The 44,169-nt window shown below is 55.3% G+C and carries 43 protein-coding genes (1 of these 43 only partly in view); 23 read left to right on the top strand and 20 right to left on the bottom strand.

The annotated features are described in order from the left end of the window. The 5 genes from INF86_RS12145 to INF86_RS22455 form a co-directional block, all read left to right on the top strand. Window positions 1-516, top strand: the 3' portion of a protein-coding gene (locus INF86_RS12145) for a MerR family transcriptional regulator (protein WP_022646597.1). The gene continues 210 nt to the left of window position 1, outside the view; the window shows 516 of its 726 coding nt (coding positions 211-726); its start codon lies beyond the left edge, outside the window; the stop codon is at window positions 514-516. Window positions 517-615: 99 nt separating this feature from the next. Further along, window positions 616-1,026 (top strand): hydroxyisourate hydrolase, encoded by a 411-nt coding sequence (gene uraH / locus INF86_RS12150; protein WP_017383647.1) that lies wholly within the window; start codon window positions 616-618, stop codon window positions 1,024-1,026. Between the two features lie 102 nt (window positions 1,027-1,128). Next, on the top strand, window positions 1,129-2,088 hold the full coding sequence (locus tag INF86_RS12155) for a DUF523 and DUF1722 domain-containing protein (protein WP_022646596.1): 960 nt from the start codon (window positions 1,129-1,131) through the stop codon (window positions 2,086-2,088). A gap of 145 nt (window positions 2,089-2,233) precedes the next feature. After that, the gene (locus tag INF86_RS12160) at window positions 2,234-3,322 is read left to right on the top strand and encodes an AAA family ATPase (RefSeq protein ID WP_023305168.1); all 1,089 of its coding nucleotides are present in this window, start codon (window positions 2,234-2,236) and stop codon (window positions 3,320-3,322) included. Window positions 3,323-3,487: 165 nt separating this feature from the next. Next, a complete protein-coding gene (locus INF86_RS22455; protein ID WP_159425306.1) occupies window positions 3,488-3,661 on the top strand; it encodes a hypothetical protein in 174 nt (57 codons plus the stop codon). A gap of 86 nt (window positions 3,662-3,747) precedes the next feature. Here the strand turns inward: INF86_RS22455 and INF86_RS12170 are convergent, their stop codons facing one another. The 15 genes from INF86_RS12170 to INF86_RS12240 form a co-directional block, all read right to left on the bottom strand. After that, the gene (locus INF86_RS12170) at window positions 3,748-4,131 is read right to left on the bottom strand and encodes a hypothetical protein (protein ID WP_193543584.1); all 384 of its coding nucleotides are present in this window, start codon (window positions 4,129-4,131) and stop codon (window positions 3,748-3,750) included. Window positions 4,132-4,254: 123 nt separating this feature from the next. After that, window positions 4,255-5,241, bottom strand: a complete 987-nt coding sequence (locus INF86_RS12175) for a GlxA family transcriptional regulator (RefSeq protein WP_045621011.1) — start codon at window positions 5,239-5,241, stop codon at window positions 4,255-4,257. A 25-nt stretch (window positions 5,242-5,266) separates the two neighbouring features. Beyond that, window positions 5,267-6,046 (bottom strand): MBL fold metallo-hydrolase, encoded by a 780-nt coding sequence (locus INF86_RS12180; RefSeq protein WP_193543565.1) that lies wholly within the window; start codon window positions 6,044-6,046, stop codon window positions 5,267-5,269. Window positions 6,047-6,135: 89 nt separating this feature from the next. Continuing rightward, window positions 6,136-7,386 (bottom strand): HlyD family secretion protein, encoded by a 1,251-nt coding sequence (locus INF86_RS22640; protein WP_023298992.1) that lies wholly within the window; start codon window positions 7,384-7,386, stop codon window positions 6,136-6,138. A gap of 6 nt (window positions 7,387-7,392) precedes the next feature. Next, window positions 7,393-8,142: a hypothetical protein gene (locus INF86_RS12190; RefSeq protein ID WP_193543566.1), complete on the bottom strand. Its 750-nt coding sequence runs from the start codon at window positions 8,140-8,142 to the stop codon at window positions 7,393-7,395. Continuing rightward, window positions 8,139-10,235 carry a peptidase domain-containing ABC transporter gene (locus INF86_RS12195; protein ID WP_023305164.1) on the bottom strand — a complete coding sequence of 699 codons (2,097 nt, stop codon included), beginning with the start codon at window positions 10,233-10,235 and terminating at the stop codon, window positions 8,139-8,141. Before INF86_RS12195 ends, INF86_RS12190 begins: the two co-directional genes overlap by 4 nt. A 67-nt stretch (window positions 10,236-10,302) precedes the next feature. Next, window positions 10,303-10,488 carry a hypothetical protein gene (locus INF86_RS12200; protein ID WP_001196016.1) on the bottom strand — a complete coding sequence of 62 codons (186 nt, stop codon included), beginning with the start codon at window positions 10,486-10,488 and terminating at the stop codon, window positions 10,303-10,305. 23 nt (window positions 10,489-10,511) lie between these two features. Next, complete coding sequence (locus tag INF86_RS12205) at window positions 10,512-10,706, bottom strand: hypothetical protein (RefSeq protein WP_022646586.1); 195 nt, start codon at window positions 10,704-10,706, stop codon at window positions 10,512-10,514. Between the two features lie 73 nt (window positions 10,707-10,779). After that, a complete protein-coding gene (locus tag INF86_RS12210; RefSeq protein WP_193543567.1) occupies window positions 10,780-11,433 on the bottom strand; it encodes a hypothetical protein in 654 nt (217 codons plus the stop codon). Between the two features lie 6 nt (window positions 11,434-11,439). Further along, window positions 11,440-13,038: a hypothetical protein gene (locus INF86_RS12215; RefSeq protein WP_022646584.1), complete on the bottom strand. Its 1,599-nt coding sequence runs from the start codon at window positions 13,036-13,038 to the stop codon at window positions 11,440-11,442. Next, the gene (locus INF86_RS12220) at window positions 13,016-15,610 is read right to left on the bottom strand and encodes a CS1-pili formation C-terminal domain-containing protein (protein WP_048966526.1); all 2,595 of its coding nucleotides are present in this window, start codon (window positions 15,608-15,610) and stop codon (window positions 13,016-13,018) included. The genes INF86_RS12215 and INF86_RS12220 overlap by 23 nt, the downstream gene beginning before the upstream one ends. Before the next feature lie 6 nt (window positions 15,611-15,616). Next, window positions 15,617-16,294, bottom strand: a complete 678-nt coding sequence (locus tag INF86_RS12225; protein ID WP_022646582.1) for a fimbria/pilus periplasmic chaperone — start codon at window positions 16,292-16,294, stop codon at window positions 15,617-15,619. Window positions 16,295-16,339: 45 nt separating this feature from the next. Then, entirely contained in the window at window positions 16,340-16,963 is a 624-nt protein-coding gene (locus INF86_RS12230) for a common pilus major fimbrillin subunit EcpA (RefSeq protein WP_003860995.1), read from the bottom strand. 227 nt (window positions 16,964-17,190) lie between these two features. After that, window positions 17,191-17,661, bottom strand: coding sequence for a hypothetical protein (locus INF86_RS12235; protein ID WP_022646581.1), 471 nt, complete (start codon window positions 17,659-17,661; stop codon window positions 17,191-17,193). 18 nt (window positions 17,662-17,679) lie between these two features. Beyond that, entirely contained in the window at window positions 17,680-18,492 is an 813-nt protein-coding gene (locus INF86_RS12240) for a winged helix-turn-helix domain-containing protein (RefSeq protein ID WP_193543568.1), read from the bottom strand. A 374-nt stretch (window positions 18,493-18,866) separates the two neighbouring features. On the opposite strand from INF86_RS12240, the gene INF86_RS12245 reads away from it, so the two are divergent. Genes INF86_RS12245 through INF86_RS12260 form a run of 4 tightly spaced genes read left to right on the top strand, consistent with a single transcriptional unit; the run spans window position 18,867 to window position 23,784 of the window. Continuing rightward, window positions 18,867-19,451 carry a fimbrial protein gene (locus INF86_RS12245; protein WP_022646579.1) on the top strand — a complete coding sequence of 195 codons (585 nt, stop codon included), beginning with the start codon at window positions 18,867-18,869 and terminating at the stop codon, window positions 19,449-19,451. A gap of 52 nt (window positions 19,452-19,503) precedes the next feature. Beyond that, window positions 19,504-20,196, top strand: a complete 693-nt coding sequence (locus INF86_RS12250) for a molecular chaperone (protein WP_063147050.1) — start codon at window positions 19,504-19,506, stop codon at window positions 20,194-20,196. 15 nt (window positions 20,197-20,211) lie between these two features. Next, window positions 20,212-22,704: a fimbria/pilus outer membrane usher protein gene (locus INF86_RS12255; RefSeq protein ID WP_032626649.1), complete on the top strand. Its 2,493-nt coding sequence runs from the start codon at window positions 20,212-20,214 to the stop codon at window positions 22,702-22,704. 15 nt (window positions 22,705-22,719) lie between these two features. Continuing rightward, complete coding sequence (locus tag INF86_RS12260; RefSeq protein WP_022646577.1) at window positions 22,720-23,784, top strand: fimbrial protein; 1,065 nt, start codon at window positions 22,720-22,722, stop codon at window positions 23,782-23,784. Window positions 23,785-23,790: 6 nt separating this feature from the next. Here INF86_RS12260 and INF86_RS12265 read toward each other — a convergent pair whose 3' ends face one another. Then, a complete protein-coding gene (locus INF86_RS12265; RefSeq protein ID WP_032622107.1) occupies window positions 23,791-24,426 on the bottom strand; it encodes a LuxR C-terminal-related transcriptional regulator in 636 nt (211 codons plus the stop codon). 569 nt (window positions 24,427-24,995) lie between these two features. On the opposite strand from INF86_RS12265, the gene INF86_RS12270 reads away from it, so the two are divergent. Continuing rightward, window positions 24,996-25,616: a LuxR C-terminal-related transcriptional regulator gene (locus INF86_RS12270; protein ID WP_015570093.1), complete on the top strand. Its 621-nt coding sequence runs from the start codon at window positions 24,996-24,998 to the stop codon at window positions 25,614-25,616. A gap of 76 nt (window positions 25,617-25,692) precedes the next feature. After that, entirely contained in the window at window positions 25,693-26,274 is a 582-nt protein-coding gene (locus INF86_RS12275; RefSeq protein ID WP_227414784.1) for an EAL domain-containing protein, read from the top strand. A 26-nt stretch (window positions 26,275-26,300) separates the two neighbouring features. Here INF86_RS12275 and nlpA read toward each other — a convergent pair whose 3' ends face one another. Then, window positions 26,301-27,101 carry a lipoprotein NlpA gene (gene nlpA / locus INF86_RS12280; RefSeq protein ID WP_063147048.1) on the bottom strand — a complete coding sequence of 267 codons (801 nt, stop codon included), beginning with the start codon at window positions 27,099-27,101 and terminating at the stop codon, window positions 26,301-26,303. Between the two features lie 229 nt (window positions 27,102-27,330). After that, window positions 27,331-28,830, bottom strand: a complete 1,500-nt coding sequence (locus tag INF86_RS12285) for an MDR family MFS transporter (protein WP_032626657.1) — start codon at window positions 28,828-28,830, stop codon at window positions 27,331-27,333. Between the two features lie 78 nt (window positions 28,831-28,908). On the opposite strand from INF86_RS12285, the gene INF86_RS12290 reads away from it, so the two are divergent. After that, entirely contained in the window at window positions 28,909-29,556 is a 648-nt protein-coding gene (locus tag INF86_RS12290) for a TetR/AcrR family transcriptional regulator (protein WP_032622106.1), read from the top strand. Here INF86_RS12290 and INF86_RS12295 read toward each other — a convergent pair. Further along, entirely contained in the window at window positions 29,553-29,972 is a 420-nt protein-coding gene (locus INF86_RS12295; RefSeq protein ID WP_058677106.1) for a GNAT family N-acetyltransferase, read from the bottom strand. The genes INF86_RS12290 and INF86_RS12295 overlap by 4 nt on opposite strands. 185 nt (window positions 29,973-30,157) lie before the next feature. On the opposite strand from INF86_RS12295, the gene INF86_RS12300 reads away from it, so the two are divergent. From INF86_RS12300 to INF86_RS12320, 5 genes are all read left to right on the top strand, one after another. Beyond that, window positions 30,158-30,727 carry a TetR/AcrR family transcriptional regulator gene (locus INF86_RS12300; protein WP_193543569.1) on the top strand — a complete coding sequence of 190 codons (570 nt, stop codon included), beginning with the start codon at window positions 30,158-30,160 and terminating at the stop codon, window positions 30,725-30,727. 147 nt (window positions 30,728-30,874) lie between these two features. Then, entirely contained in the window at window positions 30,875-31,996 is a 1,122-nt protein-coding gene (locus INF86_RS12305; protein ID WP_193543570.1) for an efflux RND transporter periplasmic adaptor subunit, read from the top strand. Then, window positions 31,996-35,106, top strand: coding sequence for an efflux RND transporter permease subunit (locus INF86_RS12310; protein ID WP_193543571.1), 3,111 nt, complete (start codon window positions 31,996-31,998; stop codon window positions 35,104-35,106). The genes INF86_RS12305 and INF86_RS12310 overlap by 1 nt, the downstream gene beginning before the upstream one ends. Continuing rightward, a complete protein-coding gene (locus INF86_RS12315) occupies window positions 35,106-36,470 on the top strand; it encodes an efflux transporter outer membrane subunit (protein WP_022646568.1) in 1,365 nt (454 codons plus the stop codon). The genes INF86_RS12310 and INF86_RS12315 overlap by 1 nt, the downstream gene beginning before the upstream one ends. Before the next feature lie 120 nt (window positions 36,471-36,590). Beyond that, window positions 36,591-36,887 carry a YicS family protein gene (locus INF86_RS12320; protein ID WP_022646567.1) on the top strand — a complete coding sequence of 99 codons (297 nt, stop codon included), beginning with the start codon at window positions 36,591-36,593 and terminating at the stop codon, window positions 36,885-36,887. A gap of 50 nt (window positions 36,888-36,937) precedes the next feature. Here INF86_RS12320 and INF86_RS12325 read toward each other — a convergent pair whose 3' ends face one another. After that, entirely contained in the window at window positions 36,938-37,888 is a 951-nt protein-coding gene (locus INF86_RS12325) for a LacI family DNA-binding transcriptional regulator (RefSeq protein ID WP_022646566.1), read from the bottom strand. A 293-nt stretch (window positions 37,889-38,181) separates the two neighbouring features. Between INF86_RS12325 and INF86_RS12330 the strand changes: the two genes are divergently transcribed. The 6 genes from INF86_RS12330 (at window position 38,182) to INF86_RS12355 (ending at window position 44,106) form a co-directional block, all read left to right on the top strand. Further along, window positions 38,182-38,496 (top strand): PTS sugar transporter subunit IIB, encoded by a 315-nt coding sequence (locus INF86_RS12330; protein WP_003861034.1) that lies wholly within the window; start codon window positions 38,182-38,184, stop codon window positions 38,494-38,496. 11 nt (window positions 38,497-38,507) lie between these two features. Then, on the top strand, window positions 38,508-39,833 hold the full coding sequence (locus INF86_RS12335; RefSeq protein WP_058646771.1) for a PTS sugar transporter subunit IIC: 1,326 nt from the start codon (window positions 38,508-38,510) through the stop codon (window positions 39,831-39,833). Window positions 39,834-39,850: 17 nt separating this feature from the next. Then, window positions 39,851-41,227 (top strand): glycoside hydrolase family 1 protein, encoded by a 1,377-nt coding sequence (locus tag INF86_RS12340; protein WP_022646564.1) that lies wholly within the window; start codon window positions 39,851-39,853, stop codon window positions 41,225-41,227. Window positions 41,228-41,232: 5 nt separating this feature from the next. Then, the gene (locus INF86_RS12345; RefSeq protein ID WP_193543583.1) at window positions 41,233-41,535 is read left to right on the top strand and encodes a PTS lactose/cellobiose transporter subunit IIA; all 303 of its coding nucleotides are present in this window, start codon (window positions 41,233-41,235) and stop codon (window positions 41,533-41,535) included. Between the two features lie 138 nt (window positions 41,536-41,673). Beyond that, entirely contained in the window at window positions 41,674-43,053 is a 1,380-nt protein-coding gene (locus INF86_RS12350; RefSeq protein WP_022646562.1) for a carbohydrate porin, read from the top strand. Window positions 43,054-43,200: 147 nt separating this feature from the next. Beyond that, window positions 43,201-44,106, top strand: a complete 906-nt coding sequence (locus INF86_RS12355; protein ID WP_193543572.1) for an EamA family transporter — start codon at window positions 43,201-43,203, stop codon at window positions 44,104-44,106. Window positions 44,107-44,169 lie beyond the last annotated feature (63 nt).

Here is a 44,169-nt window from a genome sequence, read left to right on the forward strand (position 1 = left end):
CGTCCTGTGCCGCGCCGCGCCAATAACTGGCAAACCCTGCAACAGGCCATGCTGCAAAAGTTGCAGGAAGGGAAAATTGAATCCCTGCGTCAGATGATTTACGACGCCGGACGCGAATACCCAAGGCCAGAGCTGGTCACTAACGTGCTGCGTCCGTTGCGCAGCCAGATATCGGCCAACGTCGCCGCCGCCATGACGCTGCGTGAGATCCTCGACGGCATCCTCATCGCCTATACCTCGTTTTGCCTTGAGGGCGATAAAAAAGCGCCGGGCGATAACATCCTCATCAGCGGCTGGCATCTGAACGACCCGTGTGAGATCTGGCTTGAAGCCCTGACGCGCACCGGCCAGGGCCACCGCATCGACATTCTGCCGGTTCCCCCTGCCGCGCTGGCCCCGGAAATTTTCCCGGATCGCAAATGGCTGCTGGTTACCAGCGGTAAACTTACCGCCGCGCGGAAAAAGCAGGTTGCGCAGTGGCAGCAGCAGGTTTCCCTTGAGGTAATTATCCTCTGATTATTTTCTGCTGTGGCAAACTTCACGAAAAGTTGAATATTTTTTCGCGCAGCGAGTGCTAACGTTTTCCTGTCACCGACAACTCAACAGGAAAACACGATGAAAAAGACACTCCCTCTGATGATGCTGGCTACAATGGCTTTCGCCCCTGCCGCATTCAGCGCCCCGGCAGGCACCCTGAGCGTCCACGTTCTGGACCAGCAAACCGGTATGCCGCCAGCGGATGTGGCCGTCACGCTGGAAAAGCAGGAGCAGGACAAGTGGACCCCGATTGCCAGCGGTAAAACCGACCACGACGGGCGTATTAAATCGCTCTATCCGCAGGATCAGGATATGGCGCCAGGCGTCTATAAAGTGACCTTCAAAACCGCAGATTACTTCCACGGCAAAAAGCTGGACTCCTTCTTCCCGGAAGTGCCGGTGCTGTTCACCGTCACCCGCACCAATGAAAAACTGCACATCCCGCTTCTGCTCAGCCAGTACGGTTACTCAACCTACAAGGGCAGCTGATTGCTCTTGATTTTAAAGACGATTAAAAAATAATCCCGTCAATACTTGGACAAATACGCATTGTTGTGTAACTTTTAGATATGAGATCGGGAGGTGCACATCATGACAACAAAACCTGTGCTGGGTATTAGCGGATGTTTGACCGGTTCCGCCGTTCGCTTTGACGGCGGGCATAAGCGTATGGGCTTTGTGATGGATGAGCTGGCGCAGTGGGTCGCTTTCCGCCCGGTATGCCCTGAAATGGCTATCGGCCTGCCCACGCCTCGTCCGGCGCTGCGCCTGGTGATGACCACTGGCGGCGAGACAGAAATGCGATTCAGCAAAGCGCCGCACGATGACGTCACGCAGAAGATGGCCGCATTTACGGCAGATTATCTGCCGAAAATCGGCGATCTGTCAGGGTTTATCGTCTGTGCAAAATCCCCTAGCTGCGGCATGGAGCGCGTGCGGCTGTACGACGAAAACGGCAACCGGGGCCGCAAGGAGGGTGTCGGGCTGTTCACCGCCGCCCTCCTTGAAACTTTCCCCTGGCTGCCCGTCGAAGAAGACGGTCGCCTGCACGATCCGGTACTGCGGGAAAACTTTGTTGAGCGCGTTTTTGCTCTCCACGAACTGAACGTAATGCGTAAAAATGGCCTGACGCGCCGTGCCCTGCTGGACTTTCACAGCCGCTATAAGCTTCAGCTTCTGGCGCACCATCAGGCAGGCTACCGTGAAATTGGTCCGTTTGTGGCATCACTGCACGAGTGGGACGATCTGGACGCGTTTTTCGTGGCCTATCGCGACAAACTGATGAATATCCTGAAAAAACCCGCTTCGCGGAAGAATCATACTAACGTGCTGATGCACATTCAGGGCTATTTCCGTAACCAGCTGAACAGCCGCCAGCGCGGAGAACTGCGTGATGTGATCCTGCATTACCGGGACGGACTGCTGCCGATCCTCGCGCCGCTGACGCTGCTTAAGCATTATCTGGCTGAATACCCTGACCGGTATCTGATGACGCAAAACTACTTTGATCCCTATCCTGATGATTTGGGTCTGCGTCTGGCCGTTACCTGATAAGAAAGAAGCGAAGGCCCATTGACCCACAGAGGCCCAAAGCGGTACCCCGTTTAGACGACACCCTCACTGTCGTCTTTTTTTTGCGCTCAGCGTAAAATACTGTAATTCTGTACAGGTTAAGCATGCACAGCGGAGTACCCCGATGATCAAAAATCTGCATATTCAGAACTACCGCTCAATTCGCGATATGTCGCTTGAGCTGGAACAGCTCAACATCGTGTTCGGCCCCAACGGCACCGGAAAATCCAATATTTATAAAGCGATTTACCTGATGCACAGCGCGGCGCAGGGGCAATTCTCCCAGGCGCTGGCAAACGAGGGGGGAATTTTGAAAGTGTTCTGGGCGGGCAAAACCCGCAGCGACCAGCTGCGGCGCATGAACCTGGCGGTGGAAACGGAAACCTATGAATATGAGCTTCAGGTCGGGTTCGTGGAAAAGCTGCCCTATCCCTCACAGTTTCAGCTCGATCCGGTGATCAAAGAGGAAGCTATCTGGCTGAGCGGCCAGCACCGTCGTCCGTCGTCACAGCTGATGAAGCGTAAGAATCAGGCGGTTTTCCTGAACAACGTGCATCACGAAAAAGTGACCCACAGCGGTACGCTGTATGAGAACGAGTCGGTGTTCGGGCAGCTCGGCGAACCGCACCTCTATCCCGAAGTGTCGCAGATGCGCGAGTCCCTGCGTAACTGGCGCTTTTATCATGAGTTTTCCGTCTCATCCGGCTCGGCGATCCGTGCGCCGCAGGTGGGTTTTCGTTCCCCGGTGCTGGCCAGCGACGGCGCGAACCTGGCCGCCGCGTTTCAGACCATTGTCGAAATTGGCGACGAGCTGCTGCTGATGCGCATTCTCGACCAGGCCTTCCCCGGCTGCGTGTTTTACAGCGACAACACCGGCGGGCGCTTCCGCATGATGATGCAGCGCGAGGGGCTAAGCAGACCGCTGGAACCGGCAGAGTTCTCCGACGGCACGCTGCGTTTTTTGTGCCTGGCGGTGGCGCTGTTAAGCCCGCGCCCTCCCGCATTCATCGCCCTCAACGAACCGGAAAACAGCCTGCATCCGCAGATGCTGCCCGCTCTGGCAAGCCTCATTGCCGAGGCCAGCCGCTACTCGCAGATCTGGCTCACCAGCCACTCGCCGGAGCTGGCGCAGTTGATTGAGAAGCACCGATCGTTTTCGCTGTATCAGCTGTCGATGATGGAGGGGGAGACGCGGATGGAGCGGCTGGGGTAATGCATTTCTTTTATGCAGTCACCACTTTCAAGGTCGCCATCAACGACGAAGATGATTTCCGTCGGTATATACCTTCGGCGAATTCTGCGCTCGCGACAGATTATCAATACTGCGAATATTGTCGGAGGGCAACATCTCAGCGACGGACTCGCACGGATTAAATTTATGGATGATATTCGGCAGTTTGTGATGCAACAATTTAGCGCTACCCGGGCGGCCAGAAGTGATGAGGAGTGCATGGAGTGCCTGAAAAACATCCGGGCTGAGAACGAAAGTCTTCTTGAGCAAAGCAGAATGCTTCGCTCCCGTACTGCTCAGCTTTTTGCTCAGATTAACTAGTTAAAGAAAATAACAAAGTCGTCGGTCACGTTATCTCCCGCTGGATTTCTACCGCAAAGTCGACGGAATGAATCGCGCAGCGCTCACTATGAAAATTGTCGGCTGGGGTGTCTCTGCAAAAGTCTCGTTTGATTTAATTTCTTATGCGTCTGGCCAGAACGAATGTATTTCTTTCTGAAGCGCCAGGCTTTGTAAGCAATGATTGGGGGTTGAAAAAACCAGGCAATAATCAATACGATGAAAAGAGAAATACCGCCGGAAACAATATTGTAATGTTCAGCGAAAAAAAGAAGCGCCAGGAAAATCAGAGCCACAGCCGCAGTAATACACAGTACCATGATGAAACGCTTGCCCAACTCAAGCACCACCTCGAGCAGGGATGAACCATAACGGCTAACGTTTCGGTTCAGATACGCTAATTCTTTTACGGTGAAACCTGATTCAAGTAACTGCGTTTCAATATTGTTCATGCCACTACCTTTTCTTCTGGAAAGTAACGTGGATTATCTTAACCGGAAGAGAAGTGCTAGTAACCCGTCTGATGCATATCCATTACCGCCCGCTTTAAAGGCAAAGAAGTCGCCCACGTCTTTTTATTCCATCTCGCCAGCATTATTTTTCGCTGCAAACGGCTTAACGCGAAACGTCTTACGCCACTCCGCCGGACTGACGCCAAAGCGCGCCTTAAACTGCTGCCGATACGTCACCGCTGATAAAAACCCCACCTGCTCAGCGACGCTTTCGATTGGCAGACTGCCGGACTCCAGCAGGATCTGGCTGCGCCGCAGTCGCTCGGCGGTAAGCCAGTCGGCAACGCTCATGCCCGTCGCCTTGATAAAATGGCGGGTCAGCGTGCGTCGGCTCATCGACACCACGTCCGCCAGCGAATCCAGGTTATGCGGCTCGGAAATGTGCTGCTGAAGGTAGTCTATGAGACAGTTAATCCGCCCGTCGCGGGTATCTTTCGGCACAGGCTGCGCAATAAACTGCGCCTGCCCGCCCTCGCGGTGCGGCGGGACGATCATCCGGCGGGCAATCTGATTGGCGACGACGCTGCCAAAGCGCTGGCGGATGATATACAAACAGCAGTCGAGCGCGGCGGCGGTACCTGCCGAGGTGATCACATTGCCGTCGTCCACGTAGAGCGCGTTGATGTCCAGTCGAACGTCCGGAAACAGCGTCTGAAACTGGTGTTCAAACTCCCAGTGGGTGGCGGCCCGTTTGCCGCTGAGTATGCCGGCATAGCCCAGCACAAACGATCCCAGACACAGCCCAACAATTTCCGCCCCGTTGTCTCTGGCCTTAACCAGGCTGTCGAGCAGCGTCTGAGGCGGGCGCTCCAGTACGTGCTGCCAGTAGGGTACAACCACAATTTCAGCCGATGCGATCGCGGAAAAATCCTGCGTCGCATGCAGGGCAAAACCGTCTTTCGAGGTCAGGAATCCCGGTTTTTCAGCGCAGATCGTGACGTTAAAGCGCTTTTCCCCGGATACCGTATCGCCAAACAGAATGCAGGGGACGGAGTAGTGGAACGGGCTAAACCCGTCCACCGCGACAATAGCAACGTTAACAAGCGGCATCTGTCTCTCCTTTCCCCTTTAACACTCAGAATATAACGGTTTCGCCGTCCTGAGGAATGCTCACCGCGTCACTTATCTCGTTGGCGTCAACATACTCGCGCAGCGCGCGGCGGGTCAGCAGGCAGTGGTTGATAGCTTCCATATGGGTCGCCACGATTTTGGCCTGCGGCAACAGGAAATGCACGTTAAGCAGATCTTCTTCCCCCATGATAATTGGCCCAAACCCGTTGACGTGGGCGTAACCAGCGTTGAGCACGACAACGTCCGGCTGATGCTTTTGTAGATCGGCCGCAACCGCGTCGCGCCAGATGGTATCCCCTGCGATATAAAGCGTCTTCTCATCGGGATGACGGAAGACCACGCCGCAGGCTTCACCCAGACGCTCTGCCAGCTCCGGCACGGCGTAAGCGCGGTCAGTGCCGTGCTGGCCGCCATAAGTTTTCACAATCCGGATATCGCCGAACGTCGTTTCGTCGGTCATGACCGTCAGGTTGTGAAAGCCCTGTCCGCGCAGCAGCGCGGCATCGCTATCATTTTGCACGTAGATCGGCTTGTGTTTGGCGATCAGCTCAACGGCATACTGATCCCAGTGATCGTCATGGGTATGGGTGACGATCACCGCATCGGTGTCCAGCAGCGTTTGAACGTCAACGGGAAGCTCGACCATCGGGTTGCGAATATCGGCCCGCGCGGTGCCGGGAAAACCCGGATAAGCACCTTTTGGCGCCAGCATTGGGTCGATTAAAAAGCGTTTTCCCGCGTAAGTGATCAGCTGGGTGGTATTGCGAATTTGCGTAATGTTCATGGGCTATCCTCCGGTTGGTATGAGAAGGAGAATAGCCCCAGGGTGCCGTTAAGAATGTGGGCTAAAGGGCGATGATCGATGAAATCGGGTCAATCGATAAACCGCTTGCGCACCCTTTCCAGCGGCGCAATCAGCAGATTGATAAGCGGTTTACGATCGATAACGATATCGGCGTTCACCGTCATCCCGCCCATCAGCATGCGCTTTTTCTTGTCCGGGTCGGTAAACCAGGAGGGGACGCGCACTTTAGCCAGGTAGTAGTTCTGCCCTTCCTGGAGCGGGATCAGCGCCGAATGGGCATCAATGTTTACCTCATAGAAATCGGACAGCGTCGCCTCCACGGAACCGTATTTGTCCACGGGCCAGGAGTCGAAGCGCAGCTTAACCTTATCGCCTTTCGCCACGCGCCCCACCCCCGTTGCCGGAACATACAGGTACCCCTCCATCGTCGCCGCGGTATTTTTACGGATCACCACCACCACCTCGCTGTTTTGCGTAATGGCCCGGCCTGGCGGGAAGTTAATCGCCACCACGTAGCCATCTGAAGGGGCCAGCATCGCCATGGTGGAACTCCCCCGGCTGGACAGGTTGCGATCGATTTCGCTGATGCGGTTTTTCACGTACAGCTGCTCTTCGCTCAGCGAGTCAATTTGCGACTGGGTGCTGTCGGTCAGGCTGGTTTTGCGCGCCTCAAGCTCAAGAATAGTGCTCTCCTCCAGCGTCAGGTTGAGCTGGGCGTTGAGCACATCGTTATGGCTTTTATCGAGATCCACTTTGGAGACATAGCCCTTCCCGGAGACGGATTTCCACGCCTCGTAGGTGTCGGTGCTGTTTTTTAACAGCGCGCGCAGCTTCTTCACCTTATCGCGGGAAACGGCGATCTGCTTGTCAGTGAGAGCCAGCTGCTGCGCCAGATTTTTGCGATACGACGCAATCGAGTCCTCAATGGCCTGGATGCGCTGCTCGCTGCGCTTTTTCTCCGCTTCCATCTGCTGGCGGTCAAACTGCACCACCGAGCCCTGCTTGCCGCCATAGTCCTGCGACACGGTGAACAGCGGATCGTTTTCCTTCACGTACTGGCCGGGCCGGACGGCAAAATCAACAAGGGTTCCGGACTCTCTGGCGCGCACCTCCACATCGCCCTGCGCCGGGATCAGCACCCCGCGTGCCAGCGTGGTTTCCGAAAAGTTGAAAGCAATCGCAAAGACCAGCAGGCAGAGAAAAAAGGCGATGAACAGCGTCAGCACGGTTTTCAGCCGCGGCGCGTTGATTTGATAGCTTTTTGAGAAGTGGTGCGGGATTAGCGCCCGACGCTGTCGGCTTCGGTTTTTTAATTTCACGATATGTCATCCATGATAAATCACTGAAAGATCGTCCCATCCACTCCAGAGCGTGGGGGTTTTGCGCAGCGCGTTCAGCGTGTCGGCGGCGGCCAGACGGTAATCCTCTGGCGCATACGCCTGGCTCTCCAGCCCAAACTCTACCGCGCGCAGCGAACAGACCGGCAGCAGCGTTCGGACGCTGTAGCCATAACGCGATAAAAACCGCGTGGAGACGTCCGTTAACCACGCCTTGCGATCGCCTGCCTGAATTGGGAACAGTGGCGCATCCGGCAGGCGTTCATCCATCAGCAGCACCGTCACCAGGCGCTGAGGGGCGAAAAACGAGCCGGCGCGCCGTCCATCGTGTGCGGCCATCAGCTTGTGCAGCGCAGGGTGACGGGTAATAAACTGAAAGCGCACATCATCTGGCGCGGTGGCGAGCAACGCATCCATAATCAGGCCAAAGCCCGCCCAGCGCATGCCCATTAGCAGGGTGCGAGATGAACTGTAAAACCCCTGATCCTGCGTCCACTGCGCCACGTACGCATGCAGATCGAAGCGAACGTTGCGCGCCCACAGCGCGGGCGGGAAAATCTGTTCCACGAAGTTAAACCCGCTAAGCTCATGGGCATTCTGATGCAGAAAATCAGCCGGCACATCGGCCTCCGGGCAGGGCATAAACTGGCTGTAGTTTTGCGCAATCCGGTTTGCCATTAAGGTGCGTCCGGCCTGGCGCGCGCAGAGTCGGGCATAGAGACGCGGCAGAAACATCATGGCGCACTCTCCCGCAGGCTTCCGTTTTCCATGGTATAGAGACGCCCCTGACAGCCCACCACGTCCGGCGAGTGGGTAACAAATACCAGGCCAATCCCCAGGCTACGCAGGTTCGCCAGCACCTTTTGCGCGGTGGTCTTATCCAGGTTCGCCGTCACTTCGTCGCAGAGCAGTAGCTTAGGCTGGCTGTACAGGGCGCGCGCCAGGACCAGACGCTGCATCTCCCCGGCCGAGAAAAAGGTGTTCCCCGGCAGCATCTCCGTTTCGTAACCGTGCGGCAGACGGGCGACGACGTGGTCCACTTCCGCCAGCCGACACGCGGCGATGACCTGCTCTTTATCCGGTGCGCTGTCAAAGCAGGCGATGTTGTCCAGAATCGAGCCGGTGAAGAGAATATCGTCTGCATGGACAATGCGGATGTGCTGGCGCAGCGAGGAAAGATCGCACTCTTCAATGGGGATCTTATTGATCCGCAGCGTGCCAGACGATGACAGCAACATGCCGGAGATCAGACGCAGCAGCGTGGTTTTTCCCGACCCGCTCTGGCCCACAATCACCGCCTCTTCGCCCTGCTTCAGGGTCATGTTGATATGCTGTAGCGTGGCCTCCCGGCCTGGATAAGCAAATGAGACATCCTCAAATTGCAGACAGACCGGCGAGGTGACAATCCGCTTCCCAAACTGGCTGGTTTCAGAGGGGGCAAACAGCAGATCGCCCACGCGATCCAGCGGCCCCTTGAGGGCATTTTTGTCCAGCAGCTTCTGCGCCACCTGCACCATGGCATCGGAAAAATAGCGCTTATAGCTGATATAGGCGTAGAGCATCCCGATGCTCATCTGCCCTTCCAGGATCAGCCATGCGCCAAAGCAGACCACCAGCAGCTGCTCGGCATTGATCACCAGCAGCGAAGCCACGTCAAAGCGGGCCAGCAGCCGCTCTTTACGCATCAGCCCGGCGATGTGTTCGCGCTGGGATTTGTCCATCACCGCATCCCGGGCCTGCTCCATATTGTTCGCCTTGAGCGTAATGATCCCTTTCTGTGTCTCTACCAGCAGAGATTCATACTGGGCGGTACGCTCGATGGAGTCATCCACCGCGCGTTGATAGGGGCCGATCAGCGAAAAGCGGATCAGGAAAAACACGCCCATCAGCAGCATCGTCAGCAGCGCAATTTTGACGTTATACAGCAGCATAAACAGCAGGCTGGTGACGGCGATCAGGCTGGAAAAGAGAATTTGCACGTAACCATTGCTGATGAACTCCGCGCAGGCGTGGAGCGATTTTTCAATAGCCAGCACGATGCCCGGCGGGCGCGAGCGGAACCAGCTGGTCTGGGTGCGCAGCATGTAGTGGCGCACGGACTGGCTTAAATCGTCATAGGCAATATTACGCATCAGGATCTCAAGCAGCTGCTTGAGGAATTTACCGATGACTTCAAAGATAAAGACGATAGCGAAGATCGCGGTGAGCAGGATCACCAGATCGCTGTCGCTGCGGGAAATGGCCTCATCCATAATCAGCTGCACGTAGGTGGGGCTCGCCAGCATGGTGATGAGAGTAAAAATACAGAGCACAAACAGCAGCAGCTGGCGCTGGAACAGGCTCGGAGATTTATTGGCTAACCGGCCAAGCGTGAGCTTTTCATCCGGGGATTTCTTTTCGAAACACGGCGTGGGCTTAAGCTCAAGCACATAGCCGGAAAACAGTTTTTCCGCCTCTTTCAGGCGGTAACGACGCACGCCGCTGGCCGGGTCGTGAACGGTCACGCTGCGGCTGTCGATCTTCACGATGACCACGAAATGGTTGCCGCGCCAGAAGGCGATGAGCGGCAGCTCAGACGTTTCTATTTCAGTGATTTCGCCTTTAAGCACCCGGCCAGACATATTTTTATCGCTGGCAAGGGTCAACAATTCCGCCATTGAGGTTCCCGCATCGGCGGAAACGGAAATCTCCCGGCGCAGCTGGCTGACGGAGACATGGTGGTCATAGTGCCCCAACACCATCGCCAGGCAGGCCAGTCCACATTCGGTAAATTCATGCTGGCGAATAACAGGGGTCTTACCCTGTTTTTTATACTGAAAGAGCGAAAACATAATGATCCGTGGCTGAAATAAAAAAATGGCCCGGCAATGCGGGCCATGCGTACAACGTGCTTCTCGCTTAGGCGCTGAAGAAACCGCCGATGAAGCCGCCCACCAGGCCGAATACGCCACCGATGGTGCCGCCCAGCGCGCCTAACATCTGGCTGCCCGCGTTATAGCCCGCGCTTGCGCCCTGAATAGCGGCAGCAAACGGATCCCAACCACCGATGATGGCCTGTGCTTTTTTGAAATCGATAACTTGCATGATACTTTTCCTGTAAACGTGAATTAGTTGTAGCTACCAACCAGCGCGCCCAGGAAGCCCATTGCGCCACCCAGAACTCCGCCAACCACACCGCCAACCATGCCCATGATGCTGGCGCCAGTGTCGTAACCCAGCTGTGCACCTTTAACCAGACCAGCGAACGGGTTTAACGCGCCGCCAATAATGTCTTTCGCTTCTACGAATGAAATCGCTTTCATTTTTATCTCCTGTAGTGATGGATCTTTAGCATGATGCTAAAGGCTAATTTCCTTTTATGAAGGAAAGCGGTTGCTACGGGCAGGTGGTCAGCGGAATGATTTTATTGCCATAAATAATCATTCGCCTTGCAGCCTGCCCGGCATTATCTATTTCCAGCCGTTGCCCCGGAGGAATATATTTTGAATTATTGTATTGCGTACTGCACCCGACCGAGGAAACATATTTAAAATAGGTATTCCCGGTATTACTCACCACCCCGTTGCTAAACGCATAATCAAAATGTCGTGTCCATGGACGGACAATCAAAATAGCCTCAAGCGAGACCACCACATCCGACTGGATGCGCTGGCCTTTGCGCGTGATGACCTTTGCCTGGAGCGGCGTCTCGGTGAATTTTACGCGATAGTATCGCTCTTTGTTGTCATGCGGGCCGGTATAGTAAAATTTAAAACCCGCGCGCTCACCGCTCCCCAGCGTTAATTGCTTAGGCGAATACATGACTTCGCCGTCTTTTATTTCGGTTTCTTTTCCCTTCTCTATAGGAACGTCTACCTGAATAAGCGAAACGGTATAATTCTGACGTTCGCTGGTATCGTTTTTTATCGGCTGAAAAACAACTTCTCTTTCGGGAAGAAAATCAATATTCAGACTTTCGATAATTAAAGCATTTGCCCCTGTGGAAATGAAGCAATTTATTGCAAAAATAGCCAGGAATTTTCCAGTCATGGTTGATTAATTCCAGGATGCGCTAACATCTATTCTTCCCTGCGCGGTCACTTCGCCAAACCAGCTATTTCCGTCATAGGTGGTCTTCGATACCGGATTATCCATAACGAACTGGAGGATCAGCGGTGTTTTCCAGAGCCACATATCGGTCACGCCGGAACTCATTTTGTCCCACTCTTCCGCATGGGTGGCTGGCGCCGGGATCGACAGTACCTCGCCTTTACAGTTATGCGCCATGCGCGTCTGGCTTTTCCCCACCAGCACGTTGCCCGGAATGGGAACCGTAAAGCCGTTGCCGCTGAAGGCGCAGTAGTCCACCCCATTCAGGCTTTGAGTAGGCCCGGTGACTTTTACCGTGACCGCAATCGCCGCATCTTTTTGCGCCCCGCTGTAGGTGATGGTGTAGGGGATCTCAATGGGCGTTTCGCCGATGGCGCCTTTCCCTGAGCCGCCCAGACCGTCAGGATCGAGGGCGTAATCCGGGTTGTCGGGCGTAATCTCCAGCCCCGGCTGAATAGGGTTAATCACCAGGCCGCCCCCCGGCTGGAAGCAGAAATCCGCCGCCAGCGAGCTGTTGCCGGGCGTCAGGCACAGGCTGACGATATTGCCAATGCTGCTGCCGTCCCCCGCCTGCGCCACGCTCAGAATTAACGCCTTCGGCAAAAATATTTTAAGGTACGCTTTGCCGCCGTTTTTCTGCGGCGCCGCGAGGAAGGTGTTCGCCAGGACACGCGTATCACTCAGGATACCGCCGGAGATGCTGTACCAGGTGTTTTCATCGAAGGTCAGCTCGGCGGCAAGCCCGGTGCCGCCGTTCATGTGCGATTGCAGCACGCTGTTGACGCGGGAAGAGGTGAGCGCCAGCCCCCCGTTGTAACCGGAGATATCTTCCCCAACAAACGTGTATTCAAGCAGGTCGCACAGCACGCCAGAGATCGTGTTGCGGGTGTATTTGGTGCAGGTTGCCCCCGTTGATCCATCGACAATCGTCACCTCGCCGCTGATCGGGTCAATCCCCAGGTTGAGCGCCCTGGAGTTGGTCATGGTCAGCGTGCCCACCTTGTGAAGCGTATTGGTGGTGGTCACTTTGTTGATGGAGCTGATTTGCGGCGTGGAGGTGATGGTCACTTCATCCCCTGGCGCGGCGTTGAGCAGATAGTTAAAGAACGGATCGCCCAGGACCCAGCGCCCGTATGACGTGCCGGGCTCCATCACCGGCGGCTTGACCACCATCGACGTATCGGTATAGCGGGTCGTCGGGGTGTACCCCGTGTTGCCGCAGGACGAGGAACACGCCGTCCCTTTAAAGAACGGAGAGGCGCTGGAACCGGTCACCGAAAAGTCGATGGTCAGCGCGCTGCCTGCCGGACCGCTGTAGCTGTTGTCCGGGATGTAAGTGGCGATACCGTTATTCGTTTTCGCGCTCAGCGTCGGCCACTCACGCGAACCGTGTAAAAACGCGGTCGAGGTGCTGTTCAGACTAAACAGCCCCGCGCTGTTTCCCGTACCGTTATTGTCCGGATTATTAATGGCGAAATAGGGCAGCTCCTGCGCATGGGCCACCGCGCTCATCAGCAGCAAATTAAGAGCGAATATCTTTTTCATCGTCACGTTCCTGCGTTCCTTTTGCTTCCTGCCAGACGAAATCGCCTTTGTCGCAGGAGATGTCCCCGAGCCACAGCGCACCGCGGTTAGACTCAATGTCCAGGCGCACTTCGCAGACGCTGTCGTCCGGCGTGGCGATACTCAGGACAGGGTTGTTCTTATCAACGTCGATCACGAAGCGTCCGTCGTTCTCCGTCCGGGTCAGCCCAACGTGGTTTTTGATCTGCGTGGCGCCAATCGGATTGCCGTTTGCATCCACAAGGCGGCCAAACAGGGTGACGATTTTCTTCACCTGCGGCTTCATCACCACGGTATTGCCCGGATAAACCGTGATATGGCGACGCGCATTCGCGCCAATCTCATAGCTTTCCGTACCGGTTTCACTGTTCATCACTTCCAGGTCATAAGCCTGGTATGCCGGCAGCGACAGCCAGGTTTTATCCCCTTTGATGCGTTCTGCCCGGCCGTTAAGCTTCAGGGTCAGCGCTTCATCAGATTTGAGACCGGTACTGACAATCACCCCTGCGCTTTCGGTGCCTTTCCCGGCGGCGATGGCCTCTTTGGACCAGCCCACGCTGCCGTCACTGGTCAGCGTGGAGTTCCAGCCTTTACTCATGCCGCTCTGGACGCTGAGGATGTTGCTGTTCCACGGCGTGTCGAAGTTCACGCTGCCGCCGCCGCTTACGCTGCGATCCTGGCGGCTGTTAAAGGCTTTCGAGACGTTGGCGGTGGCCGATTTCAGGTAATCGCCTTCAAACTGGCGGCTGGCGCTGACGTTCAGCGCCGTGCCGGTATCGCGATTGTGGGAAACGCCAACCGACACGGTATTGCCGAGCGGTATGGCGAAATCGAGCATCACGTAGCGATCTTTCTCTTCGTAATACCCGTCGTATTTGTTGCGCGACATCCCCACCCGCAGGCGCGCTGTACCGTAGCGACCGGCGTATAACCCCTGGGAGTAGTCCAGCTGATAGCGTTTATAGCGATAGAGGTCGTCCTCCTGACGCATCAGACTCAGGTTGCCCGCTGAGGGCAGGCCGAACGACGGCAGGCTAAAGGAGGCGCCCCAGGTGTTGCCCTTGCTCTCATAGATATCGAGGAACTTGCCGCTGGAGAGCTGTTCATGGGAGTACCAGACCGAACCGATCTGCCACGGCAGGCTGAGATTCGCGCCGTAGTTGGCGCGGTACGTTCCGTCGGAGGCGGCCATGGTCTGGGTATTCACCGAGAAATAGCCCGTCAGGTTCAGGGAGGCCCACAGCTCGCTGACGATGTGTTCCCGCATCATGTAGGTGGAGGCGTTCCAGTCGACCATCCCGCTGCGCTTGCTGAACGAGGCCCCCACCAGCGACATGGTGTCTTTATGTTTGGTGTCGTAATCGTAGTAGTAGGTGTTGTCCTGCTCGTTTTTGTGTTTCGCGTATTTTTTATAATTGACGACGGATTTATCGCGGCTATACATCCCGCCCCACATCTGCCAGCGCAGCGTTTCCGACACGTTGCTGGAGAACGGCTTATTCACGGTGTACATGCTACGCGACACGGTGCGGCTTCCGCTCACCACCTCAACTTCGATGCTGTAGATCCCGTAGGGCAGGCTGCTGGTGTCAATTTCATGGTTGCCGACGTCAAAGCGCTGAATCCCGATAAGCTGCCCGTCACGACGAATACGGGCCTCGCCCGCCGTGGGGAAATAGACCACCACAGGCGTCAGAGAGAGCGTGTTATCGCGCTTACGGGAGTTGGCCTGGTTGCCCATGGAAACGCCGTAGACTTCACCGCCGGAAATCCCGCTGACGCTCGCCAGAGACTGCATCGCCCAGCCGTTCAGCATGCCCGCGGCGTAGCGCATCCCCTGATAGTCGCGCTCCCACATAACCGCGTTCATCTGGGTATCGCTGCTGCTCTCGTTGACGTAGCCAGAGCCGTCGATCAGCACATGATCAACGCCCATTGAGATCCAGTTTCTTGCGTTCAGATACCCCGACGACCAGCTGTCACCGTAGCCGCTCTCGGTGTGATACGCCCCGAGGTTGTAGGAGAACGTGCCGCTCAGGTCGTCAGACTCCGGCGCATCAATGTCCACCTCACGCGGGCGAATATTCACCCCGTAGTCGCTCTGCGACAGATTCAGCAACAGGCGCATTTTTTTCTGATCCAGCTCGAACGCCGAACCCGTACTTACCGGAATGCGCATCTGGTCATCAAACTGCTTGTCGTTAATGCTTTGCAATAACGTTCTCATCTCTTTTGACAGACGAATGCCGTTATCAGACTCCTGGACCTGAACGTCCCTCAGCCCCAGCTTCAGATCTTTTGCAAAGAGCGTCACGTCACCGATACGAACATATTCGCTCGCCGTGCCTTCGTGGTTCCCTTGTTGTGCTGAGTGTGAACGCGTATTCACCAGATAGACGGGAATTTTGATCCCCTGCTCCAGCAGTGCATAAAGCGAGTCGGGAAAACGGTAATTAGCGATAACCACGGAGCTTGAGGCTGCATGCGCAAGCGCGGGCAGCGTGCCGGATGCGCAAGCCATCATCACCGGCAACACTAATTTATTTTTCACCATGCATCCTTACTTAACAGGTATGAACTGTTTCAGGTCCCATATTCCGAGATGAAAATGGTTATCCGTAACGTTGATATCCTCGATAGCGCGCGAGGTATCCGGCATCAGGTAGAAGTTTTTGGTACACGGCGTAGTCGGTGATTCCGGATTCGGCTTCAGGCAGGTTCCGGTCGCATTGACGCGAAAAGCGGTGTTGCCCTTATTCGTTATTTTCCCCGCCACATAGACGAAGTCGATCTTCTTATCACGGGGCTGAACCACCAGAATGGTGCTCACCACCGCGCGCGTCATCCCGGTACCGTTTTTTGGTGAACCGCTGTCCACCTCTTCGCTCACCCCTTCATCCGTGAAGGTAATGCGGTAGTAACGCTCTTTGTTATCGGCGTTCCCGTGATAGTAAAATTTGACAATATTGCTGGTACCGGCGGGCATTACCATGCGCGTGGGCGTCAGCAACAGCTCGTCCACTTTCTCCGGATTAATGACGATCCCTTCATCCATTGGGCTACTGATCCGCTGTGCGCGAACAGAAACAATACGCACGCTGTCTGCTTCGTTTTTTATTTCCTTGGCGGTGGAGTCAGCATCCGCAGGAATAATGGTGGTGACTTTTCCCACATTAATGGCCAGCGCGGAGGAAGAGATAAATAATAAAAATAAGAAGGCGGATTTGAGGTTAAACATGCTATTTCCCTAAACAGGGGCTTGCGCCCCTGGATCGATCAGGCCTTAGCCCCAGGTTGCGCGGAACGCAACAGATACGGTCCCTTCCCACAGGCTGTTGGTCAGGTCTTTGAACTCTTTCGCAGTACCCGCGTTGTCCTGAGCGGAGTCAACGTAGAAGACGAATTTGTCCTGGCCGGTAATTTCGGTATCTGCCGCCGCGCCTGCGCTGGTGGTCAGGTTCCACAGGCCAGAAGAGACGCCGGTGTTAGAAGAAGAATCAACCAGCGTGGTCCATGCGGTTGATTTCGCCCCCACGGTGCCACCGATAGAGCCCAGGTCGTTACCGCCCCAACGCGCACCCACTTTCAGCTTGGTCGCTTCACCGCCCACGCTGAACAGCGTGTTATTTGAATCGTCGAGGATAGCTTCGAGTTTGAAGCTGGTCGCCGTAGAGTGATCGCCACGGATAGCCACATCAAACAGACCGGTATCGGTGTTGAAAGATTTGGTATTGGCGCTGTAAACGAAGTTCAAAGCACGCGTTGGCGTAACAACCAGGTCGGATTCGCTGTCTTTGGTCGCGGTTGCCTGCCAGGTGGCAGAAGCCGTCGTTTCTGCTGCATTAACTGCGCTCAGGGCAGAAACAGACAGCAGGGAGCCCAGAACGATAGCGTTCAGTTTGTTCATTTATTTAGTCCTTCAAAAAAGAATCCACGTGTATAAAAAGGGGAGCCCCTTTTTCGAGGCGGAGTATAGACAGCCGCAAAATAACGAGGCAATACAGAAAAATTCACTCGCCGGAGAATAACAATAAAAATATAAATAAATTTCTCGTATCTTATTGTTACGTATTGAGTAAATCACTCAATTTCCCGAGCAATAGATAAATATCGATTTTTCAATAAAGAGAAATATCAGGACGTCGGAACAGCCACACACATCATTACAGGCAAAACCAGCCCCTTAATTAACCAGGCGTGCGGTTTAACGCGGGTAATATAGAAGAAGTTGATATTATCAAGTAACATTTCGTTTACAACGCCATCCGGCGCCGCATCATCTTCAGATTTATTCAGCTTTTTATCCTTAATATAAAAGATATTGCTTCCATCGACTTTTTCCACGCTGAGCGTGTAATTTCTGTCAATCAGGTAGCTTTTGCCCTCTTTCTTGAGTACGCCTTTATGAATAACCGTCACAACATCTTTGTTGTTAAACAGGAAAAGCGTGGTTAGCGACATATCGGTTAACTCACCCGTGGAATAGGTTTTCCAGGAAATGGTATCTGACTGGCAGCCAAACCCCTCATCCTGCGTTCTGGTAAAATAGATCCACAACAACGCGATGGCAGACAGCGCCAGTACGATACTGAACAGTACACTCATTTTAGTCCTTGACATATTTTAACTCCCGGTCAGGCTTCTGTAAGAAATGCAGTTCTTATAATCGTCGATACTGTCCTGCTGATAACAGATGGCCAGGAAATAATTTTCTATCTGCGACTTTTTAAACCTGGAATAGTAAGCATCTGCAACCTGGTGTTGACAGTCGATATGTTGACTGGCAATGACCTCTTTTACGTGATTAAAGTAGTGCTGTCGCGGCTGATACATATTCTTATCGATCAGGTATACCGTACACCGGTCTACTTTACCGAGCAGATGCATATCAGAATCTTTCAGGCTCTCGGCATAGGAATCCCTTTGGTGCAACAGTAAAACAGCGGTGCCGATAACGGTAATCAGTAATAACGTGCAAAGAGAAATAAAGAGTCTGTGCAGCGATATTAATTGTTTAGGCGGATCGGCATCTTTCTTATGCGCTAGCGTATCGAATGCTTCAGAGGCAGATTGCTCACTAAGCGTTGAAACGACCGGCGGCCTGACCGTGTGATGTTCAATATGCGCGGCAAGGCTAAATCCCTTGCCACGTATCGTTTTTATCAGTAAAGGATCGCCTCCTAAAGTACGAAATGCTTTTCTGATTTCACTTATGGCAACATTCAGACTTACCGAAGAACCAGAGAAACCATGATCCTCCCAGACCTTCTTTATCAGGTCGTCTCTGTCGAGAGTTTTACCATTATTGATGATAAGTTCATAAAGCAGACGACCCGCCTGGTTAGATAACTTAATGGATGACTCTTCCTCTCCATTAATCATGATCATACCGGTGTCGACTTCATAAAGCATTGTAAGATCAATGAGATACTTCATATTATTATTACGCCATTGTTAAAATTATGTGCATTTGCCAGGCAATAATAAGTCTAAAGTTTGTGTGGTCAAGTCGCGTGATATTAATTGAGAGATGAATTCATAAAGCTTCATTAATTAACAATTATTAAATCATTAATAAAAATATTCGAACTAACGCATTTAGGTTAAAACATTAAAAAAAACTAACTCGCAAGATTATAATCTTAAACTTTAGAAGTTGTTGGAATAATGTTTTGTTATGTACTTTTTTAGTGCAACATAATATCGTCAAAGCATTCTCCCGAGTCGCCATGCGTCTAGCCGGTACATCAGGGACATGTGTAGCCGATTAACATTCATTTTAAATAACACAAATCTTCATGGAGTTTATCATGTTCAAATCGATCATGACCGTATCACTGCTGGCCGCCGCTATTGCTTCTACCAGCGCAGTTGCCGCAGACAATTCAGCGGGTGGTATCATTAACTTTACCGGCGCTATTACCGATACAACCTGTACCATTAACGGCGGTAAAAGCGCGGACTTTACCGTTGCGCTTTCCCCTATTTCGGTAAAAGATGCAGGCACCACGGTTGGCCTGATCACTAAGAATAAAAAATCTATTGCGCTGACGTTCTCAGGTTGTTCACCAGCAGCCGGAACAACCGGTACCCCGCTGAAAGTGTATTTCTCCAGCGCGGATAATATTTCCACTGACGGTAAATACCTGCTGAATAACAGCGTGAACGAAAGCGATGCCAGTGTGGCACGTAATGTCGGTTTTGCGTTAGTGGAGCCAGGTTCGTCTACGCCAATTACCCTGAACCAGCCTTACACTACGGATATTATGGGTACAGCGACCGCGCCAGATTCCGAGACGCTGACGCTGGATGTTTATTACTATAAAACGAACGCCGCTGCCGCCACCGTGGGCGAGTTAAGCTCCAACGTAACGTATACCATTTCCTACCTGTAATAATGATTATTCAGGCTCTGTTTTCGCAGAGCCTGTATTTAAGGTTGCAATCATGCGCAAGGCAATTTTGCTGGCAGGCTTACTGCTAAGCACCGGTCACTCATGGGCCAATATTGTCATTAATGGCACCCGTGTCCTTTATCCTGAAAATAACAAAGAGGTGATCGTCCAGTTAATGAATACGGGCGATGCGCCCGCTCTGGTGCAATCCTGGATAGATGACGGTGATATTAATTCCACGCCGGAAACAGCCAATGTGCCGTTTCTGCTGTCGCCGCCGGTGATAAAAGTTAACGAACATAATGGCCAACAGCTTCGTATTAAAAAGCTGCCGTCCAGCTTGCCTGCGGATCGCGAATCCGTCTTTTTCCTGAATGTCCTCGACATTCCGCCCAGACCTGAAAATCTGCAAAATCAGAATACCGTTCAGCTGGCGATTAAATCCCGTATCAAACTTTTTTACCGGCCCGCTGCGCTGAAAGGCACGCTGGATGACGCGGTGGCGAAACTGACGCTCGCCGCCGAAGGCGATCGCTTTCGCATTACAAATAACAGTCCGTTCCATATTACGGTCGCCAATATTTCGCTGGGTAAAACGAAATTGCTCCAGGAGTCCCCGATGGTTTCCCCGTTTGGGCAGCTGACGGTCGCCGCAAAAAATACGGTTAATCGCGGACAGACCTTCCAGCTGATGTATGTGGACGATCTTGGCGCGTATAAAACCCGGACTTTCACCAGTCAGTGATCGGAAAGACTCACCATGAAAATGAAACAAAACAGACTCTGTCTGCTGGCAGTCTGCACGCTTCTGCTTTCGCATAAATCAGGGGCCGTCTCGTTTGATCCCTCCCTGCTTGCTGGCGCATCCGGTGAGTCCGATCTGTCTCGCTTTTCCGAAAACAACGCCATGCCTGCCGGCAATCAGGAGATGGATATCTACGTAAACGGCAGCTGGAAGGGACGTTATACCGTCATCTACGGCGAGCAGCGTGACGACATCCGCCTTGCCTGGAAAGATGCCCGGTCGCTTGGCATCAACACCACGTCCGTACCTGCGCCCGCCATTGCGCACGGGCAGGTGCAGCTGCGCGATCTGGTTCAGGGCGGTGAAGTCAAAACCGATACCAGCACCCTGAGTCTGGCGCTTACCGTTCCGCAGGCGGCTGTGCTGCGTACTGAAGAAGGTTACATTGCCCCCCAGTTTTGGGATGAGGGGATCCCGGCGCTGATGCTCTCGTGGAACACGACCTGGTATAACACCCGCGCAAAAGGCGCTGCGAAAGACACAAATGATGATTTTTATGCCGGGCTGGATTCCGGCGCCAACCTGTTCGGCTGGCAGTTTCGCGACAGCAGCGCCTGGCGGAAAACGGCCAGCGGAGAGAGTAGCTGGCAGAATAATACCCGCTACCTGCGCCGTCCCCTGGCCTCGCTGAAATCCAACCTGACGCTGGGTGACTTTTATATTCCTGGCGATCTGTTTGATTCCCTGCGCGTGCGCGGCGTGTCGCTGGCGTCGGACATGAAGATGCGCCCAAATTCACAGCAGGGTTTTTCACCGGTGGTTCACGGCGTGGCACGGACGAACGCCCTGGTGAAAGTTATCCAGAATGGCAACGTGATCTATCAGGAGAACGTACCGCCGGGCCAGTTTACCCTCGACAGCATTCAGCCTACCGGCTCTGCGGGCGATTTGCTGGTGGTGGTGCGTGAAGCGGACGGTTCACAGCAGTCCTTCACGGTGCCGTTTTCCGCCGTGCCCGGGATGCTAAAAGAAGGGGTGAGTCAGTACAGCGTGGTGGCGGGTAAAGTGCACCAGAACACGCTCGATGCCGAACCCGCATTCATGCAGGCCACGCTGCGCTACGGGTTTAATAACCTCATCACCGGGTATACCGGGACGATTATTAGCGATAACTACCAGGCCGGGCTTGTCGGTACCGGGTGGAACCTTCCGTTTGGCGCGGTCTCGTTTGATGTCACCCACGCCAAAACCACCCTACAGGATCGCACCAGCAGCGGTCAGAGTTATCGCGTGTCGTACAGCAAATTTATCGATACCACCGCCACCAACTTCACCCTGGCGGCCTATCGCTATTCCACTAAAGGCTATTACAGCTTCAGCGACGCGCTCTATTCGCGCGAAGGGTATCAGCGCCTGAGAGCGCAGTACGACGACTATGAAGATCGGTTTGGCGTTGCGCCCGACATGTCGCTAAGCACCTGGGATGCCCTGCGCGCGGCGCAGCCCAAGAATACCTTTACGCTTAACCTTAATCAGCGCCTGCTCAATAACTGGGGCACGGTATTTGTCTCCGGCACACAGCGCGATTACTGGAACTCACAGCAAACCACGCGCGAATACCAGATGGGCTATTCCAACGCCATCGGCCGCGCCAGCTATACCCTGTCGGCCAGCCGGGTACGGAACAGGGACAGTGAAGAAGAGACGCGCCTTTACCTCTCCCTCAGCCTGCCGTTCTCGCTGTTTGATAATAATGCCTGGATCACCTCCAGCCTGACGGCCAGCGATTCGCATTACGAGCAGAGCAATATCAGCATGAGCGGGAACGCGCTGGCGTCGAACCGCCTGAGCTACACCCTCTCCGGCAGTAATGCGCGGGGGGGTAAAAATGCGGCAAGCGTTAACGCCGCGTACCGTTCGAACTTCGCGACACTCGGTGGCTCTTACAGCGAATCCTCCGACTACCGCCAGACCGGGCTCAGCGGACGGGGAAGCCTGGTGGCCTACCCGTGGCACGTTCTCGCCTCAAACGAAACCGGCACAACCATGACTATCGTCGATGCGCCAAAAGCGGAGGGACTGATGGTGAACGGCGATGAAAGCATTATGACGAACCGCGATGGCGTGGCGCTGGTGCCTTACGCCACCCCGTATCGCAAAAACGCCATTACGTTATCGCAAACGGAAAACAGCGCTGGCGCGGAGGTGATCGGCAACATGGCTAACGTGGCCCCTTACGACGGGGCGGTGAGCTATATCCGCTTCGAAACCGACAAACGCCAGTCATGGGTACTTCATGCGACGCGTGCCGACGGCAAACCGCTGCCCTTTGGTACCGAAGTGCTTGATGAACACGGTGAATCTGTCGGGTATGTCGGCCAGGCCAGCGTACTGTATATCCGCGCTGAACAGCCGCCACGCGCGCTCAACGTGCATCTCCGGGGCGGGAAGTGCGAAATCTCCGCCCCAGCCTGGGGGTTGAACAGCCCCTCATCGGTTTGCCATTAATTACGGATTATCAAAATGTTACGATCATTCATATTCCTGCTCCTCTCCAGCATTAGTGGGATGAGCTATGCCACCTGCTCCGGCAGCAGCATCGTTTATGGCACACCGATTACCATTGATTTATCGGATAAGCTGAGCCCGGCCACGCCCACATGGACCGGCAGCTTCAGCACCCAGTACAGCGGCTCATTCAACTGTACGACGGGTAACAGTGAATTTTCTTACACGCCGATCCTCTCGACCGACAGCAAATACGCGACCATCCTCGGATTCAGCAATAACAAGTATATGGTGCGGGCGGAGATCACCAATCCCCCGGCCAATAAAACCCTGACTGCCAGCGGTAGCCATACGGCGTCTGAGCTGAACACACCGTTTACGGTTCGCTTCACCCTCGTTAACCAGAGCGGCACCACCCTGACGGGGGATACAGCGAACATGAGCGACGTTCTGTTCGTCAGCGACATGAGTGGGCTATCCTTCTGGGAAATCATCACCTGGCCAATCAATCAGGTCATCAAGATAGCGCAGTGGTTATTCAGCGGGTTCAAGTGGCCTTACGACAACCGCGATATGTTTGGTCAGCCGATGATCATCAAATACGCGCCAAAACTGACTACCTGTTCCTTTGATAATGCGGGGCTGACCGTAGCGCTGCCGACGCTCGGCATTCCCCAGCTCAGTGCATCCTCACAGCCGGGGCTGACGCCTTTTTCACTGAACATGAGCTGTCAGAACGTCGGGGTTAACGGCAATTCCGATCGGGCAATTGAGATGTTTCTGTCCAGCACGCAGCTGCTCTCAACCGACAGCTCGGTGCTGATCGACAGCAGCAGTAGCGCGGCGCAGGGCGTGGGGCTACGCCTGATAAAACGTGACGCCCCGCAAACGCCGGTGACCTTCTCTACCTCAACCACCAGCCGTGGCAACGCCACGATGATTTTCAGCGTGGCGGCTGGCGCGGCGCTGGACGAACATTTCACCCTTCCGATGGCGGCGTACTATTACGTGTGGGCGCCCGCCCAGGTGAGCCAGGGTAAGATCAATACATCGGCTACGCTGAATATTATCTATCCCTGATGTGAGCTATTTCTCCATCTTTCCAACCGCTTGCACATACTTAATCAGTTCGCTGTGGTTGGAAAGATTCAGCTTTTTCATCGCATTGTGCTTCTGCGTCGCAATGGTACTGACCGAACGGTTTCGATGACGGGCAATCTCCGTCGTTGAAAATCCTTCCACGATAAGATGGAGCACCTCCCACTCTCTGGCCGAGAGGATGGAGCGCGCCCGGGAACCGGACCGCATTACCCGCCTGAGCCACGAAGAGATCGACGGTGTTTGCCCGTCCGCCATGAGCAACGCGGGTAATTCCTTTTTCAGTTCAGTCAATTCATCCTGCTGACTGATGGTTAATTCAAATTTCATCTCCAGAACTTTTTTTAACAGCCCGTAAGGCAGCTCGGGCACCAACAGAACACGCCTGACGTGATGGGTTTTACATAAAGATGTAAAACGGCTGCTGACCTCCGCACTCCACTCTTTATGATTAAGCAGATAATTAAATTCAGTGAAGAAAACATCCACGTTATTATCCGCGACCGCCGCCAGCGCCTGTTCAGTGGAATCGACCTGAGTAATGTTCAGTACGTAATCGGGTAAAAGATCATGGAGCGCCCGGAATATTATCTCTTTAAATATATTTATTTTGTAAAACACCATTACCCTTACGATACGTTCAGTATTATTCATGTCTTTTCTAAATTCTCGTGACCGGAGGGAAATGATAATAGTTTATGTACTCACCACTCACAACCTCTTCGCGCCAGGATTTTATCCTTCTCAGACTTAAAAATCTGAACAAGGGCATTAAATTTATAGAAAAAATTCTATTTTATTCTGCACGCCGTTTCCTCTTGCAGATAAAGCTTTGTCGATAACCCTACCGCGATCACAATTTTTCTTTCAGGAATAGCAGTAAGCCACTGAAAAAACGGTGGATAAACCCCATCAATCAACCTTCTGATGCTTATTAACCGCCCATTCACAGAATAAAAATCTGGCATGAATATTATTAGAAGATTAAAACAATTGCATATACCATTAAAACCATTTTTCAATTTTATCTTCCTCTAATAATTGGCATCAGCTTTACTCGACGGTTTGTATTGGCTTACATTGATGCCATCGCATCGCGTTATTTAAAAAGTGCTCGCCATTCTTTTAATAAGAGAGTGCGAACCGCCATTTTCTCTTATATGGACTGTTTACTCAGCGAAAGGAGAATGCCAATGCAAAATAAAAAAACAATTCACGTTGCCGTTGTTGACAGCTGCGAATTCACGATGATTGGCCTGCAATCGCTCGGAAAGCGTGAGCCTGATGAAAAACACGACGTTATTTTCCATGGGTTTACCCATATCGAAGAACTTGCTATGAGTGAACAACTCTTTGATATCATCATTTATGATCCGTTGAATACGCGTCATTTCCGGGTGACGACGAATGACGACATTCTCTGTATTAAACAGAAACAAGTGACGGCGAAGATCTATATCTATTCGTTATCCGCTGGCTATTTGAAATTCAAACATGTTGATGGGGTAATCAGCAAAAGAGTCTCCCTGGGGGATATCAAAGCGCTGTGGCAAATACTGATGAGCCAGACGCCGCAAGAGTCTGGTCGTTACAACGTAGGCATGACTACCCGCTTACGCACCCCGGCGAGGCTGTCCAGCGAGGAGGCCAGCGTATTGCGCGGCTATTCCTGTAATCTCAAAACCAAGCAAATCGCCCGTCAGCTGGGGTGTAACGTCAGGCTGGTTTACTTTTATAAAAACAACGCCATGAACAAGCTTAAGGCCGTGCGTGGCCCCTCGTTTTACCAGAGCATTCGCTGGATCCTGAATTAAGAATTTGACCGTGTGTCGTTTGCCTTTTGTTCCCGTGTCCGCGGGAACCTTTTTTTCATTTCCTGAAGGCTGTTCCATGTATACCGTTCTTCCCTCTCCCCTGTTGCAACGTATCTCAGGGCTGCGATTCCAGCCGCTTGTCGATCTTCATTCGGGCCAGATGTTCGCGCATGAAGTTCTCGTGGAGATCCATAACGTCAATCTGGAGATATTGTTTGCTTCTCTGCCTTCGCGCAGCGCGCTGCAAATCTTCTTCTGGCAGGCCAACACCCTGTTACAGATACCCGCCCGGGACGCTTACTGGCTAAACCTTCCGGCAGAGCACCTTCTCGACGAACGCGCTATCCGGTTGTTGCTGGCGTTACGCCATCAGCAGCGGTTAACGATTGAAATTCAGGATCCTCTCACCATCACACGGCTGAGTAAGGCTGAGCAACATCGTCTTCATGCCACGCTTGTTCGGTTAAAAGAGGCGGGATGGCAAATCTGGCTGGACGATTTAACCCGGGAGTTGGCTGAGGCGTTCGCGCGGCTTGCGCTGCCGCTGGATGGGGTAAAAATTGACCGTTCAGCGCTGCGCGAGCGCGCGCCCGCACGTCTGGCGCACAGTCTGGCCAGGGTTTTCTGTGGCCCGAAAGCCGCACCGATGCCCGCGTAACGCTGTGAGGGCCAGCTTACCGTGGCCTACCAGCCCGGCACCGCACCGCCGTTAAAAAGGGTCTCTGCCGCTTTCGCCACTTCCGGCGACTGATAGGACTGGATAAATTCCTTCACGTTTTCGGCGTCTTTGTTGTCTTCACGCGTGACCACTATATTCACGTAAGGCGAGTTTTTGTCCTCAATAAAGACGCTGTCATGTACCGGAGACAGCCCCGTTTGCTGAAGATAGGTGGTACTGATGATGGCCACATCCACTTTCGGATCGTCCAGCACGCGCGGCAGCTGCGCCCCTTCCAGCTCCATAATCTGTACGTTTTTGGGATTCGCGGTAATATCCAGCGCCGTCGGCAGCAGGCCCACATCTGGTTTAAGGGTAATCAGCTTCTCTTTTTGCAGCAGCAACAGCGCGCGGCCGAGGTTGGTGGGATCGTTTGGAATCGCAATGGTTGCGCCATCCTTCAGTTCAGACACCGATTTAATCTTTCGGGAGTAACCCGCCATCGGGAAGACGAAGGTATTGGCCACGGCGACCAGCGTGTAGTTGTGCGCCTTGTTATCTTGTGCAAGGAACGGGCGATGCTGGAAGACGTTGGCGTCCAGTTCGCCCTGGTTGGTGGCATCGTTGGGTAGCAGCGAGCCGCTAAAGCCCACCAGCTCAACATCCAGACCGTATTTCTCTTTTGCCACCTTTTTGGCGACTTCCGCCACGTCCTGCTCAGCGCCATTAATCACGCCGACTTTAATGTGTTTGGCATCATTGCCGCCCTGATCACAGCCCGCGAGCAGCAGGCCAGTCAGGAGAAGCGCACCCAATCGAAGTTTCACGAGACAGTTCCTTTTGATAGACGTTTTGAAGACTATATCGACAACGAGACGGCAGGCTAAAAAACGAAAAGGAATCAGTAATACGGATAGGTTATATGCGGCCTGGTGCCGGGTGGCGCTGCGCTTACCCGGCCTACGTGACGGTAGACGTGTAGGCCCGGTAAGCGTAGCGCCACCGGGCGATGGGCATCAGGCTACGGTAGTCCAAGCGCAAGCAGAACCGCTAACCTCACGCCTGCCGACGCAGCGGCGCTTCGCGCAAAAACCACGACAGCACAAACGCCAGCACCATAATCCCCGCCGCCAGCATAAACACCGCATGGATAGCCGAGCCGAACGCATCCAGATAGTCCAGACGCAGGGCATCAGGCAGATGGTGAATGGCAACGGGATTTAGTTCGCGCGGCAGTTCCGCCCCTTCCGGCAGCCTGTCGATCAGCCCTGATTGCAGAATATGGGTGAACACCGCGCCAAACAGCGCAACGCCAATCGCCCCGCCAATGGAACGGAACAGAGTCACCCCAGAGGTCGCTACGCCGTATTGATCGGCTGACACGCTGTTCTGCACCGCCAGCACCAGCACCTGCATCACCAGTCCCAGCCCCATGCCCAGCACGCCGGTAAACAGGTACAGCTGCCAGGTTGGGGAGGTGATTGAAATGCGCGTCAGTAACGCCATCCCCACCACGCCGAGCAGCGTGCCGAGGATCGGGAACAGACGGTATTTCCCGGTGCGGCTGATGATGCGCCCGCTGATGATGGAGGTGAGCAACAGCCCGCCCATCAGGGGGATCAGCTGCAAGCCGGCCTGCGTTGGCGTGGCGTCTTTCACCACCTGTAAATAGAGCGGCAGGAACGTTACCGAGCCAAACAGGGACATGCCGATGATAAAGCCAATCAGGCTACAGAGCAGGAAGCTGCGGTCGCGGAAGAGCGACAGCGGGATAATCGGCTCCCACGCCAGCCGCTCTTCGTAAATAAACCCGGCGATCCCCGTCAGGCCGAAGGCCAGAATGCACCACAGCTGCGGGTCGTTCCATTGGCGGATCGTACCGCCCTCGGTGGTAAACAGAATGATGCACAGCAGCGCCATGCTGAGGTAAATCGCCCCCAGGTAATCAATCTCATGCTTGCTGCGCCGCGCGCTGCCGTGGAATACCGCGCCGATCACCAGCAGCGCAAACAGCCCCAGCGGCAGGTTGATGTAGAAAATCCAGCGCCAGGATGCATGCTGAACGATAAACCCGCCGATCAGCGGGCCTATCACCGTCGCCAGGCCAAACACGCCGCCAAACAGCCCCTGATAGCGACCCCGATCGGCAGGCGGGATCACGTCCGCCACGGCGGCCATGCTGATCACCATCAGGCCGCCGCCCCCCAGCCCTTGCAGGGCGCGCATCAGCACCAGCTGGGTCATGTTCTGCGCCAGGCCACACAGCGCAGAGCCCACCAGGAAAAGCACTATTGCGATTTGCAGGACGATTTTACGGCCAAACAGATCGCCGAATTTGCCATACAGCGGCACCACGATGGTCGAACTGAGGATATAGGCTGTCACCACCCAGGAGAGCTTATCCAGCCCGCCCAGCTCGCCGACGATGGTCGGCAGCGCGGTGGAGACAATGGTCTGATCCAGCGCCGAGAGCAGCATCACCAGCAGGAGTGCGCTGAACAGCAGCTTAATCGACGGCGCCTTTTTCGCAGGTTGAGTCATTACGTCAGACTCCATAAGAGATCGCTTGAAATTAATTAATCGAATAATTAATATTCAGGTAAGTTATGGATAAGATCAAGAGACAGCGTGACCGTGCCAGCACTAAAAGACAATTCTGAACCCCGCCGTCCCGGACGTCCGCGCGGCGGCAAGCGCGTTACCGCCAGCCGCGAACAGCTGCTGGACATCGCCCTGAACCTCTTCTCCCGCCAGGGGATCGCCAATACGTCGTTGAACGCTATTGCCCGCGAAGCCGGCGTGACGCCCGCCATGCTGCACTACTACTTCAACTCCAGAGAACAGTTGCTGGATGCGATGATTGAGGAGCGCTTCCTGCCGTTACGTGAGCGGATCGGGGCAATTTTCGCCGACAACCGGGATTCGCCGGTGGATGCCCTGACGGAAATGGTCAGGGTGCTGGCCGAACTGGCGGAAAAGTATCGCTGGTTTGCCCCGCTGTGGATGCAGGAGGTGATCGGCGAGATGCCGGTACTGCGTACGCATTTGCAGGAGCGCTTTGGCGATGAGAAATATCACACCACGCTGGCAACCATCAAAGGCTGGCAGCAGGAAGGAAAGCTGAATCCGGCGCTGGCCCCCGAACTGCTGTTCACGACGCTGCTGAGCCTGGTGCTGGTGCCGTTCTCTCGCATGCGCAATGACGAGAGGCTTAATGCCCTCTCGCCGGAGATCGTTGTGCGCCACGTGTTAGCCGTGATCGGCAACGGGATCGGCGGTTAAAGATCCCTGGTCAGATAGTGTCTCTGCATTCCCTGATAAGGGTAATCCTGTAAGGACATCTGCACCTGATAACCCTGTTTTTCATAGAACGGACGCGCCTGGAAGCTGACCGTATCCACCAGCGCGTGACGGCACCCTTTGCGACGGGCCTCCTCTTCAGCCGTTTTGATCAGCTGGCTGCCGACGCCCGTTCCCCGCACCCTGTCGCTGACCCACAGAAAGTCGATATTCAGCCAGTCGCCTTTACGTACGCCGATTAACCCGCCCAGCATGACGCCGCTGTCGTCCCGCACATATACGCCAATATCGCCACTAAACGTCGCCAGATCTAAATACTGCGCGTTATAGGCTCTTAGCCCCGTTAATAATTCTTCTTTTTCTTCAGCCGTGACTTTATCTGTAATGCTCAGGTGCATAAATCTCTCCTTATTTTCAGCGCAATCTGAATATCTCACAGCTTAACCTTCATAAAAACTCCTTATTTCCTCCATTGTTTAAACAAGGAAATATTCATTCAATATGTAAATAAAAAAAACCTTTCCAATAGGCTCCGAAAACGTATAATGAGAACGATCATTCTCACTTTTTACGGTAGCCGACGATGAGCACAAAGCTGGAAGAACGACAAAAACTACGGCAGGACGAAATCATCACCGCCGCGCGCCGCTGCTTTCGCGCCAGTGGATTTCACGCTGCCAGCATGTCGCAGATCGCCAGCGAAGCCAGGCTCAGCGTCGGACAAATCTATCGCTATTTCAGTAACAAAGACGCGATCATTGAAGAGATGATCCGGCGCATTATCGACTCACGTATTGAGGAGATGCAGGGCAAAACCCTGGTTGAAGGGATGCCGCAGGCGCTTGCCTGGCGCCAGACGCTTAACGAAGATGATGACGCGCTAATGCTCGAAATGTCCGCAGAGGCCACACGTAATCCGCTGGTGGCAAACATGCTGATCGAAGCCGAAGCCCGCATGTTCGCCAACGCCTGTGAGCACCTGAAAAAGCAGTTCCCCCACCTGAGCGATGAGCATATTCGCTGCTGCGTGGAGATTACCGCCGTGATGATCGAAGGCACGATTTACCGTCGACTCACGCCTTTAAAAGTACCGTCAGAACAATTAGAGCCCATATACCAGAATATTTTAAAAATGCTTTTCTCTGCGAAGTAATCGCATGTGAATAATTAGCGGAAATAAGTAATTTCCCTTTTTTCATTTCTGGCTCTGCCAGAGATGCGGGATCGCTGTGCTTTTAATTAGCCCTCCTCCCTGTTAAGCGATTAACAGGGCAGGCTTCGTTCACCCTGGAAAAAGATTATGAAAACCATAACAACCTCCATCGCAGCATTACTCCTCCTGACAGGGTGCGATAATGCGCAAACATCTGCTCCCCAGCGTCCTCTTCCGGAAGTGGGGATTGTCACACTCATGAGCCAGCCGGTGTCCGTGGTCAGCGAGCTGACCGGCCGCACCGCCGCCGCGATGAGCGCCGAAGTGCGCCCTCAGGTGGGCGGCATTATTCAGAAACGGCTCTTCACCGAAGGCGATACGGTCAAGGCCGGGCAGGCGCTGTATCAGATCGATCCTTCCAGCTACCGCGCCGCTTATGATGAAGCTGCCGCCGCACTAAAACAGGCGCAGGCGCTGGTGCAGGCCGACTGCCAGAAAGCCCGACGCTATGCGCAGCTGGTGAAGGACGACGGCGTATCACGTCAGGATGCGGAAGACGCGAAGTCCACCTGCGCGCAGGACAAGGCCAGCGTCGAGTCAAAGAAAGCCGCGCTGGAAAGTGCCCGCATTAACCTCAACTGGACCACCGTCACCGCGCCGATTGACGGACGTATCGGCATCTCCTCTGTGACCCCCGGCGCGCTGGTGACCGCCCAGCAGGATACCGCGCTGGCCACTATTCGCGGGCTGGACAGTATGTACGTCGATTTAACCCGTTCCAGCGCCGATCTGCTGCGATTACGCAAGCAAACCCTCGCCAGCAACAGCGATACGCTGAACGTGTCGTTGATCCTCGAAGACGGCAGCAGCTACAGCGAAAAAGGCCATCTGGCGTTAACCGAAGTGGCGGTGGATGAGTCTACCGGCTCAGTCACCCTGCGCGCTGTCTTCCCGAACCCGCAGCATCAGCTTCTGCCGGGCATGTTCGTCCGCGCCCGAGTGGATGAAGGCATCATGAATGACGCGATCCTCGCGCCGCAGCAGGGCATCACCCGCGACGCCAAAGGTACCGCCACCGCGCTGGTGGTGAACGCCAGCAACAAGGTCGAGCAGCGTCAGCTGGAAACGGGCGACACCTACGGCGATAAATGGCTGGTGCTGAATGGCCTGAAGGCGGGCGATAAGCTGATTGTGGAAGGCACCGACAAAGTTACCGCCGGGCAGGAAGTGAAAGCTGAAGAGATGAAAACCAACGGAGGAAACGCCTGATGTTTTCCCGTTTCTTCGTGCGTCGCCCGGTCTTTGCCTGGGTTATCGCCATTCTCATCATGCTCGCCGGGATACTGGCGATCCGCACGCTGCCCGTTGCGCAGTACCCGGACGTAGCCCCGCCGTCGATCAAAATCTCCGCCACCTACACCGGCGCCTCCGCACAAACGCTGGAGAACAGCGTGACGCAGGTGATCGAGCAGCAGCTCACCGGGCTGGATAACCTGCTCTACTTCACCTCCACCAGCAGCTCGGACGGGTCGGTGAGCATCAACGTCACGTTTGAACAGGGAACCGATCCGGACACCGCTCAGGTACAGGTGCAGAACAAAGTCCAGCAGGCGGAATCACGCCTGCCGACCGAGGTGCAGCAGTCCGGGATCACCGTCGAAAAATCCCAGAGCAACTTCCTGCTGATCATGGGCGTATATGATAAAACCGACACCGCCAGCAGCTCGGATATCGCCGACTGGCTGGTGAGTAATATGCAGGATCCGCTGGCGCGCGTGGATGGCGTCGGCAGCCTGCAGGTGTTCGGTGCAGAATACGCGATGCGCATCTGGCTCGACCCGGCTAAGCTGGCGTCGTACTCGCTGATGCCCTCCGACGTGCAGAGCGCGATTGAAGCGCAGAACGTGCAGGTCTCCGCCGGTAAAATCGGCGCGCTGCCCTCGTCGAACGCCCAACAGCTGACCGCCACCGTTCGCGCTCAGTCGCGTCTGCAAACGGTCGATGAGTTCAAAAAAATCATCGTCAAGAGCCAGTCCAACGGTGCGGTGGTGCGCATCAGCGACGTCGCGCGCGTGGAGATGGGCAGCGAAGACTACACCGCCACCGCGAAGCTGAACGGCCACCCGGCGGCGGGTATGGCGGTGATGCTCTCGCCGGGCGCCAACGCGCTTAACACCGCCACGGCGGTAAAAGACAAGATCGCCGAGTTCAAAAAGTCGATGCCGGAAGGCTACGACGTGGCCTACCCGAAAGACAGCACCGAGTTCATCAAGATCTCCGTTGAGGACGTGATTCAGACCCTGTTCGAAGCCATTATCCTCGTGGTGGTGGTGATGTACCTGTTTCTGCAAAACATCCGCGCAACGCTGATCCCGGCGCTGGCGGTGCCGGTGGTGCTGCTGGGCACCTTCGGCGTGCTGGCGCTGTTCGGTTACTCCATCAACACCCTGACGCTGTTTGCCATGGTGCTGGCGATAGGACTGTTGGTGGATGACGCCATCGTGGTGGTGGAAAACGTCGAGCGTATTATGCGAGACGAAGGGCTGCCCGCCCGGGAAGCGACCGAAAAATCGATGGGCGAAATTTCCGGCGCGCTGATCGCCATTGCGCTGGTGCTCTCTGCGGTATTCCTGCCGATGGCCTTCTTCGGCGGCTCTACCGGGGTCATTTACCGTCAGTTCTCGGTCACCATTATTTCAGCGATGTTCCTCTCCGTGGTGGTGGCGCTGACCCTGACGCCCGCGCTGTGCGGCTCGATCCTGAATCACACCGCTCCGCACAAAAAGGGCTTCTTCGGCGCGTTTAACCGCTTCTACAGTAAGACCGAGCACGGCTATCAGAATAAGGTTCTGCGCGCCCTGCGCCGTTCCGGCGGCATGCTGGTGATCTTCGCCCTGCTCTGCGGCGCGATGGGGTTCGCCATGCTGAAACTGCCGGGCAGCTTCCTGCCAACCGAAGACCAGGGTGAAATCATGGTGCAGTACACCCTCCCTGCCGGCGCAACCGCGGTGCGTACCGCAGAGGTAAGCCGCCAGGTACGCGAGTGGTTCCTCACCAAAGAGAAAGCCAATACCGACGTGATCTTTACCGTTGAAGGTTTCAGCTTCAGCGGCAGCGGCCAGAACGCCGGGATGGCGTTCGTCTCCCTGAAAAACTGGTCAGAGCGTAAAGGCGAGGAAAACACCGCGCAGGCCATTGCCCTGCGCGCCACGCAGGAGCTGAGCGCCATCCGCGATGCCACCATCTTTGCGATGACACCGCCGGCAGTTGACGGTCTGGGCCAGAGCAACGGCTTTACCTTTGAGCTGATGGCGAGCGGCGGCACCGACCGCGACGCGCTGCTGAAACTGCGTAACCAGCTGATTGGCGAAGCGAATCAGGACAGCTCGCTGCACGCCGTGCGCGCCAACGATCTGCCGCAGATGCCGCAGCTTCAGGTGGATATCGATAACAACAAAGCCGTGTCGCTGGGGCTCTCCCTGAGCGACGTCACCGACACCCTGTCCAGCGCCTGGGGCGGCACCTACGTGAACGACTTCATTGACCGTGGCCGCGTGAAAAAGGTCTACATCCAGGGCGACAGCGACTATCGTGCGGTGCCGTCGGATCTCAACAAATGGTATGTGCGCGGCAGCGATAGCACTATGACCCCATTCTCCGCCTTCGCCACCACCCGCTGGGAGTATGGCCCGGAGAGCCTGGTGCGCTACAACGGCTCGGCGGCGTATGAAATTCAGGGCGAGAACGCCAACGGCGCCAGCTCCGGTACGGCGATGAGCAAAATGGAGCAGCTGGCGAATAACCTGCCGTCCGGCAGCACCTGGGCGTGGAGCGGTTTGTCGTTGCAGGAAAAACTGGCGAGCGGTCAGGCGATGAGCCTTTATGCCCTCTCCATCCTCGTGGTGTTCCTGTGCCTGGCGGCACTGTATGAGAGCTGGTCGGTGCCCATTTCGGTGATCCTCGTGATCCCGCTTGGGGTGCTGGGCGCGGCCATTGCCGCCTCCCTGCGCGGCCTGAGCAACGATGTCTATTTCCAGGTGGCGCTGCTGACCACCATCGGTCTGTCGTCGAAGAACGCCATTCTGATTGTCGAGTTTGCCGAAGCCAAAGTGGCCGAAGGCTACTCCCTGACGCGCGCCGCCCTGCGGGCCGCCCAGACGCGTCTGCGTCCGATCATCATGACCTCGCTGGCGTTTATCGCAGGCGTGACGCCGCTGGCGATTGCCACCGGCGCCGGGGCCAACAGCCGCGTGGCGATCGGCACCGGCATTATCGGCGGGACGCTGGCCGCGACGCTGCTGGCGATCTTCTTCGTTCCTTTATTCTTTGTACTGGTGAAACGTCTGTTCTCCGGTAAGCACGCAAACCGGAGGTCATAATGTTTCGTGTAACTGTTTTAGCGTTAGCACTGCTGAGCGCAGGCTGTGTGTCATTAGATCCCACGTATCAGCGCCCGGACGCGCCCGTTCCGGCCACCCTACCCGGCGCGCACGGCGAAGCCAGCGCCGTGGTGAGCCAGTGGCAGCAGGTGATGAATGATGCGCGGCTGAAAAGCGTGGTGACGATGGCGCTCAACAGCAACCGCGACGTGCAAAAAGCGATTGCGGATATCGACGCCGCCCGTGCCCAGTATGGCGAAACGCGCTCGTCCCTGTTCCCGACGGTGGACGCGGAACTGAGTCATACCCGCAGCCGTACGCTGGCGAGCGGCGTCGCGACGAGCGACGAAGCCAACGGCACGGTCTCCAGCTTCGAACTGGATCTGTTTGGCCGCAACCAGAGCCTGTCGCGTGCCGCGCGGGAAACCTGGCTTGCCAGCGAGTTCACCGCGCAGAACACGCGCCTGACGATGGTCAGCGAGCTGACCACGGCCTGGGTGACGCTGGCGGCGGATAACAGCAATCTGGCGCTGGCGAAATCCACCCTGGAGAGCGCCGCGAACTCGCTCAAAATCGTTAAACGTCAGCAGGAAGTAGGTGTGGCAGCGGCCACGGACGTCAGTGAAGCGATGGCGGTTTACCAGCAGGCGCGCGCCAGCGTGGCGAGCTACCAGACGCTGGTGATGCAGGACAAAAACGCCCTTAACCTGCTGGCGGGCGATACGGTGCCCGAGAACCTGCTGCCCGGCACGCTGGAGAGCCTGAGCGATAACGCCATCACGCTGATCCCGGCGGGCGTCAGCTCCAGCGCGCTGCTGCGTCGCCCGGACATTCAGGAGGCGGAACATAACCTGCTGAGCGCTAACGCCAACATCGGCGCGGCACGCGCCAACTTCTTCCCGACCATTTCACTGACCGCCAGCGCGGGCGTCGGCAGCGATTCGCTGTCATCCCTGTTCAGCCACGGCATGAAGGTCTGGTCGTTCGCGCCGTCCATCACCCTGCCGCTGTTTAGCGGGGGCAACAATATGGCGCAGCTGCGCTATGCGGAAGCGGAGAAGAAGGGGCTAATCGCCACCTATGAGAAGACCATCCAGAGCGCGTTTAAGGACGTGGCCGACGCGCTGGCGCGGCGCGAAACGTTGAGCGAACAGCTTGATGCCCAGCGTGAATACGTGGCGGCGGAGCAAAAAACGCTGGATGTGGCGACGCGCAGTTACAAGGCTGGCGCGGGCGATTATCTGACGGTGCTCACCGCGCAGCGATCGCTGTGGTCAGCACAGGAATCACTGATTGCCTTGCAGCAAACCGACCTGGAAAACCGCATCACGCTGTGGCAATCGCTGGGTGGAGGGGTTCAGTAACGGCCTGAGAGGGCGATTCTCATACCAGGTGAAAAGTAAATTCATACTTTCGGCTGGAATCGCCTGCCTGAATGTAACGATACATTTCAGGGAAAGCCTGTGACTTTACCGGAGGTCTCAATGAAATCTGCACACCTGGTTTGCCTGCTCGTTTGCCTGATTTTCGCTGCGTTTGTTCACGCGCTGGAGAAGAGCGCTCCGGAGAAAGAGGCCCAGATAAAACAGCAGGTCCTGAAAGATGTGAAGAAAACCTGTACCCCGCAGAAAAAGCAGAGCGATAAGGCCTGGCAGGCGATGATTTTGTCGTCTGAGGCCAATCAACTGCTGATCAAAAATGCCATCACCGCCGTGAAGCGTGACAACCTGGACGCCTACTGGGATGCAGTAAGTCAGGTGGATTGTATGGAAGATTACTGAGGGTTGAGCGCCGGGTGGCGGCTGCGCCTTACCCGGCCTACATCACATGTTTAACGCTTCCGCACATCCGGAATAATCAAATCCCCACGCAGAACGTAGGACCCGAGCATCTGCGTTTTCGCCGTCAGCCAGCTCACGATGCGCGCCGCCATGGCGTCCATGGAATACTCAATGGCCGGGATCACCGGAATACCCGGGAGATGCAGCGAACCGCCGAGGCTGAAGACCATGATGTCTTCCGGTACCGATTTATTAAACGCCTGTAACTGCGGGATCACCCGCTGGGCTTCCTGCTCGTCTGCCACCAGCAGCGCGTTGAAGTTCAGCGTGGACGCGTTGTTGAGTAATTCCTGAAGCGCAACGGACGATGAAGTCGCGTCCATAAACACGAGGTTGCGATTAAAGGGCAGGAAGTTTTTCTCCAGCGCATGTTTGTAACCCAGCAGCACCTGATCGGCAAAGCCGCTGCCGTGCGGGTGGATCAGTGCTATCTGGCGACGCCCCTGGCTGGTGAGATAGTTGCAGGCCGTTTCAGCCGCGAACGCGTGATCGAACTGAATGCTGTTGGCGTTATCGGCTTCCATACAGTCGACCAGAATGACGTTGTCCATGTCCACGTCCAGCGGGAAACGCGCGCCAATCACCAGAATGTCATCACATAAGCCGCAGGAGAGTTCTTCAAGGGCGTTCATCACTTCTGTTTTCGTGTGTGCGAAACGCAGCAGCAGATGTTTTTGATGCTGGCTGAGGTGTTTTTCCAGCGCGTACAGGTAACCGGTGGTCTGGTTAATGTTCTCCTGCGCGCAAATCACCCCAATGCAGCCCGTCGACTGGCTGAGCAGCGACTGGGCGATCACGTTGGGACGATAGTTCAGCTCATCCACCGCTCTCAGAACAGCCTGTCGGCTGGCTTCTTTAACGCCACGCGACCCGCTCAACACCCGTGATACCGTGGCTTTGGACACCCCGGCCAGACGCGATACATCGTTGATTGTAGACATCTCTCTCCCCTGTCAGACGCAACTGGCGTCTGTAATTTCCATCACCGCTACGGCTCACATTATAGCCAGAACGGAGTATATCCGTTTCCGTTTTCCATGGAAACCGATTTTCCGTTTCCACTCAATTTGATGTCAAAACAGCCAAATTATGTGACCCACATCCGGTTAATTAGCGTCATAAGTAGTGGATATTGATGGTTGTCACACTTCTGTCTTTTATGAATGGAAACCGGTTTCCGTATCATGTCCAATCATCATCGCAATAACTTTTTACATTTTGAGGATGGTCGTCGATGTTCAAGATTATGCTGTGCTGCTCTGCCGGGATGTCCACCAGCCTGCTGGTCAGCAAAATGATCGATGTTGCAAAAGAACGGGGCTTGCCCGTGAAGATAGATGCGTATGGCGTATCCGAATTTGATACGCAGTTTCCGCACTATCAGGTGGTGCTTCTCGGACCGCAAGTGAAATACATGTTAAAGACGCTCTCAGACAAGGCAGCGACGCAAGGCATACCGGTGCAGCCCATCGACATGATGGATTACGGCATGCAGCGTGGCGATAAAGTACTGGACTATGCTCTGTCGCTCATCGAAGCGGCACACTAAAAGGTGTTCACATGAGTTCGTTATATCAATCCATGGTCGCGGCGATTGAACAGTCAATTACGCCGCTGGCCGCGAAGCTCGGTCAGCAAAAGTATGTGATTGCAATCCGCGACGGCTTTACCGCCGCGCTGCCGTTTATGATCATCGGCTCGTTTATGCTGGTGTTTATCTTCCCGCCGTTTTCGGCGGATACCACCAACAGCTTCGCCCGCGGCTGGCTGGATTTCTCCGAGACCTACCGCGAACAGCTGATGCTGCCCTTTAACCTCAGCATGGGCGTGATGACCTTCTTCATCTCGGTGGGGATTGGGGCGAGCCTGGGGCGTCAGTTTAACCTCGATCCGGTGATGTCCGGTCTGCTGGCCTTTATGGCCTTCCTGCTGGTCGCCGCGCCGTATGCCGACGGCAAAATTTCGACGCAGTATCTGTCGGGTCAGGGCATCTTCACTGCGCTTATCACCGCGATCTACTCCACCCGTGTGTACGCGTGGCTGAAGCAGAACAACGTCACCATCCGCCTGCCGAAAGAGGTGCCGACCGGCGTGGCGCGTTCGTTTGAGATCCTGATCCCGGTGATGGTGGTGATTGGTACCCTACATCCGCTGAACCTGTTCATTGAAGCGCAGACCGGGATGATCATCCCGCAGGCGATTATGCACCTGCTGGAGCCGCTGGTGTCCGCGTCTGACTCGCTGCCCGCGATTCTGCTCTCCGTTCTGCTGTGCCAGATCTTCTGGTTTGCCGGTATCCACGGGTCGCTGATTGTCACCGGCATCATGAACCCGTTCTGGATGGCGAACCTCTCTGCAAACCAGGCGGCGCTGGCGGCGGGCGCGGCGCTGCCGCACGTTTATCTGCAAGGTTTCTGGGATCACTACCTGCTGATTGGCGGCGTAGGCTCGACCCTGCCGCTGGCGTTCCTGCTGCTGCGCAGCCGCGCCACTCACCTGCGCACCATCGGCAAAATGGGCGTTGTGCCAAGCTTCTTTAACATCAACGAACCGATTCTGTTCGGCGCGCCGATCATCATGAACCCGATGCTGTTTATCCCGTTCGTGTTTGTTCCGCTGGTCAATGCCTGCCTGGCGTACGGCGCAACCAAACTCGGCTGGCTGGCCCAGGTGGTTTCGTTAACCCCGTGGACCACGCCCGCGCCGATTGGCGCCTCGTGGGCGGCGAACTGGGCGCTGAGCCCGGTGGTGATGTGCCTGGTCTGCATGGTGATGTCCGCCCTGATGTACCTGCCATTCCTGCGCGCCTATGAGCGTACGCTCATCAAAAATGAAGAGCAGAAAGCCCAGGCAACCGTCGGCACCGCTGAAACAGTTAGCAATTAAGTCAAAGAGGAAGGGTCATGAAATACGCATTTCCCGATAACTTCTGGTGGGGCAGCGCAAGCTCCGCTCTCCAGACGGAAGGGACACGAGAGGGTGAAACCACGTGGGACTACTGGTTTTCCCGCGAGCCGAACCGTTTTCACAACGGCGTGGGACCGCAGCATACCTCCACGTTTTATCAGCACTGGAAAACGGACATTCAGCTGTTGAAGCAGCTGAACCACAACAGCTTTCGCACCTCGATTAGCTGGGCGCGCCTGATCCCCGACGGTATCGGTGAAGTGAACCCGGACGCGGTCGATTTTTATAATCAGGTCATTGATGAGCTGAATGAACAGGGCATCACGCCGTTTATCACCCTGTTCCATTTCGACATGCCGATGGCGATGCAGGAGATAGGCGGCTGGGAAAACCGTGACGTAGTGGACGCCTACGCCCGCTATGCGCAGATCTGCTTCGAGCTGTTTGGCGACCGCGTGCTGCACTGGTTTACCTTCAACGAGCCGATTGTTCCGGTGGAAGGCGGTTATCTGTACGACTTCCACTACCCCAACGTGGTGGATTTTCGTCGGGCGGCCACCGTGGCGTATCACACGGTGCTGGCCCATGCGAAGGCCGTTCAGGCTTACCGCGCCGGGCATTACGCGGGGGAGATCGGCATCGTGCTGAACCTGACGCCGTCATACCCGCGTTCGCAGAACCCGGCGGACGTGAAGGCGGCGCATATCGCGGATCTGATGTTTAACCGCAGCTTCCTCGACCCCGTGCTGCGCGGGGAGTATCCGGCCGACCTGGTGGCATTGCTGAAATCTTACGATCAGTTGCCCGCCTGCAAGCCGGAAGACGGCTTCCTGATTGCGGAAGGGAAAATCGACCTGCTCGGCGTTAACTACTATCAGCCGCGTCGCGTGAAGTGTCGCGACAGCGCGGTGAACCCGCAGGCGCCGTTTATGCCGGAGTGGTTCTTTGATAGCTACGAGATGCCGGGCCGTAAGATGAACCCGTACCGCGGCTGGGAAATCTACGAGCCGGGTATTTACGATATTCTGGTTAACCTGCGCGACAATTACGGTAACCCCCGCTGTTTTATTTCTGAAAACGGGATGGGTGTCGAAAACGAGCAGCGCTTTATTGAAAACGGCCAGATAAACGATCGGTACCGCATCGAATTTATTTCTGAGCATTTAGCGTGGCTGCATAAAGGTATTAGCGAAGGCTGCAATTGTCTGGGCTACCATATGTGGACGTTTATTGATAACTGGTCGTGGTGCAATGCCTACAAAAACCGCTACGGTTTTATTCAGCTCGATTTGGAGACGCAGCAGCGCACCATTAAAAAAAGCGGAGAGTGGTTTGCCGCTACCGCCTTAAATAATTGCTTTGATAAAGAGTAAAAATGATGATCGCATTAGAAGAAGCCGTAATGGAAATTATCGTCAACGCCGGTCAGTCCCGCAGCCTGTGCTTCGAAGCGCTGCATGCGGCGCGCCAGGGCAACCTTGACGAAGCCAAAAGCCTGCTGCGTGAAGCCGATGGCTACGCGCGCCAGGCACACAAGATGCAGACCCAACTGATCGAGCAGGACGCGGGCGAAGCCCGCCAGCCGATGACCTTAATTATGGTGCACGCGCAGGATCATTTAATGAATTCGCTATTAGCGCGTGAATTATCTGAAGAGATTATTCATTTATATCAGAGATAGTCTATGGCGAAATAAATTAATGTAATACCTCTGTACCTAAAACTAGAAATCCACTTGTTCTGATGATAGCGACATATTCTGTCAGATCGGAGCGGGATGGTTATTGTCTGAATAAAATTAAACTATATTGAGATAACCATGAATACGATTAAAAAACTTCCATTAACCATGGCGGTTATCGCCGCGCTTTGTCCAATTTCCGTGCTCGCGCAAGAATTTACGCAGGAGCAAATTGACGCCATTGTGGCGAAAGCGGTGGATAAAGCCCTGGCCGAGCGTCAGGCGAAAATGGATGCGGCGGTCGCGAAAAAAGCGGACGTCATCACCGAGCCGCAGAGCGCAGCGCAATCCCCGGACATGGCGATTCCGTTTGGCATCAAATTTACCGGCTACGCCCGCTACGGCGCGCACTTCCAGGCCGCTGACCAGAAGTATGTGGCGGTGGACGGCTCCTACAACGGCGCGTCCGCGATTGGTCGTCTGGGTAACGAAGGCAACGGCGGGGAATTCCAGCTCTCCAAGGCCTTCAAGGGTGATAACGGCGCCATCTGGGACATCAACGTGATGATCGACCACTGGGGCGACGAAGTTAACCTCAAAAAAGCCTACGCCGGGGTGACCAACATTATGGCCTCCAACCCGAACGCCTACTTTTGGGCCGGTCGTGACTTCCACCAGCGTCCGCAGCAGGGCATCAACGATTACTTCTGGATGAACCACGATGGCCAGGGCGCCGGGGTGAAGAACTTTGACATCGGCGGCGTGCAGTTCGACGTGGCTGCCGTGGCGGCGGTGGAATCCTGTAGCCCGGAAGTGATGGAAGATGAAGCCAACCCGTCGCGCATCACCTGTACCGGCGGCTCCGGCACGGGTGACAAGGGCAACTACGCTGCCACCTCAAAAATCCACGGCATGAAGCTCGGCCCGATCGACCTGGAGCTGTACGCCAACTACGGTTTTGACTCCAAAGCCGTTGAGAGCGACGAGCGTCTAAACGCCTGGCAGGGCGGCGTGGTGCTGAGCCACACCAACGACAGCGGTGTGAACAAGGTGATCGCCCGCTACTCCGATAATTCGGACAACAGCGTGTTCAATAAAACCGAAGACCTGACCACGGTCTACGCCAGCTTCGAAGGGCTGTATAAATTCACCCAGGCCACGCAGGTGGAGTACATCCTCGCCTTCCACGACTATGACAACAGCCGTGATGACACCGATAACCGTAAAAACTACAACGCCATCGTGCGCCCGATGCACTGGTGGAACGACGTTCACTCCACCTGGCTGGAAGCGGGCTGGCAGCACGTAGATTACGACAACGGCGGCGACAACAAGGGCTGGAAGCTGACCCTGTCGCAGAACATGTCTATCGCCATGGGGCCGGAGTTCCGTCCGATGCTGCGCTTCTACGTGACCGGCGGCAAAGTGGACAACGAACGCACCGCGCGCGTGAACAACACCAAAGATGAGACGCTGGACGACTTCAACGTCGGCGCGATGTGGGAGGCGTGGTTCTAAGGTCAACAACATGCCGGGTGGCGCTACGCTTACCCGGCCTACGGTTTTCCCCCTCTCCCCGTGGGAGAGGGCCGGGGTGAGGGCATCAGGCCGCACACAACCATGCTATGCTGTTGGCCAATTAACGACAACATAACAGGGGAGAACATGGGTTCCACACGCAAAGGGATGCTCAACGTCCTGATCGCCGCCGTTTTATGGGGCAGTTCCGGGGTTTGCGCGCAGTACATCATGGAGAAAAGCCACATTTCTTCGCCTTACCTGACCATGGTTCGTCTGCTGTTTACCGGCGTGATCCTGCTGACGCTCTCCTTCGTTCACGGCGACAAGATTTTCTCGGTCATCAAAAACCGCAAGGACGCCCTCAGCCTGCTGTTTTTCTCGCTGGTTGGCGCGCTCACCGTGCAGCTCACCTTCCTGCTGACGATTGAAAAATCCAACGCCGCTACGGCCACCGTGCTTCAGTTCCTGTCGCCAACCATCATCGTGGCGTGGTTCGCCCTGGCGCGGAAGAAGCGTCCCGGCATGTTTGTCCTGTCGGCGATTTCGACATCGCTTGTGGGTACCTTCCTGCTGGTGACCCACGGCGACCCGACGTCGCTCTCCATCTCGCCTGCCGCACTGTTCTTCGGTATCGCCTCGGCGTTTGCTGCGGCGTTTTACACCACCTATCCATCAACGCTTATCGCCCGCTACGGCACGCTGCCGATTGTCGGCTGGAGTATGTTGATTGCGGGACTAATGCTGACGCCGTTCTACGCCGGACGCGGCACCACCTTCGCCATTGACGGCGGCCTGCTGCTGGCGTTTTTCTACCTGGTGGTGATTGGCACCGCGCTGACGTTCAGCCTGTATCTGAAGGGCGCGCAGATGATCGGTGGGCCGAAGGCAAGCATTTTGAGCTGCGCCGAACCCCTGAGCAGCGCGCTGCTGTCGGTGGTTTTGCTGGGGGTGGCATTCACCCTGCCGGACTGGCTGGGAACGCTGCTGATTGTGTCGTCGGTGGTGTTGATTTCGATGGATTCACGCAGAAGGGTTAAGGCATCGGCTTAAGCGAATGTCCCCTCACCCCGGCCCTCTCCCCAAAGGGGCGAGGGTGAAAAGACAGCACCGAGC

The sequence above is a fragment of the Enterobacter cloacae complex sp. I1M genome, assembly GCF_014982425.1.
Classification (GTDB): Bacteria; Pseudomonadota; Gammaproteobacteria; order Enterobacterales; family Enterobacteriaceae; genus Enterobacter; species Enterobacter intestinihominis.

Excerpts from the sequence above, each read along its gene's own strand:
- INF86_RS12270 (WP_015570093.1), top strand. The coding sequence starts at position 24,996 with ATGCAAAATAAAAAAACAATTCACGTTGCCGTTGTTGACAGCTGCGAA.
- INF86_RS22455 (WP_159425306.1), top strand. The coding sequence starts at position 3,488 with ATGGATGATATTCGGCAGTTTGTGATGCAACAATTTAGCGCTACCCGG.
- INF86_RS12220 (WP_048966526.1), bottom strand. The coding sequence starts at position 15,610 with ATGGTGAAAAATAAATTAGTGTTGCCGGTGATGATGGCTTGCGCATCC.
- INF86_RS12235 (WP_022646581.1), bottom strand. The coding sequence starts at position 17,661 with ATGAGTGTACTGTTCAGTATCGTACTGGCGCTGTCTGCCATCGCGTTG.
- INF86_RS12160 (WP_023305168.1), top strand. The coding sequence starts at position 2,234 with ATGATCAAAAATCTGCATATTCAGAACTACCGCTCAATTCGCGATATG.
- INF86_RS12350 (WP_022646562.1), top strand. The coding sequence starts at position 41,674 with ATGAATACGATTAAAAAACTTCCATTAACCATGGCGGTTATCGCCGCG.
- INF86_RS12205 (WP_022646586.1), bottom strand. The coding sequence starts at position 10,706 with ATGAAAGCGATTTCATTCGTAGAAGCGAAAGACATTATTGGCGGCGCG.
- INF86_RS12200 (WP_001196016.1), bottom strand. The coding sequence starts at position 10,488 with ATGCAAGTTATCGATTTCAAAAAAGCACAGGCCATCATCGGTGGTTGG.
- INF86_RS12305 (WP_193543570.1), top strand. The coding sequence starts at position 30,875 with ATGAAAACCATAACAACCTCCATCGCAGCATTACTCCTCCTGACAGGG.
- INF86_RS12250 (WP_063147050.1), top strand. The coding sequence starts at position 19,504 with ATGCGCAAGGCAATTTTGCTGGCAGGCTTACTGCTAAGCACCGGTCAC.
- INF86_RS12240 (WP_193543568.1), bottom strand. The coding sequence starts at position 18,492 with ATGAAGTATCTCATTGATCTTACAATGCTTTATGAAGTCGACACCGGT.
- INF86_RS12355 (WP_193543572.1), top strand. The coding sequence starts at position 43,201 with ATGGGTTCCACACGCAAAGGGATGCTCAACGTCCTGATCGCCGCCGTT.
- INF86_RS12230 (WP_003860995.1), bottom strand. The coding sequence starts at position 16,963 with ATGAACAAACTGAACGCTATCGTTCTGGGCTCCCTGCTGTCTGTTTCT.
- INF86_RS12170 (WP_193543584.1), bottom strand. The coding sequence starts at position 4,131 with ATGAACAATATTGAAACGCAGTTACTTGAATCAGGTTTCACCGTAAAA.
- INF86_RS12295 (WP_058677106.1), bottom strand. The coding sequence starts at position 29,972 with ATGCACCTGAGCATTACAGATAAAGTCACGGCTGAAGAAAAAGAAGAA.
- INF86_RS12320 (WP_022646567.1), top strand. The coding sequence starts at position 36,591 with ATGAAATCTGCACACCTGGTTTGCCTGCTCGTTTGCCTGATTTTCGCT.
- INF86_RS12210 (WP_193543567.1), bottom strand. The coding sequence starts at position 11,433 with ATGACTGGAAAATTCCTGGCTATTTTTGCAATAAATTGCTTCATTTCC.
- INF86_RS12330 (WP_003861034.1), top strand. The coding sequence starts at position 38,182 with ATGTTCAAGATTATGCTGTGCTGCTCTGCCGGGATGTCCACCAGCCTG.
- INF86_RS12255 (WP_032626649.1), top strand. The coding sequence starts at position 20,212 with ATGAAAATGAAACAAAACAGACTCTGTCTGCTGGCAGTCTGCACGCTT.
- INF86_RS12300 (WP_193543569.1), top strand. The coding sequence starts at position 30,158 with ATGAGCACAAAGCTGGAAGAACGACAAAAACTACGGCAGGACGAAATC.
- INF86_RS12275 (WP_227414784.1), top strand. The coding sequence starts at position 25,693 with ATGTATACCGTTCTTCCCTCTCCCCTGTTGCAACGTATCTCAGGGCTG.
- INF86_RS12225 (WP_022646582.1), bottom strand. The coding sequence starts at position 16,294 with ATGTTTAACCTCAAATCCGCCTTCTTATTTTTATTATTTATCTCTTCC.
- INF86_RS12190 (WP_193543566.1), bottom strand. The coding sequence starts at position 8,142 with ATGATGTTTCTGCCGCGTCTCTATGCCCGACTCTGCGCGCGCCAGGCC.
- INF86_RS12310 (WP_193543571.1), top strand. The coding sequence starts at position 31,996 with ATGTTTTCCCGTTTCTTCGTGCGTCGCCCGGTCTTTGCCTGGGTTATC.
- INF86_RS12340 (WP_022646564.1), top strand. The coding sequence starts at position 39,851 with ATGAAATACGCATTTCCCGATAACTTCTGGTGGGGCAGCGCAAGCTCC.
- INF86_RS12180 (WP_193543565.1), bottom strand. The coding sequence starts at position 6,046 with ATGAACATTACGCAAATTCGCAATACCACCCAGCTGATCACTTACGCG.
- INF86_RS12155 (WP_022646596.1), top strand. The coding sequence starts at position 1,129 with ATGACAACAAAACCTGTGCTGGGTATTAGCGGATGTTTGACCGGTTCC.
- INF86_RS12245 (WP_022646579.1), top strand. The coding sequence starts at position 18,867 with ATGTTCAAATCGATCATGACCGTATCACTGCTGGCCGCCGCTATTGCT.
- INF86_RS12215 (WP_022646584.1), bottom strand. The coding sequence starts at position 13,038 with ATGAAAAAGATATTCGCTCTTAATTTGCTGCTGATGAGCGCGGTGGCC.
- INF86_RS12195 (WP_023305164.1), bottom strand. The coding sequence starts at position 10,235 with ATGTTTTCGCTCTTTCAGTATAAAAAACAGGGTAAGACCCCTGTTATT.
- uraH (WP_017383647.1), top strand. The coding sequence starts at position 616 with ATGAAAAAGACACTCCCTCTGATGATGCTGGCTACAATGGCTTTCGCC.
- INF86_RS12285 (WP_032626657.1), bottom strand. The coding sequence starts at position 28,830 with ATGGAGTCTGACGTAATGACTCAACCTGCGAAAAAGGCGCCGTCGATT.
- INF86_RS12260 (WP_022646577.1), top strand. The coding sequence starts at position 22,720 with ATGTTACGATCATTCATATTCCTGCTCCTCTCCAGCATTAGTGGGATG.
- INF86_RS12335 (WP_058646771.1), top strand. The coding sequence starts at position 38,508 with ATGAGTTCGTTATATCAATCCATGGTCGCGGCGATTGAACAGTCAATT.
- INF86_RS12315 (WP_022646568.1), top strand. The coding sequence starts at position 35,106 with ATGTTTCGTGTAACTGTTTTAGCGTTAGCACTGCTGAGCGCAGGCTGT.
- INF86_RS12265 (WP_032622107.1), bottom strand. The coding sequence starts at position 24,426 with ATGGTGTTTTACAAAATAAATATATTTAAAGAGATAATATTCCGGGCG.
- INF86_RS12345 (WP_193543583.1), top strand. The coding sequence starts at position 41,233 with ATGATCGCATTAGAAGAAGCCGTAATGGAAATTATCGTCAACGCCGGT.
- INF86_RS12175 (WP_045621011.1), bottom strand. The coding sequence starts at position 5,241 with ATGCCGCTTGTTAACGTTGCTATTGTCGCGGTGGACGGGTTTAGCCCG.
- INF86_RS12325 (WP_022646566.1), bottom strand. The coding sequence starts at position 37,888 with ATGTCTACAATCAACGATGTATCGCGTCTGGCCGGGGTGTCCAAAGCC.